48 protein-coding genes and 3 tRNA genes (1 of these 51 running past the window's edge) are annotated in these 57,671 nt (G+C 60.8%); 10 read left to right on the top strand and 41 right to left on the bottom strand.

Going from position 1 to position 57,671, the window contains the following annotated elements; translation table 11 throughout:
* Nucleotides 1-111 precede the first annotated feature (111 nt).
* The 20 genes from ACTQ48_RS06605 to cpaB form a co-directional block, all read right to left on the bottom strand.
* Nucleotides 112-198, bottom strand: a tRNA-Leu gene (locus tag ACTQ48_RS06605).
* Nucleotides 199-241: 43 nt separating this feature from the next.
* The gene (locus ACTQ48_RS06610) at nt 242-1,159 is read right to left on the bottom strand and encodes a TatD family hydrolase (RefSeq protein WP_441570421.1); all 918 of its coding nucleotides are present in this window, start codon (nt 1,157-1,159) and stop codon (nt 242-244) included.
* The gene (rsmA, locus tag ACTQ48_RS06615; protein ID WP_441031685.1) at nt 1,149-2,009 is read right to left on the bottom strand and encodes a 16S rRNA (adenine(1518)-N(6)/adenine(1519)-N(6))-dimethyltransferase RsmA; all 861 of its coding nucleotides are present in this window, start codon (nt 2,007-2,009) and stop codon (nt 1,149-1,151) included. Before rsmA ends, ACTQ48_RS06610 begins: the two co-directional genes overlap by 11 nt.
* Before the next feature lie 107 nt (nt 2,010-2,116).
* Nucleotides 2,117-3,718, bottom strand: coding sequence for a methionine--tRNA ligase (metG, locus tag ACTQ48_RS06620; protein ID WP_154517665.1), 1,602 nt, complete (start codon nt 3,716-3,718; stop codon nt 2,117-2,119).
* A gap of 69 nt (nt 3,719-3,787) precedes the next feature.
* Nucleotides 3,788-4,666: a 16S rRNA (cytidine(1402)-2'-O)-methyltransferase gene (rsmI, locus tag ACTQ48_RS06625; RefSeq protein ID WP_441570422.1), complete on the bottom strand. Its 879-nt coding sequence runs from the start codon at nt 4,664-4,666 to the stop codon at nt 3,788-3,790.
* Nucleotides 4,667-4,672: 6 nt separating this feature from the next.
* Nucleotides 4,673-5,734, bottom strand: a complete 1,062-nt coding sequence (locus ACTQ48_RS06630; RefSeq protein WP_427728410.1) for a glycoside hydrolase family 5 protein — start codon at nt 5,732-5,734, stop codon at nt 4,673-4,675.
* 399 nt (nt 5,735-6,133) lie between these two features.
* A complete protein-coding gene (locus ACTQ48_RS06635; RefSeq protein ID WP_441570423.1) occupies nt 6,134-7,342 on the bottom strand; it encodes an IS3 family transposase in 1,209 nt (402 codons plus the stop codon).
* A gap of 282 nt (nt 7,343-7,624) precedes the next feature.
* Nucleotides 7,625-7,697: transfer RNA gene (locus ACTQ48_RS06640), tRNA-Phe, on the bottom strand.
* 158 nt (nt 7,698-7,855) lie between these two features.
* A complete protein-coding gene (locus tag ACTQ48_RS06645; RefSeq protein ID WP_441048983.1) occupies nt 7,856-8,215 on the bottom strand; it encodes a DUF192 domain-containing protein in 360 nt (119 codons plus the stop codon).
* Entirely contained in the window at nt 8,212-8,688 is a 477-nt protein-coding gene (locus ACTQ48_RS06650; protein WP_441547254.1) for a hypothetical protein, read from the bottom strand. Before ACTQ48_RS06650 ends, ACTQ48_RS06645 begins: the two co-directional genes overlap by 4 nt.
* Nucleotides 8,688-10,853 carry a hypothetical protein gene (locus tag ACTQ48_RS06655; RefSeq protein ID WP_441570424.1) on the bottom strand — a complete coding sequence of 722 codons (2,166 nt, stop codon included), beginning with the start codon at nt 10,851-10,853 and terminating at the stop codon, nt 8,688-8,690. The genes ACTQ48_RS06650 and ACTQ48_RS06655 overlap by 1 nt, the downstream gene beginning before the upstream one ends.
* Nucleotides 10,825-11,361 (bottom strand): TadE/TadG family type IV pilus assembly protein, encoded by a 537-nt coding sequence (locus tag ACTQ48_RS06660; protein WP_441015643.1) that lies wholly within the window; start codon nt 11,359-11,361, stop codon nt 10,825-10,827. Before ACTQ48_RS06660 ends, ACTQ48_RS06655 begins: the two co-directional genes overlap by 29 nt.
* Nucleotides 11,297-11,515, bottom strand: a complete 219-nt coding sequence (locus tag ACTQ48_RS06665; protein WP_441570425.1) for a hypothetical protein — start codon at nt 11,513-11,515, stop codon at nt 11,297-11,299. Before ACTQ48_RS06665 ends, ACTQ48_RS06660 begins: the two co-directional genes overlap by 65 nt.
* Nucleotide 11,516: 1 nt before the next feature.
* The gene (locus ACTQ48_RS06670) at nt 11,517-11,747 is read right to left on the bottom strand and encodes a hypothetical protein (protein WP_154517646.1); all 231 of its coding nucleotides are present in this window, start codon (nt 11,745-11,747) and stop codon (nt 11,517-11,519) included.
* 293 nt (nt 11,748-12,040) lie between these two features.
* Nucleotides 12,041-12,274, bottom strand: coding sequence for a hypothetical protein (locus ACTQ48_RS06675; protein WP_441570453.1), 234 nt, complete (start codon nt 12,272-12,274; stop codon nt 12,041-12,043).
* Nucleotides 12,275-12,284: 10 nt separating this feature from the next.
* Nucleotides 12,285-12,926 carry a type II secretion system F family protein gene (locus ACTQ48_RS06680; protein WP_441064132.1) on the bottom strand — a complete coding sequence of 214 codons (642 nt, stop codon included), beginning with the start codon at nt 12,924-12,926 and terminating at the stop codon, nt 12,285-12,287.
* On the bottom strand, nt 12,923-13,849 hold the full coding sequence (locus ACTQ48_RS06685) for a type II secretion system F family protein (RefSeq protein ID WP_441064134.1): 927 nt from the start codon (nt 13,847-13,849) through the stop codon (nt 12,923-12,925). Before ACTQ48_RS06685 ends, ACTQ48_RS06680 begins: the two co-directional genes overlap by 4 nt.
* A complete protein-coding gene (locus tag ACTQ48_RS06690; RefSeq protein WP_441015631.1) occupies nt 13,822-15,150 on the bottom strand; it encodes a CpaF family protein in 1,329 nt (442 codons plus the stop codon). Before ACTQ48_RS06690 ends, ACTQ48_RS06685 begins: the two co-directional genes overlap by 28 nt.
* Nucleotides 15,147-16,784 (bottom strand): AAA family ATPase, encoded by a 1,638-nt coding sequence (locus tag ACTQ48_RS06695; RefSeq protein WP_441044812.1) that lies wholly within the window; start codon nt 16,782-16,784, stop codon nt 15,147-15,149. The genes ACTQ48_RS06690 and ACTQ48_RS06695 overlap by 4 nt, the downstream gene beginning before the upstream one ends.
* Entirely contained in the window at nt 16,784-17,443 is a 660-nt protein-coding gene (gene cpaB / locus ACTQ48_RS06700) for a Flp pilus assembly protein CpaB (RefSeq protein ID WP_370450646.1), read from the bottom strand. The genes ACTQ48_RS06695 and cpaB overlap by 1 nt, the downstream gene beginning before the upstream one ends.
* Between cpaB and ACTQ48_RS06705 the strand changes: the two genes are divergently transcribed.
* On the top strand, nt 17,430-17,633 hold the full coding sequence (locus ACTQ48_RS06705; RefSeq protein ID WP_195838599.1) for a hypothetical protein: 204 nt from the start codon (nt 17,430-17,432) through the stop codon (nt 17,631-17,633). The two genes, cpaB and ACTQ48_RS06705, sit on opposite strands and share 14 nt — an antisense overlap.
* A 67-nt stretch (nt 17,634-17,700) precedes the next feature.
* On the opposite strand, the gene rsgA is transcribed toward ACTQ48_RS06705, so the two are convergent.
* Together rsgA and ACTQ48_RS06715 are read right to left on the bottom strand one after the other, a co-directional pair.
* A complete protein-coding gene (gene rsgA / locus ACTQ48_RS06710) occupies nt 17,701-18,654 on the bottom strand; it encodes a ribosome small subunit-dependent GTPase A (protein WP_441570452.1) in 954 nt (317 codons plus the stop codon).
* 511 nt (nt 18,655-19,165) lie between these two features.
* Nucleotides 19,166-21,847 (bottom strand): cation-translocating P-type ATPase, encoded by a 2,682-nt coding sequence (locus tag ACTQ48_RS06715; protein ID WP_427728430.1) that lies wholly within the window; start codon nt 21,845-21,847, stop codon nt 19,166-19,168.
* A 442-nt stretch (nt 21,848-22,289) separates the two neighbouring features.
* Here ACTQ48_RS06715 and pyk point away from each other — a divergent pair, with 442 nt between their 5' ends.
* A complete protein-coding gene (gene pyk / locus ACTQ48_RS06720) occupies nt 22,290-23,750 on the top strand; it encodes a pyruvate kinase (protein ID WP_427793920.1) in 1,461 nt (486 codons plus the stop codon).
* Between the two features lie 421 nt (nt 23,751-24,171).
* Nucleotides 24,172-25,245 carry a hypothetical protein gene (locus ACTQ48_RS06725; protein WP_441570426.1) on the top strand — a complete coding sequence of 358 codons (1,074 nt, stop codon included), beginning with the start codon at nt 24,172-24,174 and terminating at the stop codon, nt 25,243-25,245.
* Here the strand turns inward: ACTQ48_RS06725 and ACTQ48_RS06730 are convergent.
* The 6 genes from ACTQ48_RS06730 to pheS all read right to left on the bottom strand — a co-directional run bounded on the left by ACTQ48_RS06730 (nt 25,242) and on the right by pheS (nt 32,842).
* Nucleotides 25,242-26,090 carry a hypothetical protein gene (locus ACTQ48_RS06730; RefSeq protein ID WP_441570427.1) on the bottom strand — a complete coding sequence of 283 codons (849 nt, stop codon included), beginning with the start codon at nt 26,088-26,090 and terminating at the stop codon, nt 25,242-25,244. The genes ACTQ48_RS06725 and ACTQ48_RS06730 overlap by 4 nt on opposite strands.
* A gap of 79 nt (nt 26,091-26,169) precedes the next feature.
* Nucleotides 26,170-26,940 (bottom strand): energy-coupling factor ABC transporter ATP-binding protein, encoded by a 771-nt coding sequence (locus ACTQ48_RS06735; RefSeq protein ID WP_441570428.1) that lies wholly within the window; start codon nt 26,938-26,940, stop codon nt 26,170-26,172.
* A 44-nt stretch (nt 26,941-26,984) separates the two neighbouring features.
* A complete protein-coding gene (locus ACTQ48_RS06740; protein WP_441570429.1) occupies nt 26,985-27,821 on the bottom strand; it encodes an energy-coupling factor transporter transmembrane component T in 837 nt (278 codons plus the stop codon).
* The gene (cbiM, locus tag ACTQ48_RS06745; RefSeq protein WP_441570430.1) at nt 27,799-28,884 is read right to left on the bottom strand and encodes a cobalt transporter CbiM; all 1,086 of its coding nucleotides are present in this window, start codon (nt 28,882-28,884) and stop codon (nt 27,799-27,801) included. Before cbiM ends, ACTQ48_RS06740 begins: the two co-directional genes overlap by 23 nt.
* A 246-nt stretch (nt 28,885-29,130) precedes the next feature.
* Entirely contained in the window at nt 29,131-31,584 is a 2,454-nt protein-coding gene (pheT, locus tag ACTQ48_RS06750; RefSeq protein WP_427728441.1) for a phenylalanine--tRNA ligase subunit beta, read from the bottom strand.
* A 181-nt stretch (nt 31,585-31,765) separates the two neighbouring features.
* A complete protein-coding gene (gene pheS / locus ACTQ48_RS06755) occupies nt 31,766-32,842 on the bottom strand; it encodes a phenylalanine--tRNA ligase subunit alpha (protein ID WP_154517607.1) in 1,077 nt (358 codons plus the stop codon).
* 505 nt (nt 32,843-33,347) lie between these two features.
* Between pheS and ACTQ48_RS06760 the strand changes: the two genes are divergently transcribed.
* Complete coding sequence (locus ACTQ48_RS06760) at nt 33,348-34,922, top strand: carboxypeptidase M32 (protein ID WP_441570431.1); 1,575 nt, start codon at nt 33,348-33,350, stop codon at nt 34,920-34,922.
* A 205-nt stretch (nt 34,923-35,127) separates the two neighbouring features.
* On the opposite strand, the gene glmM is transcribed toward ACTQ48_RS06760, so the two are convergent.
* The 3 genes from glmM to ACTQ48_RS06775 all read right to left on the bottom strand — a co-directional run bounded on the left by glmM (nt 35,128) and on the right by ACTQ48_RS06775 (nt 39,992).
* Nucleotides 35,128-36,459 carry a phosphoglucosamine mutase gene (glmM, locus tag ACTQ48_RS06765; protein ID WP_441570432.1) on the bottom strand — a complete coding sequence of 444 codons (1,332 nt, stop codon included), beginning with the start codon at nt 36,457-36,459 and terminating at the stop codon, nt 35,128-35,130.
* 83 nt (nt 36,460-36,542) lie between these two features.
* Complete coding sequence (locus tag ACTQ48_RS06770; RefSeq protein WP_441570433.1) at nt 36,543-38,819, bottom strand: DUF4012 domain-containing protein; 2,277 nt, start codon at nt 38,817-38,819, stop codon at nt 36,543-36,545.
* A 150-nt stretch (nt 38,820-38,969) separates the two neighbouring features.
* Nucleotides 38,970-39,992: a DMT family transporter gene (locus tag ACTQ48_RS06775; protein WP_441570434.1), complete on the bottom strand. Its 1,023-nt coding sequence runs from the start codon at nt 39,990-39,992 to the stop codon at nt 38,970-38,972.
* 289 nt (nt 39,993-40,281) lie between these two features.
* On the opposite strand from ACTQ48_RS06775, the gene ACTQ48_RS06780 reads away from it, so the two are divergent.
* Nucleotides 40,282-40,356 (top strand) — tRNA-Val (locus tag ACTQ48_RS06780).
* A 545-nt stretch (nt 40,357-40,901) separates the two neighbouring features.
* On the opposite strand, the gene ACTQ48_RS06785 is transcribed toward ACTQ48_RS06780, so the two are convergent.
* Complete coding sequence (locus tag ACTQ48_RS06785) at nt 40,902-41,915, bottom strand: hypothetical protein (RefSeq protein WP_441560562.1); 1,014 nt, start codon at nt 41,913-41,915, stop codon at nt 40,902-40,904.
* A 387-nt stretch (nt 41,916-42,302) separates the two neighbouring features.
* Here ACTQ48_RS06785 and ACTQ48_RS06790 point away from each other — a divergent pair, with 387 nt between their 5' ends.
* Nucleotides 42,303-42,989, top strand: coding sequence for a DUF5710 domain-containing protein (locus ACTQ48_RS06790; RefSeq protein ID WP_441570435.1), 687 nt, complete (start codon nt 42,303-42,305; stop codon nt 42,987-42,989).
* Nucleotides 42,990-43,434: 445 nt separating this feature from the next.
* On the opposite strand, the gene ACTQ48_RS06795 is transcribed toward ACTQ48_RS06790, so the two are convergent.
* Nucleotides 43,435-44,517, bottom strand: coding sequence for an HNH endonuclease (locus ACTQ48_RS06795; protein ID WP_441570436.1), 1,083 nt, complete (start codon nt 44,515-44,517; stop codon nt 43,435-43,437).
* 215 nt (nt 44,518-44,732) lie between these two features.
* On the opposite strand from ACTQ48_RS06795, the gene ACTQ48_RS06800 reads away from it, so the two are divergent.
* Nucleotides 44,733-45,224 carry a hypothetical protein gene (locus ACTQ48_RS06800; RefSeq protein ID WP_441570437.1) on the top strand — a complete coding sequence of 164 codons (492 nt, stop codon included), beginning with the start codon at nt 44,733-44,735 and terminating at the stop codon, nt 45,222-45,224.
* A gap of 100 nt (nt 45,225-45,324) precedes the next feature.
* Here the strand turns inward: ACTQ48_RS06800 and ACTQ48_RS06805 are convergent, their stop codons facing one another.
* The 7 genes from ACTQ48_RS06805 to ACTQ48_RS06835 form a co-directional block, all read right to left on the bottom strand.
* Complete coding sequence (locus ACTQ48_RS06805; RefSeq protein WP_152067326.1) at nt 45,325-46,791, bottom strand: ATP-binding protein; 1,467 nt, start codon at nt 46,789-46,791, stop codon at nt 45,325-45,327.
* A gap of 427 nt (nt 46,792-47,218) precedes the next feature.
* Nucleotides 47,219-48,067, bottom strand: a complete 849-nt coding sequence (locus tag ACTQ48_RS06810) for a PTS system mannose/fructose/sorbose family transporter subunit IID (protein ID WP_138339748.1) — start codon at nt 48,065-48,067, stop codon at nt 47,219-47,221.
* The gene (locus ACTQ48_RS06815) at nt 48,067-48,840 is read right to left on the bottom strand and encodes a PTS mannose/fructose/sorbose/N-acetylgalactosamine transporter subunit IIC (RefSeq protein ID WP_138339749.1); all 774 of its coding nucleotides are present in this window, start codon (nt 48,838-48,840) and stop codon (nt 48,067-48,069) included. The genes ACTQ48_RS06810 and ACTQ48_RS06815 overlap by 1 nt, the downstream gene beginning before the upstream one ends.
* An 81-nt stretch (nt 48,841-48,921) precedes the next feature.
* Entirely contained in the window at nt 48,922-49,956 is a 1,035-nt protein-coding gene (locus ACTQ48_RS06820; RefSeq protein WP_117629022.1) for an SIS domain-containing protein, read from the bottom strand.
* Nucleotides 49,957-50,150: 194 nt separating this feature from the next.
* Nucleotides 50,151-50,624 carry a PTS sugar transporter subunit IIB gene (locus tag ACTQ48_RS06825; RefSeq protein WP_195364137.1) on the bottom strand — a complete coding sequence of 158 codons (474 nt, stop codon included), beginning with the start codon at nt 50,622-50,624 and terminating at the stop codon, nt 50,151-50,153.
* Nucleotides 50,625-50,686: 62 nt separating this feature from the next.
* On the bottom strand, nt 50,687-51,106 hold the full coding sequence (locus tag ACTQ48_RS06830; protein WP_152067324.1) for a PTS sugar transporter subunit IIA: 420 nt from the start codon (nt 51,104-51,106) through the stop codon (nt 50,687-50,689).
* A gap of 149 nt (nt 51,107-51,255) precedes the next feature.
* The gene (locus ACTQ48_RS06835) at nt 51,256-51,960 is read right to left on the bottom strand and encodes a GntR family transcriptional regulator (RefSeq protein WP_441568172.1); all 705 of its coding nucleotides are present in this window, start codon (nt 51,958-51,960) and stop codon (nt 51,256-51,258) included.
* A 280-nt stretch (nt 51,961-52,240) separates the two neighbouring features.
* On the opposite strand from ACTQ48_RS06835, the gene ACTQ48_RS06840 reads away from it, so the two are divergent.
* Complete coding sequence (locus ACTQ48_RS06840; protein WP_441570438.1) at nt 52,241-55,285, top strand: insulinase family protein; 3,045 nt, start codon at nt 52,241-52,243, stop codon at nt 55,283-55,285.
* 389 nt (nt 55,286-55,674) lie between these two features.
* Nucleotides 55,675-56,271, top strand: a complete 597-nt coding sequence (locus ACTQ48_RS06845) for a 5-formyltetrahydrofolate cyclo-ligase (protein WP_441570439.1) — start codon at nt 55,675-55,677, stop codon at nt 56,269-56,271.
* 85 nt (nt 56,272-56,356) lie between these two features.
* On the opposite strand, the gene metA is transcribed toward ACTQ48_RS06845, so the two are convergent.
* Nucleotides 56,357-57,283, bottom strand: a complete 927-nt coding sequence (gene metA, locus ACTQ48_RS06850; RefSeq protein WP_427795205.1) for a homoserine O-acetyltransferase MetA — start codon at nt 57,281-57,283, stop codon at nt 56,357-56,359.
* Nucleotides 57,284-57,494: 211 nt separating this feature from the next.
* On the opposite strand from metA, the gene ACTQ48_RS06855 reads away from it, so the two are divergent.
* Nucleotides 57,495-57,671: the start of an L-lactate dehydrogenase gene (locus tag ACTQ48_RS06855; protein ID WP_152067319.1), read on the top strand. 801 nt of this gene lie beyond the right edge of the window; 177 of the gene's 978 nt are visible here — the first part of the coding sequence; the start codon lies at nt 57,495-57,497; its stop codon lies off the right edge, out of view.

Genomic DNA, 57,671 nt, shown 5'->3' on the forward strand with positions numbered 1-57,671 from the left:
GCTCGCTAAAAACGCTCCGCGTTTTCTTGACGCTCGCTCCTTCGCAGGTTCAAGTCCCTGCGATGGGCCCATAACAAAAAAGCTCCCATTGCTGGGAGCTCTTTCAATCAATGGTGCGGGCGAAAGGACTTGAACCTTCATGGGGTTGCCCCCATACGGACCTGAACCGTACGCGTCTGCCAATTCCGCCACGCCCGCGTGCAGGAATTAGAATAACGGAGCGCCACCGTGAACGCAAGAACTATTTTTGAAAAAGTTTGCAGGCATTGTCCCACGCAGCTTGCGCAATTGCCTCTGCTTTCTCTCCAGTACGATCGACACGGTCGTTGACCAGCGCGTTTGCTGTGATGGAAATCATTGCCGGCTCACACTCAAGACCGCGAATGGGCTCCGGAGCCATATACGGGCAATCCGTCTCGAACAAAATTCGATCGAGCGGGGTTGACGCAAATGCCTCGCGCACATCATTGTTGCGCTTAAAGGTGGCCGCGCCGCCATAGGCGATATAGCAGCCCAAACCCACAAAGCGCTCCATCGTGGCGCGATCCTCGCCAAAGCAGTGCAGCACGCAACCGGCCTGAGGCACACCCACCTCGCGCAGCACGTTGTACGCATCCACATGCGAGGAGCGCTCCTCGTCCGTGTCCTCATGACGCAGATGCAGCTCTACCGGCACATTGCGGCGTACGGCAACCTCGAGTTGGCGCGCCATACAGTCGATCTGCACGCTGTGGGGCGCCGGCGCGATGTCGTCATCGTAATCCATGTGGTAGTCCAGACCGATCTCGCCGATACCGACGCATAAGGGATCATCAAGCGCAGCAACGACCTGTGCATGAATGTCATCGGTATAGTCCGGCGCGCCATAGGGGTGCACACCGGCGAGATACTTTATCTGCGGAATATCCCGCATCGGCAAAATCTCGCGCACCAGCCAGTCGCTATAGTCCGTCACGCTGCGTTTGTCGGCAATGGGATCAAAGATCGTCACCAACAGGTCGACGCCTGCAGCCTTGGCGCGCACAAGCGTCTCGGGTACTTCCTTGCCCCAAAACGAGAGCAGGTGCGTGTGCGTATCGGCAAGCGGCGCCAAGGGCACGGGGCAAGCAACCGTTTTCTTTTTCTTGGTAAACGTCACGCGCTCGTCATTAGGCATCATGGATTAGCTCCTGAGCTAGACGGACAAAATCGGCAACGCCAAGCGTCTCGGCGCGCGTGGTGGGTGCGATGCCGCAAGCCTCAAAGGCGGCATCGAGCACGTCCTTGGCAAAGCCGTTGGCGCTCATGGAATTGCGGATGGTCTTGCGACGCTGAGCAAACGCAGCGTCAATCACGCGAGCCACAAACTCGCGATCAAGCCCCTCGGGCGCTACACCGTCAACACGGTCGATGCGCACGACGGCCGAATCCACATGCGGCGCCGGCATAAAGCAGCGCGGCGGCACCTCAAAGCGACCCGTCACCTGCGCATACAGGCCGAGCTTTGCCGTATAGCCGCCGTAGGTCTTGTTGCCCGGCGTTGCGGCAATGCGATCGGCAACCTCCTTTTGAACCATGACGACGGCGCGCTTGAGCGCGGGCATCGTCTGGAAGAACTGCAGAATGATCGTCGCTGCCACGTTATAGGGCAAGTTCGCGACAAATACCGTCGGCTCACCGCCCGCGGCCTGCTCAATCTGCTCCGGGCACACCTTGAGCGCGTCGCCCATGATAAAGCGGAAGTTGGCATAGTCGGCGGCATGGGCATCGAGCACCGGCTCGAGCTCGGGATCGGCCTCAATCGACGTGACGCACGCCGCCTCCTGAAGCAGCGCAAGCGTGAGCGTTCCAACGCCCGGACCAACCTCGAGCACGCGCTCATCGCCCGCAAGTTCGGAAAGCTCGCAAATACGCTCGATCACATGGTTGTCGATCAGGAAGTTCTGGCCCAGGCGATGCTTGGTCGCAAGGCCAAACTCCTCCAGCAGCTCCCTTGTTGCCGTGGGGTTTGCCAAAGGCGAAGTTGTCATAGTTGCCTCCTTAGCATGGTGGCGGCGTCTTGAAACAAAAGGGCATGGACCGTTGCGGCCATGCCCTTACACCTAAACAGCAGATTGCCGATATGGCGCGCGGCGTCTTAACCCAGACGCGGGAACAGCGGCTCACCCTTCTCGACGGGCTGACCACCGGCAAGCAGACCCCAAGCGCAAATGCCCTTGAGGTCGTCGCTCGCGGCCTCGTCCTCGCACGACAGGCGGCGCAGGGCCTCGGTAGAAGTCTGGGGCATGAGCGGCATCAGCAGGTGAGCGGCAATGCGGATGGCCTCGAGGAGGTTGTAGATCACAAACGCCAGCTCGTCGGCCTTGGCCTCGTCCTTGGCAAGTGCCCAGGGCTCGGAGTCCTCGATGTAGTGGTTGGCGGCGTGGATGAGCTCCATAACCTCGTCTTTGGCTCCACCGTAATCGAGCACGTCCATCTTGGCCATGTAGCGCTCGGCCAGGCCATCGGCGATCTTTGCCAGCGGGTTATCGAACGCATCGAACGATGCGGGCTTGGCGGGCGCGCAACCGTCAAAGTACTTGCCGCTCATGTTGAGCGAACGCGAGATGAGGTTGCCCCAGCTGTTAGCGAGATCGGCGTTGTAGACCTGCTCCATGCGATCGAAGCTGATAGCGCCGTCGGTGCCGGGGACCACGTCGGTCATAAAGTAGTAGCGATAACCCTCGACGCCCAGCATGTCGATAACATCCTGCGGGGCAATGGCGTTGCCACGGCTCTTGGACATCTTCTCGGCCTTGCCAGTCTCGGCATTGCGCACGGTCAGGAAGCCGTGGGCAAAGACGTGCTCGGGCAGAGCCTCGCCAATGGCCATGAGCATAGCGGGCCAAATGACGCAGTGGAAGCGAATGATGTCCTTGCCCACAATGTGGAACTGCGCAGGCCAGCGATAGGCCAGCTCGGCACGGGCCTCGTCGGTGTCGACACCGTAGCCGACAGCCGTCATGTAGTTGAGCAGCGCGTCGAACCACACATAGGTCACATGGCCCTCATCGAACGGAACCTGGATGCCCCAGTCAAAGCTCGTACGGCTCACGGAAAGGTCGTTGAGGCCGCCCTCGACAAAGCTACGCACCTCGTTCATGCGGAATGCAGGCTCGACGAAATCGGGATGCTCGTCATAGAGCTTGAGCAGCTTGTCCTGGAAAGCGGAAAGCTTGAAGAAGTAGGACTCCTCCTGCACGCGCTCGAGCGGACGGTGACAGTCGGGGCACAGGTGCTGGCCGACGCTGCCGTATTCCTCGTCACCCTTCTGGACCTGCGTGTCGGTAAAGTAAGTCTCGTCGGGCACACAGTACCAACCGTCGTAGCTGCCCTTATACAGGTAGCCAGACTCCTTCATGCGCTCCCACAGATACTGCACCGCATGATGCTGGCGCGGCTCGGTGGTGCGGATGAAGTCGTCGTTGGAGATCTCGAGTTTGCTCCAAAGCTCCTTGAAGTGCGGAGCCTGGCTGTCGGTCCACTCCTGCGGCGTCATGCCATGCTTGGCTGCGGCCTCGGCGACCTTCTCGCCGTGCTCGTCCATGCCGGTCAGGAACTTGACGTTATAGCCGGCGGAGCGGCGATAGCGAGCCTGAACGTCGGCGATGATGGTGGAATAAGCCGTGCCCAGATGCGGATCGGCATTGACGTAGTAGATGGGCGTCGTGATAAAGAACGAAGGCTTGCTTTGATCCATGGGGTTTGTCCTCCAGAAAAACGTTGCATACAGGGGATGATTCTAACGCAAGGGCTGGATATCCTCCATCTATTGCATATTGAGCACCATGGCATAGACATCGCGCTTGCGGCGTGAATACTTCTGAGACAGGCGCTTGGCCACCGCAGAGGCGGGCTCCCCCTCCTCGAGCGCGGCGCGGATATCCTCGCGCAGGGCCTCGTCGGGATCCGCTGCTGCTGCGCCAACCGGCACGATGCCGGCCTCCTCGTCTTCACTCGGTGGCGCAATGACCAGCGCAATCTCGCCCTTTACTTCGCCGCGAGCACGCAGCCCCTCGGCAAGCTGGGCGGCGGGCCCGCGCAAGACCTCCTCGTGCAGCTTGGTGAGTTCGCGGCAGACGGCAACCTCACGCTGGGGAAAGACCTCCGCCACGGCCTCGAGCGTCGCCACGATGCGATGTGGAGACTCGTAGAAGATGAGCGCGCCGGGCACCACGGCAAGGCGCTGCAAACGGCGCACGCGGTCGCCGTGCTTTCGGCCCAAAAAGCCCTCGAAGAAAAAATGCTCGCAGGGAATGCCGGACGAAACGAGCGCCGTGACGCAAGCAGAGGGCCCGGGAATAACTTCGACGGGCACATCGGCCTCACGCGCCGCCTCGACCAGCGCCTGGCCGGGATCGGACACGCTCGGCATGCCGGCATCCGAGGCAAAAGCGAGGGTCTCCCCCGCCAGCAGGCGGTCGACCAGACCGGTGGCGCGGCTGGCGATCACATTCTCGTCGCAACGGACAAGCGGCTTGGAAATGCCCAGGTGCATCAGTAGCTTTGAGGTCACGCGCGTGTCCTCGCAGCAGATCGCATCGGCGGCGGCAAACGCCTCGCCAACGCGCGGAGACAGGTCGCCCAGGTTGCCGATGGGTGTTCCGACCACATAGAGTTTGCCCGTACGGGCGCTGTTTTGCGTCATATCAACCTATTCAATCATGCCGCGCTCGAGCGTACCGAGCGCCGCGCGGGCGTCCCATGCTGCGATGCGTTTCTCGGTCTTCCACGTTTGGAAGAACCAACCGGCAGCCGGCGCAAACGAAGCCAGCTGATTGGCGATAAACACGCGCTCGTAGGCATTGCGGCCCTCGGGCGTAACCGACGAGTTGGCAAAGATCGCCGCGCCCGACCATTCGCCCACCAGCACGGGGAACCCAGTTGAAATCGCTTCTTTAAGCTCGCGCTTGTTACGCGAAATCGCCGTCGTCAGCCCGCGGGGGCTCGTGATGTCTAGCGCATGCTCGTCGCGGTAATGGTACAGGTGAAGGTCCATGTAGACGTTCTTGTACTTGGCGCCGCGCATAAAATGCTTCCACTCGCCGGGATGTCCCGACGACGAGAAGACGACGATCTTATCCTCGGGCATATACGAACGGACGAGCTCGTAGGCATCGCGATAGAAGTTGCGCAGGTAGTGCGCCGGAATGCCATCCGTCATGGTAAAGAGACTCTTGCGGACACTCATCTGCGGCGTATCCAGCAGCTCAATGCCCAGAAGGCTTTCGGCTTCGCCGTAGCGATCGGCCAAACGCTCCAGCACGTCGAGCGCAACGTGACGACCGTTGGTGGACGAATGCCACTCGGCAACAGCCTCCGGCGTGGTGGGCGAATCGTTGGAATCGCCCTGGCCACCGGGCACAGTCGCTAGATCGAGCAGCACGCGAATGTCGTACTTGGCAGCCCACTCAATTGCACGGTCAATGTAGTCGATAACCGAAATGTAGGACGCATCGGACTCCTGCGAGCCAAAGGCATACCAGGGCACCGGCAAACGCACGGCATTGAGACCAATCTGCGCCATACGGCGAAAATCATCTTCGCTTACGAATGTCTCATAATGGCGACGCATGCGCTCGTTATAGGCAGCAGTGCCCATGGCTTCTTGCAGTTCCGCCGCATTGGACGCACCTGTCGCCGCGTACAGCGACGGGGTCACCCAAGGCTCGGGAATAAACCAGCCAGAGAGATTAACGCCGAGTATCCTCTCCATCACGGCCCCCTTCGAATCGTGCAGGGCGAACCCGCATCGTATTGCATAGGAAAAGTATCGTTTTGAGTATACCCGCGCACACGGACAGCCGATCGAACGGTCTGCAAAGTGGCGCAAAAGTAGGAGTAATGTCTGGGCGGGCACACCCGAGATGGTACGCCAAGATGTGCACGCACGCCGAAGGCAGGCGCCGGAAGGCGCATCCCGTTTTTTTGCTCAATAATGGAATGCATTTTCCGCCAGCAGGCCCAACCGGAAAGCATGTCCCGTAATTTCACGTCATTCCGGGTCGCATTTTCCCAAGCGCCCCTAAAGCGGAAAGCGCATCCCACTCAGGATTGAAATTCTGGGATGCGTTTTCCGCGGGTCCACAGGGACTGCGGACGATTTCCTGGACCGCTAAATCGCGGCCATCCCCAGCGACGACCGGTAGTCGTCCGGTGTCGCGCCACCGAGCGCGTCGCTTGCCCGCTCGGAGTTGAAGCGCCCTATCCACGCGCCGAGGGCCTCGATGAACTCCCCGGGCGACCAGCCGGACCAGTCCCTCCCGTGGAAGAACTCCTTCTTGAGCAGGCCGAAGAAGCCCTCCATCGCGGCGTTGTCGGGGCTGCAGCCCTTGGCCGACATGCTCCTGACCAGGCCGTGCCCCTCGCAGATCGAGATCCAGCCGGGCCAGCGGTAGTGGCCGCCGCGGTCGGAGTGGATCACGGGGCGCTCGCCGGGCGCCAGCCGGGAGCACGCGTCCGACAGCGTCGAGTTCGCGAGGTCGGCGTCCGGTCTCTCGCCCGCCCGCCAGGCGACGATCGAGGAGTCGAAGCAGTCCCTGATGGCGGACAGGTACACCTTGCGGCCCGTCGGCAGCCTGAACTCGGTTATGTCGGTGAGCCACAGGAAGTTCGGCAGGGCCGAGCGGAAGTCGCGGCGCACGAGGTTCGGAGGGGCGGGGGTCACCTCGCCGCCGTAGGAGCTGTAGGCGCCGGCCCTCCTCCTCATCCACCTCGGGACGAGCCCCTCCTCGCGCATGATGCGCCGGACGACCTTCTCGGAGACGCGCACGGGGTCGTCGAGCTCGCGGAGCCTGCGCACCACGAACCGGTAGCCGCGCGCGCCGTCGCCGTCCTCCAGGAACACCCGCCGCACGACGTCCCTCAGCGGCGCCAGGCGGTCCGGCCTGGCGATCGCGCGGCGCTGGTAGTCATAGGAGCTCCTCGATATCCTCAAGAAGCCGGTGAGTTCTCTCAAGGACCACTTCCCCGCAGGCCTCAGGCGGTCTATCACCAGGGTCTTCTCCCTGTTCGACATCCCGTCGAGGCTCTCGGCTTTTAAAACGTCCTGCACCGCCCTCAGCACCGCGTTCTCGAGCCTGAGCCGCTCGATCAGGGCGTCCTTGTCCTCCGGGTCGATGTCGGGGTAGTCGGGGCCGTCCCCGACGAGTCGCGGCAGGTCCATTCCTCCACCGGCCCTTCCCGCGGGCTTGCTCACGTTCCTGATCCAGCGCCAGACGGACGTCTTGCCGGGCCCGCCGAGTATCTCGGTTATCTCCATGACGGTGAGCCCGGCGCCGCGAAGCGCCCTGGCCCTCTCCACCATTCTCCTACTGTATGCCATGCGGACTCCGTTCCGGACCTCAACGGTCCAACTTTTTGTCCGCAGTCCCACATAAAAGAAAAGGACCTCTTTGCAGAGGTCCTAGTCAATTCAAGGTGGCGGGGAAGGGAATCGCGTCCGCGCGCTGCGCGGACGGACCGCTGCGGCGCTTGCGCGCCTTGCGAGCTACGCTGGCAAACGCTATCGCGTTTCCTCAGCTCCGCGCCCTCGCGGGGTTCGATTCCGTGCGGGGACTACATAAAAGAAAAGGACCCCTTTGCAGAGGTCCTAGTCAATTCAAGGTGGCGGGGAAGGGAATCGAACCCCTGACACGAGGATTTTCAGTCCTCTGCTCTACCAACTGAGCTACCCAGCCATTTGAGGTGTGCCTTGTTTCAAGGCTTGATTAGTATAACCAAGGACGCGCTCCGGTCAACCGAGAATTTGAAAAAAGTTTTTGGACACCGCCTCGGTTCTGTAAAGCAGCACGTCAGAGACATCAACCGGCCGCAAGAAGTTTTTCGCCCAGGGCCTTCAAGCCTGCACTCGTTGCAAGACAGTGGGCGATACAAGGATTGAAAGGCGTTCCAGCACCGCCCAAGCACCGGGACAGGAGCACATGCGCCAGGGGCGGACATTTTCGTAGCGTGCAAGGATATTGCCGCTGCAATCAATAAAGGCAATGTCGATGGGATAAGCCATAAAACAGGTGTGGACCGAAGAGCAGGACGGAAACGCCATGACGAGCGGCAGTCCGTCAGCCGTAATCGGCACGCGGCCCAGCATGCCGCGCAAGCGTGCGCCAAACGATTCTGCCACCATAAACTCTGCCGGCGACCAACCGAGCCTATTGAGCGCACGCGCGTAGGCGATATAAGACAAGACGGCGCTCACATGACCACCCCCGGTCGCCACGGATCGACCGTAACCGCGCGCTCGTGCGACAGCTTCGCCGGCGTCCCCAGAGAAACGCCGGCAATGCTAAGCAATCTAGGCCACGGCTCATAGTACATGACGCAGGCATAGGTCCTAAACGTCCCGGACAGAGAGAGCAAGCCGCCGTCAGACGACGCCGAGCTCTGCTCGCTCGAGACCTCGACCTGCAGATTATAGCCCTGCATAGCCGCCTGAATCTCGGACTGGACACGCACCGAGGCATCGACAGAGCTCTTGTCGCCCTCCCCTTCCGGCGCCACAGCGTGCGCCAGCACGATATCGGGCACCACGCGATCGAAGCGCGCAACGGCGCCGGCAAAGACCATGACGTTGTACACAATGAGCGCAAGCGCCAGCAAAGCGGGAGCGACCACTGCCATCTCGACCGTCGCCTGGGCGCGCTCCTCGCGCAGACGCATGCGGATACTCATTACGACCCACCGCCCAGAGCGCCAACCAGCGTGGCGACATCGACGGTAAGCGGGATGGAACCACCGCCGGGCAACGGAATCTCCGCAAGTGTGAACACTGTACCGCTAATGGTGCGTTCGACTTGATATTCCAACGCCTCGCAAAGCGCCTTGGGATCGGTCACGCCCAACGGAATACTTCGCAGTTTGTCTTGCGCTTGAGAGAGACCGGCAATGTCAGACCCCGGACTCTTAATGACGTTAGCGGAATCGGTCAGCACCGGCTTTCGCAGGCGCAAGTCGCACGGTTCCAAACCCAGCGCCGCCACGGACGCCGAAACGGTATCGCCGAGCCACGATGCAATGAAGCCCAACGCGCCGCTGCCCCCTCCTAGGTCTTTAATCATCTCGTCCATAAGTTCGTCGGCTGAACCTTGGATGTCTCCGTATCCCACAAGCAGGCGTCCCCAAACATCCATGACGCCATCGAGTACGCCGGCAACGCCGCCCGAGCGCTCTTCCAGTGTCGAGAAAAACCGCGAGAGCACGTTGTTTTGCGCCGTCGCGTTGTCGGGAGCCAAGACCGCGGCAGAGATTGCACCGCGACTGCCGAGCGTAACCGGCTTATTGAATGAAGAGTTGAGCTTACCGGGACTGGTCATATCGCCCGAGACCGCAAAGGCGACCACGCCGTTTCGGCCGGGCGGGGCGATACGCGGCCGCTCGCCCGAAAGCGCCTTGATGGCCTGGTCAAACGCATTACCCGCGCGATCGGCCTCGTCCTCGGTCTGACGCATAAGCTCGAGCTCTTTGTTGCGACATTCGACGTATTCTTCCAGAGCCCTTTTAAACTCGTCAAAGTGATACTCGAAGCCGTTTTCGATAAATGATGGAGGCATGAGGGCGCGACCCAGGTCAACGACGTCAAATTGGCACTCCTCGCACACATCGTGGCCATCGTAATCGACGACGGATGCCAACCCGCCCGGCGACCCATTCTTATAGTTGGGGCATCCGGTCCCATAGTGCAGGTATGTCTTGCCACCAATATCACTCGTAGGCCACATGGCATCGGTGTAGAGCTGGGTTCCCTTCACCTCATCTGGAGTGCGTGGCAGGAATGGAATCTGGGATAAGTTTTTTTCACCATCATCTTTAATATACGAGTGATCGAGTTCTTCGATTGCATAAGCGTAAAACGCTTTGCGCGCGACAGACTCCGCCTCCATCTCTACACCCCCACCAAGCGGCCTTTCATTCGCCAGGCGCCGGCGGTAATAGGTCTTCGCACGATTTAGGGCGATCTGCGGCTCCCAATCGATACTCGAAGTATAGTGGCGGTTTTGTTCACCCGATAGCTTTGCCAAGCTCCCCGCACGCTCCCACATACATGAGTACTTGCCAATCGCATTCTCATCCGATCCGCCACAGTCCGCAAGCCAGGCGCGCTCTTTGGCCTTTGACGTTTTCTCGGACGCTTTCTTCAGTTCCTTGGCAGCATAGTCAAGGTCTCTTGAGGTGCTCTCGATGGCATCGGTCGAGATTTCTGACCCCTCGAGCGCAACAAAGTCCGACTCCGATGTCCTGGGCACGGCGAGCGCTGTGCCGGTATAGATCACGTTATCGGTATCCTGCGCCGAAACAGCCTGCGTAGCTCGCGCGGCAACCAGATATGGCAGAGCCGTTTCGACTTTTTGCAAACCCTCCGACGCACTTTTGGCAAACCTATTGCGCGTTTTAATAATCTCAATCCCGGTATCGACCATATCGCTTGCGGCTATTTTCCCACCCGGCACCAGCATGGCAACCAAGCCGGTGCCGATTGTGGCAAACCCCGCCAAGCCAAAGCTCAAAATGCTCGCATCCACCACCGTGGCCGCTGTATGGTAGGACGATATCACGTTGGCACCCGCCAGAGCACCGCTATCGGCCGCCACCTGGGTATCCCCGGCACGCGACATACTCCATATCGCCGCCGTCGACGAAAACAGCAGCGTAAGCACCACAAGTATGACGACCGCCGAAGAAAGCGTAGTGTAGGCACCGTCCTCGATAAACAAGTCGATACCGGAGCGGCCCATGAAGCCGCCCCGCTTGCGGCGGGCATTCGACCGGCAACGGCACACGAGCCCTCGCATCATTCGCAGCAGGCGACGCCTAATCCCACGCGGCAATCCACGAATCATAGTCTCCCTCCAGCCATCCGGGACGCGATCGATACGAAACGTCGACTTTCAACTCAACATTTCCTCCTCCCCCCACATTGCCCATGGCCTGCGCGAACGCGCCGATCACGGGCAGCGGCTTTACATCACCCGCGATAGATACAGACGAAACGCCCCCTGCGCCCGCCCGGCCAAGCTCGATATCCCACGACAGCGGTCCGCCGGCGTGAAAGATCGAGACATCGGGCACCGCGGCGAGACGGCGGCGGGCAAACTCCTTGAGGTCGTCGTCCTCCGCCGTCGTCGTGGTCATGAGCCGCGCCGTCTCGGCGGCGGCAGACTCCATGACCGCACGCGTATAGAGCAGGCACACCGGCTGCAGCGCAAGCAGGATGAGCGTCAAAAACGTCGGCAGCAAAAAAGCGGCCTCGACCGTGGACTGCGCCCAATCCTCGCGCGCGATATCAATAGAGCGCGATGTCTTTGGCGCCTGCGGCGGCGTCGATAACCGATGTCGAGGCGACGCCATGGGACGCCGCCCGTGCAGCCAACGCCGCCAAGCGTCCGTCGGTGCCGGCGCGCCAAAGCCCCGCAATCGCCAGCACAATGGAAAGCAGCGCCATGGTGACGATGGCGTACTCAACGGTCGATTGGGCAGACTCCTCGCCCAAAACGTCAAGCATTTCACGATCCCTCCTTTGACCCCGATGCTTGCGGAACCAAGCGCACCGCGCGTAAGCGGCACGAGGCGTCGCCGGCATCCGCGGCAACCGTCACCATGTCGACCCAGCCGCGCCCATCGCGCACGATGGCGCCCCATACGTTGCCCTTGATGTCGAGGTAACCGCTTAGGGCGAGCTGGGCTGTGGGCACCTCGCGATAGACACGCAACAGGTCCGCGGCAGCCTCGGTCATCGGTCGCTCCTCGGCCCATGTCAGCCGGGCTGCGACTGCGTTGTCCGCAGATGGCCCCGCCGCAGCATCCGCCCGTTCGTCGAGGGCGCGCAGAAAAGTTTGTGCCGTGACGGCGGCATCCCTGTCGGCCGTGTCCCGCGCTTTGTCATCGGGAGGCGCCACCGCGCCCGAGCTCCCATCCGCGACGGCCCCAGAACGCTGCTGTCGCACGGCATTCAGCCCCCAGAGCGTCGCCGCTATCGCCACAATCAGGCAAGCGAGCACCAGCAGCACGCCAACAGAATGCCCGCCTTCTACAGGCTGTTGATGCCGTCTTTGATCGCGTTCCATAGCTTTTCGACGTTGCCCTTAAATGCAACGATGGCAATGATCGCGATTACCACGAGCACGCCGACCAGGATGGCGTACTCGGTGGTACCCTGCGCGCTTTCCTCCTGCACCAGCGCCTTGGCACGTTGACAGGAACGCATTGCACGGTAAAGCGTCTGACTCCAAACCCTACCAATAACGTCAGCCATTTTGTTCATGTATTCCTCCCTACATCATCCCGCCTGCTCCCAGCAGCGGGCCCAATATGGATAACAGCAGTGCCGGCAAGATGAGCGTGCCGGTGGGAATCAGCAGCTTGACGGGCGCTCGTTCAATCTCGCGCTCGACCGCGGCACGATGGGCGGCGCGGATCTCGCGACTTTGGGCAGCAAGGGTCTCGGCAAGCGGGGCACCCAGGGCGAGCGCTTGACCCACCGTAATGGCAAAGGTCTCGAGCGCCCGCACGTCCAGGTCCTGCGCGGCCGCCAACAACTCGTCCTCGCGCGCTCCCACGCCCACCTGCCACGCCATGCATGCCCGTTCAAGCCGAACAGTCAGCGCCGATCGACGATTGGCGCAAAAGATCTCGAGCGCCGCATCGAACGAAAGGCCGGCGGAAAGCCCCAGGCGCACCACATCAATCATCTCGGACACCTCACCGAGCGAAACCTGCGCTGAGTTGTCCACGCCAAATGCGCCCCTCACCCACGCAATAGCGGCATCGATCACCGAATGGGCCGCAGCAACGACTAGCACCGCCTCGCCCCTGAAAATCTCCATGGTCTTGCGCACATCCGAGCGCTCCAGGCCCGTCGCGACAAATACGCCGAAGGCGCACAGGCAAGCCGTGGCGGCAACCAGGGCGCTCACAGCTCCACCCGCATAATGCGCCGGATAACCACCAGGGCGACGCCGTTAAGGGCAAGCCCCAGAACCACGGCACCGGCGCCTACCGGCGTTGCGAGACCGTAGCGAAAATCTGCCGAAAGCAGGGCCAGCACCGCGCACATACCCGCCGGCATCGCCGCGACCATATGCGCCGACATGCGCGCCTGCGACGTTTTGACATCCAGGCGGCGCTTGAGCTCGATACGCTCCCCCACCATGCTCGACGCCTCGGACAGCAGATCGGCAAGCGGGGCACCGGTCCGCTGCGACACCTTGAGCGCCAACGTGACAAGCGAAAGCCCGGGGGCGTCGATGCGGACAAGCAGGTCGTCGAGCGCATCGGCAGCCGAAATGCCACAGTCGATCGCCGCCGCCACCCGCAGAAACTCGGTATGCACCGGCTCTTGCGCGTGAGCGCCCACAAACCGCATGCCCTGGGCCAGCGAATGTCCCGAGGCAAGCGACATGGAAAGTGCCGTAAAGGCCTCGGGCATGGCTTCCTCCACATCGCGCTGCTCGCGTCGGTGGTCAAAGACGTCGCGTGCGGCGCCGGCGGCAAAGGGCGCAACCGCCCCCAAAACAAAGCCGATGGGCGATAGCGACACCACGGCAAGCGCAAGGCAGCAGACGCCACTCGATAGCAACAGGAACGCCAAGCGTGAAGCATCATCCTCAACGACAAGACCGATGCGGCGCACGGGAGCCAACGATGCCCACGAACGGGCGATCTTTTTTAGCAGATCGTTTTCCACCAGCTCACGCGGCAGCTTCTCTGCCGCCGTCTCGAGCGTCTGGCGCACCAGCTCCGCCGGCGGCACCCTCGGCACATGAGGCTCCACTCCGCATACCGTCGCGACCGAAAACCCGGCAAGGCCCCCTACGACGAGGGGCACAACGACCTCCATTCGTCCACCTCCTCCTGTGTAAGCGTTCCCGAGCGCAAGCCCTCTGCGATAAACGGCGGCTCGCGGTTGAGGGTCCAGGTGCGCTCGGCGGCATCGAAGGTCACGTAGCGCTCGAGTTCCACGCCACCCGACGCGCCGCGTCGCACCCCCGAATAGGAGGACACAAAACGCCGGCCGTCCGCATGGCGCTCGGACATCACGATGCCGTCGAGCGCCATAGCGATTTGTTCCTCGATAAGCTCGCTCGGCAGATCGATGCCATAGCGCGCAAGCAGCGTCAAACGCACCACGGTCTCTTGCTCGGTGCCCGCATGAAGCGTGGTGAGCGACCCATCGTGCCCGGTGTTCATGGCCTGCAGCATGTCGCAACATTCCGCACCGCGTACCTCACCCACCACAATACGGTCGGGACGCATACGCAGGGCGTTGGTCACCAGGTCGCGGATTGTCACCGCACCCTCACCCTCAATTGAAGCCTCGCGCGCCTCCAGGCGAACCACATGCGGGTGATGCGCGAACTTGAGCTCGGCGGAATCCTCGATCGTCACGATGCGCTCGCCGGTAGATATCTCGCACGATAGCGCGTTGAGCAGCGTAGTCTTGCCCGACCCCGTACCGCCCGCAACCGCCAAATCTTGGCGCAGCGACACCGCACACGAAAGCAGTTGCGCATACCAAAGCGGCAGCGACCCCAGGCCCACAAGCTCGTCCAACGAACAGATGCGATCCGAGAACTTGCGGATAGTGAGGATCGGCCCATCGATCGCCACGGGCGGAATCACCGCGTTGACGCGATACCCTGTCTTGAGGCGGGCGTTGACGATGGGACTGCGCTCGTCGATACGCCTGCCCAGCGGTGAGATGATGCGGTCGATGAGCACGCGGATCTGCTCGTCATCCTCAAACGCATGCTCGATGGGGTATAAGACCCCGCCGCGCTCAAAGAAAGCCGAGCGGCAACCGTTGACCATAATCTCGGTGACGGTGTCGTCCTCGATGAGCGGCTGCAACGGGCCCAAGCCCACCACGTCATCCAAGATCTCGTTGATGATGGTCTCACGCTCGGGCGTCGCCAGGTCGGTCGGTTCTTCCACGTTGAGTGCCGCCTCCACCGCAGGACGCAATTCCGAGCGGGCAAGAACCGGATCGATGTAGGCACTGATGCGTGCCACCTCGTCGTAGCCCACGCGGTCCATCACGGCCCGCTTGGTGCGGCGCTTGACCGCACGGCGCCGTCCCACATCGACAGGTGCCGTCGCCGCTGCCGCACCGGCTGCTTTAATTCTCGTTTGCAGGCTCATCGGCAATCACCCTCACGCGACCAGGGAAGGCGGATGCGCGGGCGTTCGGTGCGCGTTGCACGGTCGGCGACCATATCGCTCCAAGGGCCGACGGCGCACCCCAGTTCCACGAGCATCTCACGCGTGGCCTCGCGCACGCTGGTCGCGAAAGCGCTGGTCTGCCCCACTGCCTCGTCAGCGCGCCCAAACGCCATGAGCGCGGCGAGATCCTGCCCGCCATCGGCGATACGAATCTTGGAGCTCAACGCACAGGCAATCTCAAAGCGCATGGCGACATCCTCGTCCGCCCCACGCGCGCCAAATCGGTTGAATACGGCGCTCATGCGCGTGCGCGGCACGCCCACACGGCTCGCCAGCTCAATGACGCGCGCTGCAGACGTCGCGGAAGAAACTGCCGCATCACCCACGACAAGGCAACGGTCGCACGCTGCCACCGCAGCCGCCACGGCATCGCCCCAAAAGACCGAGGTATCGATAAGGACCACGTCGGACTCACGACGCAAGATGTCGAGCAGCAGCTCTACCGGACGCGCCATGAGCTCGGCGCGCTCGGGCGCTGCGACAGGCCCCCAAAGCGTAACGCCTGGGGCAACGCGCATCGATGCAGCGACCACGTCTTGCTCCGCAAGTGCGCCCGCGACCGACGGCTCGATAAGTGTCGCCATGTCATGCGGGGCATCGGCGCCCAGCAAGTCGTAGAGATTTCCAAACATTAGGTCCAAATCGAGTACGGCAGCTCGCAGACCCAGCAACGAAGCGGCATGCGCCATCGTGGCGACAATCGTCGATTTGCCACAGCCGCCCGAACCCGAAATGGCGCAGATGACCGGAGCTCGATGCGACGTCGACGCAGTGTCTGCCAGCGGTGCAGGGGCTGACGACGTGGGCGGCAACGTCCCCGTCTCGCCAGCCGCACCCAAGTGCTGCGTCCACGCCGGCACGGCAGGCTGCTCAAACGGTAGGGGCGGAACTGGGGATTCCGCTGTCACGTCGACGTGCGGACCATCACCCGCGACAAGGCCCTCGACCTCATCGAGTCCATCGGCCAGGCTCACGCCGTGCACGTATCCCATATCTACGGCCAGGAGGTCTTCGCCATACGGCACCGACGCTCCGGCGTCATCACATGCAAGGGGGCCCGGGGGGCGCCGAACATGCTCGGCTTCCGCTTTCCCATAGTCATCAACACGCGGGCCTCTTGTAGCGCGAGGCGCCCCGGGTTCCCTATCAACAAAAACATCGGGCTCAGGCGACACGCCCCAATCGGAATCAACCGCTCCCTCGCCCACATGTCCGCTGCCGCATATGCTGTGCGCAGCGATGACCTCGGTCGCCCCCGCGCGAAACAGCCCCTCGATATCCGACGGATCGAGCGCCTCTATCAACACGACGACGCGGCTCACGCGTCCTTCGGCAGTCAGGCGCGCGACGGCCTCTCGCACATCTTTAGTATCAAACAGGGATGCCGCGATAATGGCAGCGCCACGGCGCGAAGGAAACGCCCGAGCCATAGACACCAACCCGTCTAGGTCGCCCACGCGAAGCACCTGCGCGCCCGCATCGCGGCCCTCGACTTCCTGCTGCAGCAGTCCGTAATCTCCACACGCGCAGCACGCAAGCCAGATCGCCTTCATCACTCGTCGCCTCCGCTCTTTTTGCCGCGTGCCGTGGCGGGAATCGTCAAGCTGACCGTTCCCTTGCCCGAGGCTCCCAGCAATTCCTTGACGTCTTTGGGGTCGGCCGCCAGCGTCACCCACTCGACCTTGCCTTCGCGCGTGGCACCGGCCTCGTCGCTGGTATCGATCACATACGCGCCGCACAGCCGATCGGTCACGCCGTCTTTTTGCACGTACACATCCACGTAGCTGCCCACGCCTGCGGCTCCGCCCACCGAATGCTCGGCATCGACCGCCACCGAAACGGCAACCTTGCCCTTGGGCACCTCGAGCGTATGGCTCTCGGCTTTGGTGTAGACATCGCAGACCACGGCATTTTTGGGAATACGCGAGGTCGTCACGTCGCCACGCACCTGGCGCAGTTCGGTCGCCGCATCGCGCGGCAGCAGGCTCGCGAGCCACTCTTGGGTTACGACATTGGTCTCGTCGAGGGTCTCACCCACATCGATATCACGTGCGGCAACGCAAACTTCGACGCGATCGCCGCCGTATTTGGCCAAGGTTTTGGCCTGGGCCTGCTCGGCCCGCGAACGAACCGATGACCCGTAAACCATGCAGAGTGCCGCGGCGAGCACGCCCGCTGCCAGACTGATGGCGATGCGCTTGCTCTTGTTCACGGCAGCTCCTCTCAAGACAGCACTGGGCGGATGGGATGCCCGTACCACTATTGTCCGAGCGGCCAAGCAACAAAACAGCGCGATCACCATCTTGGTTTTAAGTGTCAAACCAATTACCAGCCAAGAGCTGACCAACCCGTCAAGCCCGCGGCAAGGTTTTGGTCAGCGCGTCGGCAAAACGCTCATTTAAGGGCGCATCGCCAGTAAAAAAGCCGCCTCCCGCACAGTTGGGAGACGGCTGTCATAGATAAATTCAATTACAGATGGACATCGGGATCGAGCATTTGGGCACTCACACGCATGGATGACGCCAAGTTTTGGAACGTTTCCAGGCGCAGGCCATCGATCTGCCCGGCATCGGCGGCCTCGCGAACGGCGCAGCCCGGTTCGTGGGTATGCGTGCAGTCGCCAAACCGACACGCACGCGACGCCTCGACGATCTCGGGGAAGGCACGCGCCAGGCCCCGCTCGTGACCAACGAGTGGCAAACTGCGCAGGCCCGGAGCGTCGGCAATGACGCCGGCGTCGCCCGGCAGCGCCACCATCACGCGCGCGACCGTGGTATGGCGGCCTTGGTCGTCGCGCTCGCGCACACCACCGGTAGCCAGCGCATCGTGGCCCAGCAGCGCATTGAGCAGCGTCGACTTTCCGGCCCCCGACTCACCCAGGATCATGGCGCACGTTCCCGCCGGAACACAGGCGCGCACCTCATCCAAACCACGGCTTTCGGCAGAGGACGTCACGATCACGCGCACGTCCGGGCCCACCAGACGGCGCACGCGATCCAGATCGCGCTCGAGTTCCGCGGCCTCGCAGCGGTCGGCCTTGGTAAGCACCACCACCGGCTCGGCATCGCAGTCGAGCGCCAAAACCAGCGAGCGCGCCACGCGGTCGAGCAGCACTTCGCCGGCGCCAAGTGCCTGCACGATCAGCACGCTATCCACGTTGGAACAAAGCACCTGACGCTCGCCGCGGGCGCGGCCACGCCAACGCTCAAAACTCGTGCGTCGCGGCAGGACGCATTCGATTACGCCCATGTCGTGCCCGGGTGCACGACGCACCGCCACACGGTCGCCCACAGCCGGCAGCAGTACCTCGTCCTCGCCGCGCGACTTGGCAAACCCCACGGCATGCTCGGCACGAAAGGTATCGTCGGCCGTCACCACCAGCGGAAACCCGCGATCTAAGCGTACCACGGCGCCCAGTTGCATCTGCTCGGGCTCCTCGGCTTGGGCGCAAAAATCGTCAAATGCCGCCTGCTGAGCCGCGGCGACCGGCAGATCGCCAAACGCCGGAACATCCTGCAGCGCATCGAGTCCCGGCACGCTCGCCAGCAGCTCCTCGGCAGACGCGGGGGCTTCGGTCGCAAGCTTCCGACGACGATCACGCTTGGCCCGCGCCCCCGTCGTCTTTTTCTTCGCCTTAGCCCTAGCCTTGCCCACAAGCGCCTCCCAGCACCACAAATCACAACTGAGCAGGTATTTTAAATCAAAAAGAGCTGGCCGGGCAAAGCCCTAACTCAAAAAGAGCCGGTCGAGCAAACGCTCGACCGGCTCACAAACTTTCCCTCAGCCCTTTATCATCCGCGCGGGAGAAAAGCCAGCAAGGATACCGCAGGGCCCGCCCGCCGGGAGGGGTTTCCTAAGGGCACATCCCGCAGCCGCAAAGCGGCGAGGACGTGCCCGTGGAAACCCCGCAGGCGGTCGGGCCCGGACAGGAACGTTACTCTTTTTCGACCGCGCGCATGATCGCCTTGTAGATCTCCATCAGCGGAATGATCAGGAAGGCAAGGCCCAGCGCGGCGATAACGCCCTTGAGCTCAAGCGTCACGGGGCCAAAGAACATCTCGGCAAGCGTCGGCTGCACGGTTACGATCACCGTCAGCACCAGCGCCAGCGCGGCAGAGGCCCACAGCCACTTGTTCTGCTTCTTCATCTTAAACAGCGACGTGCGGCGGCTGCGCATGTTAAAGCAGTGGAAGATCTCGACCATGTTGAGCGTGATGAAGGCCATCATCACGCCTTCCTCGTCGGCGACGCCGGCGATCATATCGGAGATGTGGATGTAGCCCATGTCAAAGTACACGCCCACAAAGAAGCTCGCCAGCACCAGCGCGGCAATGATCAAGCCCTGGACCACGCAGTCCAGACCCATATTGCCGGCAAAGACACCGTCCTTGGCGTTGCGCGGCTTGCGCTTCATGATGTCGCCCTCGGCATCCTCCATGCCCAGCGCGAGCGCGGGGAAGCAGTCGGTAACCAGGTTCACCCACAGCAGCTGCACCGGCTGGAAGATGGTAAAGCCGATGAGCGTGGCGATAAACACCGAGAACACCTCGGCAAGGTTGGCCGAAAGCAGGAACTGGATGACCTTGCGGATGTTGTCGTAGATGCGGCGACCCTCTTCGCAGGCACCGATGATGGTGGCGAAGTTGTCGTCGGCAAGCACCATGTCGGCGACGTTCTTGGTAACGTCGGTACCGGTGATGCCCATGCCAACGCCGATGTCGGCGCGCTTGATGGACGGGGCGTCGTTGACGCCGTCGCCCGTCATGGCCACGATCTGGTCGCGCGACTTCCAAGCCTCGACGATACGGGTCTTGTGCTCGGGCTGGACGCGGGCGTACACGCCGTAGTCCTCGATGTGCGCGTCGAGTTCCTCGTCGCTCATGCGATCGAGGTCGGCACCGGTGATGGCATGGCTGCGATCGGTGACGATACCCAGCTGCTTGGCGATGGCCACGGCGGTGTCGATGTGGTCGCCCGTGATCATGACGGTGCGGATACCGGCATCGTGGGCCTCGCGGATGGCGTCGGCGACCTCGGGGCGGACCGGGTCAATCATGCCGGACAGGCCGCAGAAGACCAGGTCGTGCTCGAGCGCGGCGGGGCTGCAGTCGCTCGGGACCTCGGTGTAGGTGCGGCTTGCCAGCGCCAGCACGCGCAGGGCCTCGTCGGCCATGGCCTTGTTGGCGGCCACGAGCTCGGCACGACGCTCCTCGGTCAGGGGGACGACCTTATCGCCCTCGTAGATGTGGGTGCACAGGCCGATCACCACGTCGGGCGCGCCCTTGGTGTATTGCTCGTACTCGCCGTCCAGGGTCTCAACGACCACGGACATCATCTTGCGGCCCGAGTCAAACGGGGCCTCGCCCACGCGCGGGTGCTCGGCAGTCAGACCAGTGAGGCCCGCCTTTCCGGCATCGTTGACGAGCGCGCACTCGGTCGGCTCGCCCACGGCCTCGCCCAGTTCCTCGTCCCACTGGGCATCGGAGCACAGCGCCATGCCTGCCAGGAACTTCTCCTTAGGCGCAGCGAGCTCGTGCTTGACGACGGTCATCTTGTTTTGGGTAAGGGTACCGGTCTTGTCGGAGCAGATGGTCTGCGTGCAGCCGAGAGTCTCGACGGCAGAGAGCTTGCGGATAATTGCCTGGCGCTTGGCCATCTTGGTCACGCCAAGCGACAGCACGATGGTCACGACGGCGACCAGGCCCTCGGGGATGGCAGCGACGGCGAGCGAGACGGCGACCATAAAGGTGTCGAGCAGGGCAGTCGGGTCGGTAAGGACGTTGCCCACGCCGTGGCGGACGATGTCGACGCCAAAGATCACGACGCAGATGACGATCACCATAATGGTGAGGATACGGCTGAGCTCGGCGAGCTTCACCTGCAGCGGCGTGAGCTCTTCCTTGGCCTCGGCCAGGGCACCGGCGATCTTGCCCATCTCGGTATCCATGCCGGTGCCGACCACGACGGCGCGGCCACGACCGTACACGACGGTGGAGCCCATGTAGCACATGTTCTTGCGGTCGCCGAGCGGCACGTCATCGGTGCCCGCGGCAAGCTCGATCACGTTGGCGTGCTTCTCGACCGGCACCGACTCGCCGGTGAGCGCGGCCTCTTCGATTTTCATCGTGGCGCTCTCGAGCACGCGGCAGTCGGCCGGGACGGAGTCGCCCGCCTCGAGCATGATCACGTCGCCGGGTACGAGCTCGGCGCTCGGCAGGTGCACGAGTTTGCCGTCGCGTAGAACCTTGGACTGCGCGGCGCTCATCTCCTGAAGGGCCTCGAGAGCCTCCTCGCTCTTGGCTTCCTGGACCACGCCCAGCACCGAGTTGACGATAACGACGAACATGATGATGGCGACATCGGCAAAGTCCGCCTCGCCCTTAACCATGCCCGTGAGCGCGCTGATAACGGCGGCAACGATCAACATGATGACCATGGGGTCGGCCATCTGCTCAAAGAAACGCTTCCACAGCGGCGTCTTCTCGGCTTCCTCAAGCTTGTTAGGGCCTGTCTTGGCGAGGCGCGACGACGCCTCGTCGTTGCTCAGGCCGAGGTTCTCATCGACACCTTGGTCGCTGAGCACCTCCGCCGCGGCGGACAGGTATTCCTTTTGCATATAGAGTCCCCTCCTGGGATTCGGGCCACTCAGCAGATTGATGCCCGATCATAATTCCCAGGAGAAGGGCAAGGGCTCATCAAGGCTGCCGTGCTGAGCGGCAGTTGATAGTGGAGCTATGGTACCCCAAAGCGACGCGTCTAGCCAAAACAATCCATTTGGAAATATGGTCCGTATGCAACGATGCGGACCGTGTGATGCTCAATACTGATAAAACGTTTTTTCTTAGGCGCGTCGCCAAACTAAAATATCGCCCAGATAGCAGCGGTTAGAGCGGTTGGTAAAGTTTTTTCATATACCGTTTTTCCCGTAAAAAAAGAACTTCTAATTCGGCATACGGTCGATTTTTTGGGGTATTCGGTCGGTATTTCGTTATAATCAACTCAGTTTTATTTCTTATGGTTTATCTATCAGCGCAAGACGATGTCAGATGGAGGTCTGAATGTACAAGCGCACTAAGATTGTATGCACCATGGGTCCCGCCTGCGATAGCGACGAGACCATCCGCGAGATGATCAAGGCGGGCATGAACGTCGCCCGTTTTAACTTCTCGCACGGCTCCTACGACGAGCACCACGGTCGCATCGAGCGCGTCCGTCGTATTTCCAAGGAGCTCGGTATGCCCGTCGGCATCCTGCTCGACACCAAGGGCCCCGAGGTCCGCACCGGTCTTCTGGTCGACGGCAAGAAGGTTGCCGTCAAGACCGGCGACAAGATCGTCGTCACCGCTCAGCCCACGTCCGAGGATTTCCACGGCACCGCTGAGCACATCTCCCTCGACTACCTGGCTCTGCCCTCCGAGGTCGAGAAGGGCTCCCTCATCCTGATCGATGACGGCCTGGTTGCTCTCGAGGTCGAGTCCGTCGACGGCCAGGACATGACCTGCGTCGTCAAGAACGACGGCCTGATCGGCGAGCGCAAGGGCGTCAACATGCCCAACGTCAACATCTCGCTGCCCGCCATCACCGAGCGCGATCGTCAGGACATCCTCTTTGGCCTGACCGAGAACATCGACTACATCGCCGCTTCCTTCATCCGTGACGGCGAGTCTGTCCGCGGCATCCGCGAGCTTTGCCGCGAGAACGGTGGCGAGCACGTGACGATCTTCCCGAAGATCGAGTGCGCTCTGGGCGTCGAGAACTTTGACGAGATCCTCGAGGCTTCCGACGGCATCATGGTCGCCCGTGGCGACCTGGGCATCGAGATCAAGCCCGAGCTCGTTCCGCACATCCAGAAGGAGATCATCGCCAAGTGCAACGCGGCCTACAAGCCCGTTATCACCGCTACGCAGATGCTCGACTCCATGCAGCAGAACCCGCGCCCGACGCGCGCCGAGGTTGCCGACGTTGCTAACGCCATTTACGACGGTACCGACGCCGTCATGCTGTCCGGCGAGTCCGCTGCCGGTAAGTACCCGGTCGAGGCCGTCAAGATGCAGGCCAGCATCGCTCTCGAGACCGAGAAGTACCTCCCGGCTCACGCTCCGCTCGAGGTTCCGACCGATGCTCACGGCACCCGCGTCGTCAACAACGTTGTGGGTATGTCCGCTGTGAACATGGCCACCACCGTTGGCGCCAAGTGCATCACCGTGCCGACGACCACCGGTCGTACCGCTCGCCTGATCTCGCACTTCCGTCCCAACATGCCGATCTGCGCGTTCTCCCGCCACGAGTGGGCCGTCCAGCAGATGATTATGTACTGGGGCGTTATCCCGCACAAGGCCGAGATTACTCAGGGCACCGTCAACGGCACGATCGTCAAGGCGATCGAGACCGCTAAGGAGCTCGGCTACGTCGAGACCGGCGATTTGACCGTCGCTACCGCCGGCGATCCCCGTATGAGCGTCCAGCTTGAGGACAAGGTCTCCTCGACCAACGTCGCCTACGTCGCTCAGGTGCGCTAAATCGCACTTGCAAGCACATTTGCATTAAAAAGGGCCCGGAAGGCTTCGCCTTCCGGGCCCTTTTTCTGTGCGCCGATGCCTACCGCACGGCATGACACGCACCCATTTCTTTACCAAAAGCGCGAGATCCGCCCTCCGAGGCCCAAAAAATAAAGCCCCAAGCGCTAAAAGTGTTCGCCCGGTGGCAAACCCACACCTCACACAGGGCTGATAAATCGTTTTAGCAAGGTCTAAATCGACCACGTTTTCGGAAGTGCGGGGAAAAATTTCCTACCCCCGAGCACAAGCCCTTTTATTTCAACAAAACCCCTGATAAAGTTGGCTTAAATACCGCTTGTGGTTGACCTGTTTGTCTTTTTCCCCGCACTTCCGAAACCGATAGCTTTTCTAGCCCAAACTACGCTCAAACGATCGGATCGCTATGTCATTTCTTGCCTGCGGACCCACGGCTTTTCAGTACTATCGCATACCGCCCCAGATACTGGGACTCTATCCGGCAATCCTGCCGCCCGACCATGACCATCGCTTGGTGCATTACTCAAAACAACCAGTATTTAAAGACTTGCTCGGCACACCAGTCTGGAGATTCGTGGGCGAAAGAAAACAGCGCGCGAACGGAAAGCTATTTCATAGCCGTCTGCTAACCCAAGAGCCGCCTCCTGGGTCGTTTAGGCAGACTGAGCATGGATTTGATGTCACGTCGCCCGAGTTTACGCTGCTCAACCTTGCTACGCAGGTCTCACGCAACCAGTTACTCATGGCTTGCTACGAGATGTGCGGCTCCTTTGCAGTGTTCACGCCTTGTAAACGGGCGCAGCAGCAGCTCGATGAAGCAATTTCGCTTAAGCTCATTCCGCCCGACTGTGGTTGGAAACGTGTTGTCGACACCAAGGGCAATGACACCAACTTGTGGAAGCGCACGCCGCTTCTTTCCGCAGCGGATATCGCCGCGTTCGCCAAGCAGGCCGCAGGCCTGCGCGGCGTTAAACAACTGCGCTGGGCGGCCGAGCACATGACGGGACAGACCGCCTCGCCCTTCGAAGTACAGACCTCCATGCTTGTCTCGCTCCCCCGCAACGAGGGCGGCATGGGCATCAATATCGCTAACAACGTGCGCATCCCACTCAGCGACGCCGCGCGCTCACTGTATGACAAAACCTGCTGCTACGCCGATATCCTCATAGAGAGCAGCACCGACAGCATGGGCGTCATTCTGGAATTCCAAGGCCGCTCCGCCCATGACAGCGAAGCCGCGAGCCTCTCCGATGCCGAGCGCACCACCGCCCTCACAAGCATGGGCTATGACGCTATCCAGATAACCTATGATCAAATCAAGGACACGAAGAGCTTTAACAGCATCGCCGAGCTAATTCATAAAAAGGCGGGGCTCCCTTACGTTCCAAAATCTAAGCTGGAACTCACTGCCGCAGAAACCCTTCGGCGGGAGCTATTGGTCGATTGGGATGAACTGTTCACCGTTAAGCCGGTCAGCTAGCAGCTAGCGATCAGAGGGACTGCGGGGACGTCAGAAGCGGCAACGCGGGCGGCAAAACCCGCCTCGGTTAGCTCGACGACCTCGGTAAACGTTGCGTCAAAGAACTCTTCGGTCAGCAGACGGTACGGCGGATGATCCGGATCGCCGGGGTTTTCGCGCACAATCTCGTGCATAACGCCAATGGTCTTGAGCACATACTCTTGTGGAATCGAATACTGACCAAACTGGGCCGCCGCGGTATAGAGGCGATCGGTCGCACGCGGGATAGAAACGATGCCGAGCGTCTTGCCAAACCAGTCAAAGTCTCCCTGCTTCTTAATGCGGAACTCCTCGCACGGCTTGCCGCCGCGCGCCTCGAGATATTGGTTCACGCGCGTGTTCCACACGGTATCGGCCACCAGATGCGACCAAACGCCCAGCGTCAAATCGAGCAGCGACTGCGCCACGTCATCGGGCGCAAGTGAAAACTCGGCGGCGCCGGGGCCGTCAACCGGCTCGGCGTCTTTGTAGCGCTGCGGATAGTGCACCCGATTGAGCCTTTCACGCTCTTCGACAATCGAGGTCGCTGGAGCCGGCGCACCCGCCGGCGCACCTTTAAGCAACGGCGCCACATAGGTGTCCCAAAACTCATGCTCGCGTGGCTTAGGAATGGGCTCGGGCTTGGCAAAGTGCGTGATGCGATACGGGATGGGGTCGGCAATACCGGGAACCATGTACCCCACAAAAATGTCCGGAACCACGCTGCCAAACAAAAAGGCATTGCGGTCGCGCACGTTATCGGCAAGCGCGCCGGCACGCGCCAGAAGTCGTTCCGTCTGAGCGATATGAATATTCCAACTTGGCATAGCCACCCCCGTAAAAATCCGGATAACTATACCATTCGCAGCAAGTCACGTGCGCGGCCGCAACCCCACTATGCGGCAACTATTCTGCTGCACTGTTTTCGGTTCCATATGATGGCACGGGAGCCCCGACCACGTGGTGATATCGATCGATATAAATCGCACGGGCCCCAAGACGTCGTACTAAATCCTGATGATGCGTGCTCATCAAGACCGTCTTACCGGCAGCAACATAAGCCAGTAGAAAGTTGACCACGATGTCGCAAGAGTCCTCGTCAAGTCCGTTGGTAGGCTCGTCCAGCACCAGAATATCGGGGTTCATCGACACGACGGCAGCCAGCGCCACACGCTTCTTTTGCCCGCCCGAAAGCTGATAGGGCGAGGCATCGACCAGATCGGCAACCTGAAACAGCTCCATGGCATCACGGACGCGGCGCCCGAGCTCGTCCGCCGAAAGCCCCATTTGAGCCGGGCCAAACGCGACCTCCTCGCCGACCGTGGCGCAAAAGAGCTGTGCATCGGCGTTTTGGAACACGAAGCCCACGCGCTGATGGAACCGCTGGGCCATCGCGGAATCCTTGAGATATGCCGCATCGACCACATGTCCATCAAACAGGTACGTACCCGCATCCGCAAGCTCAAGCCCGTTGATAAGCCGCATGATCGTCGTCTTGCCGCAGCCGTTGGGTCCAAGCAGCGCAACCAGCTCACCGCGATTAACCTGCAGCGACACGCCATCGACCACCGTATGGCCCGCATAGGAAAACACCACGTCGCGAAACTCGATGAGCGGCGTGGCCTTGGCGCCGGCAGCACCGCTCGCACCCATCGCACCATTTGTATCGTTTGCCAAAACGTCGCCCTTCCCTATTCACATCGACGGCTTGACCGCCCGCGCTACAGCACCGCGCATAACACGGCGAGCAGCACCACAACAGCCGCATAGACCGCGTCGCGCCAACCAAAGCCGTTCCGTGCAGGCGCCGGATATGCGCCGGCAAAACCGCGGCAAAGCATAGCCTCGTCCATCGCGCGGCTGCATTCCATCGCCTTGATAAAGGTCATGCCCATGATACCCGCGATCGAATCGGTACGCGAAAATCCTGCAGGCGCACGGCCAACGCTGCGCAGCATGACTGATTCGCACAGGTCGTGCGCCGTGCGACCCAGCACCTCGATGTGTTTGAGTGCCATATCAAACGTAAAGATAACCTCGTCGGGCAGGTGCAGCATCTTAAGCGCCGCCGACATGCGACTCCAGGTAAGCGTCCACGAAACGCCCAGCACCAATGACACATTAACAAAGGTCTTGAGCGCAATCTTGAGCATGGCGTCCGTGGCAGAAGCACCCAGCAGCAGGGCAGGCAGCGCCAAAACCACGGCAAACCCCGCGGCGGCCAACGCCGGCACAAAGGTCGCGTGCAGCCCGCGTGCGGGGCGCACCGCAACGAGCACCAACGCGATCGCTGTCATCAGCATCAAGTACAGCGGGCTCTGCGTCAGGCATACGCACAGGACGCAGACGAGCATCCCCACCAAACGCACTGGCGCCGAAACGGAAGAAAGGGCGCAGTCGATAATCGACCCGCCCTTATGTGCGCCGCCGCCTAGACGAACCCGCTCAAGCAGGCTCGCCAGATGCAGGACATTCTTTTGCATCACACGATGCCGAGCCCCCGCGGGCTCGTATCGCTGCTCGGCCGCAAGCCAGCTAGGCAGCTCGACCGTCGCCATGAGCACCGCTTTCCTTGACCGTCAGCGAGACCAGACGGAAGGCGATGGTGAGCACCGCCACGCCAATCACGCCCGAAAGAATATACATCGCGGCCTGGCCGGCAAAGCCAAGGCCCTGCTCCTCGGAATAGGCCTGCAGATAATCGCCCGTGGGCAGTGCATCGGCAAAGGTCGGGGTATCGAGACCGACCGAAGTCTGCAGACTGTCGTCACCAGCCTCCTGAACGGCGGTCGCGGCGCCCTCAGCGTCCCACTCGCCCCATGCGTCACCGGTGGCCAGCAAGCCGAGCGGCGTGGCCACGACAAGCACGGCGACCAGGATGAGCGTGGGGACCAGCGAGGTCTTCTTGGCGGCAGCGCCCTCGGCAGCAAGCTGGCCATCGACGGCCTCGGGCCCGACGATAACGCTCGGCGCCGTCTTCTTAATGAAACCGTAGATGGCGGCCGTCGCCACGCCCTCGACCACGCCGGCTACCAACATGTGCGGGATCATCATGGCCGGAATGGCAATAGAGAGCGGGAAGGGGCAGTACAGCGGAGCGCCCGAAGCGTTGGTAAAGAACATCGGCTGAATACCAAACTCGATCGCCGTGCACAGGGCCGCCAGGCACAGGCCGACCCAACCGCTTACGACGGCCGAAACCGAGGTGCCCCAGCTCTTGTTGTGCAAACGGCTGTTGAGCGCACGGAACACGATAGCGGCGGCAAACGGCAGCACGAAGGCCATGTTAAAGCAGTTGGCGCCAAAGGACAGGATGCCGCCGTCGCCAAACAGCAGTGCCTGCAGCGCCAGCGCGACCGAAACCGCGATGGCCGCGGCCTCCGGGCCCAGCAGCAGCGCGATGAGCGCACCGCCGACGGCGTGACCCGTGGTACCGCCGGGCAGCGGCACATTGAACATCATGAGCAAGAAGGAGAACGCGGCGCAGATACCCAGGAACGCCATGTGCTCGCGATCGAGCGTGGCGCGCACCTTTTTGATGCAGTGAACCCACACAGGGACCATCGCCACTGCCATGACGGCATCGGTCTGCGGGGACAGATAATTATCTGGAATGTGCATGTACGCCTCCAGGTTATCGGCGCACAGAATTACAACGCCGCTTAAATCACCTTGCCAGTGTTACGTATTGTCAGATTCGTAACACGCCACGGGCTATCATAGCAAAACGGCGCACTGCCGACAAAGCAGCACGCCGTTATGCAATGCGCGTGTCATATATGCAGGCTCAGCAGTGCCTTATACCGAGGATAGCAGTCACGTAAGGCTCGGCAGCAGCCACCGCTGACCCATACCCCAGTGCAGGACCTAGCCGCGGACCTCGCCGTTTACGCCCTTGCACACCTTGGTGACGATCTTCTGGTGCGCTTTTTCGACCTCTTCGCTGGTAAGCGTGTGGTCGTCGGAGCGATACGTAAGCGCAAAGGCCATGGACTTCTTGCCCACGCCCACGCGGACCGGATCGCGGTAGACGTCGAACAGACGCACACCCTCGAGCAGCTTGCCGCCGGCGCTGGTAATGCGGCGCTCAAGGTCCTCGCAAGTCACGGAGTTGTCGACCACGATAGCAAGATCGTGCTCAACAGCCGGGTACTGCGAGAACTCGCGGTAGTTCTCCTGGTTGCGGGCGCCCTTGATCAGCTTGTCCAGGTCGAGCTCAAAGGCAACGACGACCTCGTCGATACCCATGGCCTCGCGCGCCTCGGGGTGGATCTCGCCGACCCAGCCCAGCACGGTGCCGCCAGACAGAACCTCGGCGGCACGGCCCGGCTGCAAGAAGGCATAGCCCTCGCCCTCGACGGGACGGAAGCGAACCTTCTCGATGCGCAGCTGGGCGAGCAGCTCCTCGACGATGCCCTTGCCAAAGAAGAAGCGCAGCTTGCGGTACTTCATGTTCCAGGACTGCTCGCTCCACTGGCCCGAGAGCACGCCCGCCACGGACTTGGTCTCCTTGGGCAGGCTGGCGTTCTCGCGGCCGTGGAACAGGCTGCCGACCTCGTACAGGTGCACGTTGGGCGTGCCATGGGCCTCGTTATAGGCCACAGACTGCAGCAGGCCCGGCAGCAGCGAGCGGCGCATCTCGGTCTGCTCGGCCACCAGCGGGTTCATAAGTACCACGGGGCAGCCGCGGCCCTCGGTGGACATGCCGATCTTCTCCAGGTCGCCCGGGGCGGCAAAGCCAAAGGTCGTGGTCTCGTTGAGGCCGCAGGCGCGCAGGATCTCGCCGACCTTGCGGGTGAGCTTCTGCTCGCGGGTCAGGCCACCGATGTGGTTCTTGGCAGCCGGGATGGTCGCCGTCACGCGGCCCATGCCCCACAGGCGCAGGACCTCCTCGATCAGGTCGATCTCGCGCGGCAGGTCGGGGCGGAAGCTCGGCGGGGTAACCATAAAGTCCTCGCCGTCGCGCTCGACGGTGCAGCCCAGGCGGGTGAGCGAGCGCTCGATAAAATCGGGCTCGATGTCGGCGCCGCAGATGGCGTGCACGCGGGCCAGGCGCAGCTTAATGCTGTCGATGGTCTTGGGCGCGGGGAACACATCTACGTAGCCGGGAGCGACCTCGCCGCCGGCGATCTCCTCGATGAGCGCGCAGGCAACATTGGCCACATCCACGCAGCCGGTCTCATCGACCTGGCGCTCAAAGCGGATGGAGGCGTCGGAGATCAGCGACAGGTCGCGGCTGGTGTGCGAGGTGCGGCCGGCGTCGAAGCAGGCGCTCTCGACCATCACGTCGACGGTGTCGTCCTCGATCTCGGAATCCATGCCGCCCATAACGCCGGCCAGCGCCACGGGACGCTCGCCGTCGGTGATAAGGCCCATGCCGGCGTCGAGCGTGCGCTCCTCGCCGTCGAGGGTCGTGAACTTCTCGTCCTGCTGGGCGGCGCGAACCACCACGCGGCGCCTGCCCTCGCGCTCGGCAAAGGTGTCCAGGTCAAAAGCGTGCAGCGGCTGACCGGTGAGCATCATCACATAGTTGGTGATGTCGACGATGTTGTTGTGCGGACGCACGCCCAGGGCGTTAAGGCGCTTGACCATCCAGTCGGGCGAGGGGCCGACCTTCACGTTGCGCACAATGCGGGCGACATAGCGGTCGCACAGGCCCTCGTCGGCGATCTCGACCGAAAGCTCGTCGTCGGTCGCGCGGCCGGTCTCCGCCTTGATGGCGGGCAGCTCAACGTGGAAATCGCGATCGAAAATGGCACCGGTTTCGCGGGCCATGCCAATCATGGACAGGCAGTCGGGGCGGTTGGGCGTGATCTCGCAGTCGAGCACGGTATCACTCGAGCCCACATACTCGGCAAACGGCATGCCGCAGGGCGTATCCTCGGGCAGGATCATGATGCCGGAGTGGTCGCCACCCAGGCCGAGCTCGCGCGCGGAGCAGTTCATGCCCATGGACACGACGCCGCGAAGCTTGCTCTTCTTGATCTTGACGTCACCGGGAAGCACGGCGCCGATCATGGCCGTGACGATGTGGTCGCCGGCCTCAAAGTTCTGCGCGCCGCAGACGATCTGCAGCGGAGCGGGGTTGCCGTCGGCGTCGAGGTTCTTGTCACCCACATCGACCGAGCACACATACATGTGGTCGCTATCGGGGTGCGGGGTCTTGGTGAGCACCTTGGCAGTCACCACGTGGTCGAAGGACTCGCCCACGGTGTCGATCGCCTCGACCTCGGTGCCGGTACGGATATATTCGTCCGAAAGGGTCTTGGGATCCTCCGGAATATCGATCATGGTCTTGAGCCAGTCGTAAGAAACACGCATCTAACTGGTCTCCTTTCATCTGTAACGTCTGCAATAAACAGACGGAAAACTCCAGCTACGGAGACGGGTTTCCGAGGTGCCGCAGATTGCCCCGAAAGAGGAGCGCCGCGTACTTGGGTACGCAAGCGACGGTTTGAGGGGCAAGGTACGGTGGCTCGGAAAGCCGCCGGGACAGGTCAACTTAAAACTGATTCAGGAAACGCATATCGCCTGTCATGAGCGTTCTGAGGTCGGGCAGGTCGTAGCGCAGGGCAGCGACGCGCTCGGCGCCAATGCCAAAGGCGAAGCCGGTGTACTTCTCGGGGTCGATGCCGCAGTTGATCAGGACGTTGGGGTCGACCATGCCGCAGCCCAAGATCTCGATCCAGCCGCTGTGCTTGCAGAAGTTGCAGCCCTTGCCGCCGCAGACGTGGCAGCTCACGTCCACCTCGCAGGAAGGCTCGGTGAAGGGGAAGAAATGCGGGCGGTAACGCGTCTTGCGGTCCTCGCCAAACATGCACTTAACAAAGTAGTCGAGCGTGCCCTTAAGATCGCCAAAGGTGATGCCCTCGTCGACGACCAGGCCCTCGATCTGGTTGAACTGCGGCAGGTGACAGGCGTCGGCCGTGTCGGGACGGTAGACGGTGCCCGGGCAGATCATGTAGATGGGCGGCTTCTGCGACTCCATGGTGTGAATCTGCACGCCCGAGGTCTGGGTGCGCAGCAGCACGTCGGACTCGCCGTGGGCATGCGCCTCGGGGTGCGCGACGCTGCCGGGGTTGTTGTCGACCACATAGAAGGTGTCGCGGGCCGAGCGGCTCGGGTGATCCATGGGGGCGTTGAGCGCGGTGAAGTTGTAGTAGGAGGTGTCGACCATGGGACCGGACTCGACGGTGTAGCCGATACCGCTAAAGATGTCCTCGGCCTCCTCGATAATCTGCTTGATCAGGTGCTGGTGGCCGATCTGCGGACGGATGCCCGGCAGCGTGATGTCGACGGCCTCGTGCTCCAGTGCGTGCTTGAGGGCGGCGGCCTTCATCTCGGTGGTGCGCTCGTCGAGCATACCCTCAATCAGCTGGCGCATCTCGTTGGCGCGCTTGCCCATCACGGGGCGATCCTCGGGGGCGAGCTTGCCCATCATGCGCATCAGGCCGGTAATACGACCCTTGCGGCCGAGCAGCTCAACGCGCGCAGCCTCGAGCTTGGCGGCGTCGTCGGCGCCTGCGACGAGCTCCTTGGCCTCTTCCTCGAGTTTGACCAGATCATCAATCAGACTCATGTCTTCCCTTTCGTCTCTCGCGTTCCCCGCTCGCCAGGACGACTGCCGCCGTCTGGCGTTGCAAAAACGCGGCCCGATTCGGTAACAAAAAACCGTCCTCGGGCATGTGCATTGCCCAAGGACGGTTGAATTCCGCGGTACCACCTTGTTTGACCCGGCGGATGTCTGGCCCGCCGCGCCCACTCTGTGCCCCTTATCGCGAGGCTCACGGCTTCCCTACTGGGGCTTCGCCGCCACTGGCCGCGCGCCCGTTGAGGTTGCTGCTCGGGAGTGAACGCTTGGCCCTTGCCACCGTAGGAAGGCTTGCAGCCCATGACCTTCCCTCTCTTGCCGGCGACGCGGCGGGCAAAACCCTCTCCGTCAACGCATTGGGCTATAGGATAACACATTCTGCGAGCATATCGCCGCGTTCCGTTTTGTTCGCACTGGGTACAAGGCAGATAGCTGTGCAAACTGGCCGCACGCCCACCCGTGGCGTCCGGTCTGCGAGATCAAGGATATGGGTATGGGAAAGAAACTCGATAAGAAGGCCAAGGCCGCCGTGGCCAAGGCCTCTAAGAACGCCAAGGCGGGCAAGGGCATCAAGAAGCTCCGCAAGCTCGAAGGCAAACTATGGACCCGCGAGTACCTGCTCAAGATTGCCGAGTTCGATGGCGCGACGATTGCCCCCGCCAACGGCGCTGCGGCCCGCGCCGATGCTATGGGCACCCTTGCCGGCGAACATCACAAGCTCCTGACCAGCAAAAAGTCCGTCGAGCTTGTAGGCTCGCTGGCACACGAGACCGTCGCCGGCGGCAAGATCGACGACCCGCAGCTGCTCGACGAGATCCGTGTGCTCGGCCGCGACCAGCGCGAGGCCAGCGTTATCCCTACTGAGGAGGCCGAGGCCTGGACCAGGCTCACCTGCGAGGCCGACGCCGTGTGGCACAAGGCCAAGACGGCCAACGACTGGGCGAGCTTTGAGCCCTACGTGGATAGAATCGTCGCCCAGCTCAAGCATCAGGCCGAGCTCATGGACCCCAAGCGCGACCCATACGATGTTTGGCTCGACCAGTACGAACGCGGCCTTTCCGCCAAGAGCTTCGATGCGTTTTGTGACGAGGTCAAGGCTACCGTCGTGCCGCTCGTGCACGCCATCGGCGAGCGCGGGCAGCAGCCTACTGCCGACTTTTTGCACGCGCATGTGCCCGAGGCCGCCCAGCGCGCCATGAGCTTCGACCTGATGAAGCTCGTCGGCCTTAACCTGGACGACACCACGCTCGCCTTTACCGAGCACCCGTTTAGCGAGGGCTTTGCCGTGGGTGACGCGCGCATCGCCACGCACATCTACGAGGACGACTGCATCTCCAACGTCTATAGCATCATCCACGAGGCGGGGCACGCCATGTACGAGCTGGGCGTGAACCCCGCTTACGCGCGCACGTGTCTGGAGGGCGGCACCTCCATGGGCATTCACGAGAGCCAGAGCCGCTTTTTCGAGAACACCGTAGGCCGCAGTCGCGCTTTTATGGGCCCGCTGCTCGAAGTGCTGCGCCGTCACGCGCCCGAGGTCTACGGCAACGTGGACGAGGACACGCTCTACCACGCCGTGAACATCGCTCGGCCGTCGCTGATCCGTACCGAGGCCGACGAGCTCACCTACCCGCTGCATATTATGGTGCGCTACGAGATTGAGCGCATGCTGTTTGCCGGCGAGGCCACGGCCAAGGACATCCCCGCGCTTTGGAATCGCTTTATGGGCGAGTACCTGGGCATTCCTGTTCCCGACGACACGCGCGGCTGCCTGCAGGATACGCACTGGAGCGGCGGCTCGTTTGGCTACTTCCCCACGTATGCGCTGGGCAGCGCCTACGATGCCATGTTTGTGACGGCCATGTGCCGCGACGGTGTCGACCTTAACGGCGCCTGTGCGAGCGGCGACCTGGCACCCGTCCGCGCTTGGCTGGGCGAGCACATTTGGCAGTGGGGCCGCGCCAAGGACGCGCCGGAGCTCATCAAGGGCGCGTGCGGTATGGCATTCGATGCCCGCTACTACTGCAGCTACCTGCAGGACAAGTTCACCACGCTGTACCAGCTGTAAGGATTGACCAGCACGCCATCGCCAACGCCAACCATGTTGACGTCGATGTCTTGGCAACGTCAGCGAAAACGGCCCCAAGCGAGCAAGGTGACGTGAAATGAAAGGGCGCTGACCTTCTGGTCGCGCCCTTGAAATTGAACGCCAGATTGCCGCTTGGGGCCGTTTGTAGCGTCGAGCGGTTACGCGGTTTGGTAAAACCGCGTAACTACAGAGCCTCCAGCGCGGCGGCGATGCGCTTCATGGCGGCGTCGGCGGCGTCTTGGTCGGGGGCCTCGGCCAAAACGCGAATCACCGACTCGGTTCCGCTCTTGCGCACCAGCACGCGGCCCTCGCCCGCCAGCGCCGCCTCGGCCTCGGCAATGGCGGCCTGCACGCCCATGTTGCCCAGCGCAGCATCCTTGTCCGCCACGCGTACGGCAACCTGCGCCTGCGGCAGCAGCTTGCACGGCACCGCGAGCTGCGAAAGCGTCTCGCGTTCGGCACGAATCACTTCCATCACACGCAGCGAGGTCATTATGCCGTCGCCCGTACGCTCGATATCGCCAAAGATCGTATGGCCTGTCTGCTCGCCACCCAGGCTGTAGCCGCCCTCGCGCATCTTGGCATACACGTGGCGGTCGCCCACGCCGCTGGTCACGGCACTCAGGCCGGCAAGCTCCAGCGACTTAATCAGGCCAAAGTTGCTGGCGATCGTCGGCACCACGGTACCGCCCGAGAGGCGCCCGTGCTTGTTAAGATACACGCCGCACACGTACAGAATCTGGTCGCCGTCGACCACGCGGCCGCGCTCGTCCACGGCCAGGCAGCGGTCGGCATCGCCGTCGTAGGCAAAGCCCACGTCCAAGCCTTGCTCCACCACATGGCGCTGCAGGCGCTCCATATGCGTAGAGCCGCAGTCGACGTTAATGTTAAAGCCGTCGGGTGCGGCGTTAATCACGCGCACATCGGCGCCGAGCGCATCGAACACCGGCTTGGCGACAGAGGACGCCGAGCCGTTGGCGCAGTCAATGCCAATCTTGACGCCCTGCAGCGAAAAGTTCGCGCTTGCAATGAGCGAGGCAATGTAGCGGTTGCGGCCCTGCATGTAGTCAACCGTGGCGCCAATGTGGTTGCCCGTGGCCAGCGGCACCTCGCTCTTGCCATCGATGTAGTCCTCGATGAGCTCCAGCACGTCCTCGTCCATCTTAAAGCCGTCGCTGTTAACCAACTTAATGCCGTTATCGCAAAACGGGTTGTGGCTCGCACTGATCATGATGCCGCAATCGAAGCAGCCCTCCACGGTCTGGTGCGCCACGCCCGGCGTAGGAATCACATGCAGCATATAGGCGTCTGCGCCGCTCGCAACCAGACCGCTCACCAGCGCCGCCTCGAACATATAGCTCGAGCGACGCGTGTCCTTACCCACGATCACGTGCGCCTTGGCCCCGCGCCTGGCGCCGTAATACCAGCCCACAAAGCGGCCGATCTTGTACGCGTGCTCCACGGTCAGCCCAACGTTGGCCTCGCCGCGAAATCCGTCGGTGCCAAAGTACTTCATGCGATCTCCTTACAAAATAGGGGCGAACAGATTGCCTGTCCGCCCCAAAATGGTACTCGATTATCTGCGCTACCAGAAAAACCCTACGCCGACGCGCTATCGCGAGCCGCCTGGCATGTAGGAGTCTGACGCAGCGCAAGCGGCTTGTCCCCCGCCTCGGCCGACGTGGTCAGCGTATACGTGATCGTCGTCGTCTCGCCAGCATGCAGGTCAACGGTGCCCGAATAGAAGGGGATTCCATGCCACGTAGCGGCGCCAAGACCAAACTGGGTGCCCTCAACCGTAAGGCCACTGATGTTGCCGCCCGTCGGGGCAAACAGTGAGACATTCAGACGCTCGTCGTCGCGCGCGGCGTCGGGCGCGCTCGCCGCGACGTAGTCGGGCAGCTTGCCTGCCTCCTCCTGCGTCATGATGTTCGTCAGGGTAACGGTGATGCGATACGAGCACGTGCCGTCGCCGTTCTTGATGCCCTGGCCAATCTGCGTATCGGCGTTCAGATACCAATCGAGCTTGGAGAAGCTCAGGTTGTTAAAGTAAACGCCGGCAACGGGATCGGCACTCGGATCATCCGGATCGGGCAGCGAAGCGTCAATGCCCGTCTCCTTGATGGCATTCTGCTCATCATTGTTTCTCATCCAAGCAATCAGACGGCCCTCTTCGGCACCGCGCTCGAATGCACCGACAAGCTTCGTAACGTCGACGTCACCGATGCCACCGAGGATCTTGTCGAAGGCAGCGCTGGCGACGGATGCAAAGATGCCGTCCGACTCCTCGACCGGATAGTTCCAGTACACATCGTGCATGAGAACCTTCGCTGCGTTGGTACCGTCGACGACCGTACCATCAGGCAGCGAGACATTACCGACAAGGCCCAGCAGGTACTGCAAGAACACCGGATCGATGCCGACGACGCCATCAACGTCCTGCCCATACTGGGACTTCCACAGCGCGGCGACACGCTGCGAGTTGCGGGGCCAATCGGGCGAATACGCATTACCAGAGTTGTACAGGTTACTGTGGTCACCAAACAGTGCCTCGTCCTCTTCGTCGACGCTCTCAACCGCCTCGTCTTTGCTACGCGCAATACATGGAACAAAGTCACCGATCGACATCTGGCCGTCGGTGACCGAAATCAGGCCCTGCGAACCACCAAAACCGCCGCAAGCACGAATCTCGACGTTGTTCATGGCATACACAAGATAGTTGCGCGTCTGACCGTTGGCGCCGAGCATCTGGGGCAGAACGGGGGCGACCTTCTCCGCCGCGTCAACCGCGCCGTTGAGGGTGGCAAAGCCGTCCTTTGCCTTATCGACCAGCTCGGTCACCTGGGCGATATGCGTATCGCCAATACCCTGAATCTTTTCATTGGCGCTCTTGAACGCCCTCGAGCTATCGGAGAGCGAATCGGCGACCGCCTGCAGCGCGGACACGTTGATTGTTCCGTCCTGGAACAGCTTGCCGGGCGTTGCCTGAGCGAGATTATCGGCCATGGGGACCAGCGCGCCGCTCGAAACATCGGACAGAGCGTCGACCATGGTGCGGACGGCATTAATGTCGCTGCCGTACACCGGGACAAACGAGGCCATCGTCCACAGCGGGCTCGAGGTCTCCGCCTTCATGCTGCTGCAAAGGTCGTTGATCTTCTTCGCATCGTCGGGCAGGGTCGAAAAATCGCCCGACGTGACCTTACCCTTAAGGTCTGCGACGATACCCACGGCCTCCTTTGCCTGGGCCTTCACGGTCTTTGCCGAGTTAAAGAACATGAAGCCGCTCACGCCAAGTGCAACGAGGACAACCGCGACGACAGCAACGACCGCTGTGGCGGCATAACGGTTCTTGTTCTCGCCCTTGCGATGACGATGACGGACCAGCCCGTCCGACGTCGTGCTCGACGAAGTGCCGTCGCCGTAGTTCAGGCCAAAATCGTAATAGTCTTCTTTAGAACCCGAGCCCACAAACTCGGCACCGCTATCGTCCAGACGGGCAAACGTGCCGGTCTCGGAAGCTCCCGTGTAAATCGTGCCCAAGTTGCCCGTGAGTCCTACATCCTTGGACGACGAGGCGTTGCCGGCAGCATTGGCGCTGCCCGCATTGCCCGCGGGATTTGCGGAGACCTCGCGCGGCGGCACTGCGGGGGTAGCCCCGGTCGCAGCGGCCTGACCGTTTGCACGGGCGGCCTTTTTTGCCTTCTGAGATTGCTCATACAGAGCGGTAAACATCGCCGTCTCGCCCGGAGACGTGCGATTGCCGGCGCCGTTCTGGCCAATGCCACCCGGAACGCTGGGCCTTCCCGCCCCGTTAGAACGCGGCGGGACCGCAGGACGGCCGTCTCCGCTACCCTTAAAATGATTTCCAGCCATAGAGAAATCCTCGCAATACAAAAGTCGATAAACGTTATCAGTTTATGTCATATTGAACGCGCGCAGCTAAACTCCAGACATGTGTCCTGATTACACGCAACATGCGCGAATCCCTATTCAGTTTTTAACTTGTATCAGCCGCTGCGTCGACTACACCGTTAAAAACATCATTACGATAATCATGGCAAAACCCGCCAGGTCGGTGGGCAAAAATACCGTGCCCAGCATAACGGCGCTGGTAATGGTTGCCGAGACCGGCTCCACGGTCCCGATGAGGCTCGCGCGCACCGAGCCGATGTCCTTGACGCCCTGCATATAGAGCATGTACGCCAAAAACGAGCCCACGACCACAAACACCGCGAGCGCCTCGACGCCGGCGGCATCGAGCGCCGGCATATGGGCCCAAGGCTGCACGATAGTGCAGGTGACGATACCAGCCGTGAGCATGGCTGAGCCCGTAACGATGGGGCTGCCGTATTCTGGCAGAATTTTGGCGGGAATCACCGCCATGCAGGTGGCGCTCACCGCGCACATAAGACCCGCCACCAGACCGAGCGGCGAGATGCTCAGGCTCGTGGGGTCGCCGCCGGTGGCGATCAAAAACGTGCCGCCAAGGGCCAGGCCAATACCGATAACCTCGCGCATGCGCGGTTTGCGGCGATCGGTGATGCAGGTATATCCCATGATGATGACCAGCTGCAGGCACTGAAGGACCGTCGCGGTTCCGGCGTTGGTCAGGCGCACGGCCGAAAGATAGCAAAACTGGTTGAACAGCAGGCCAAAAGCGGTAAAAAGCAGCAGTTGCTTACGGTCGGCAGGCGTGGTCCAGAGCTTGACCAGACGCTCGCGATCGCGCGTGACCACCACGACCATAAAGAGCAGGCCGGCGAGAATCTGGCGCACACTCATAAGCCACAGGGTATCAACGTGATAAGTGTCGAACAGAAAGCTCGCGCTGGTGCCCGAAAAACCCCAAAACGAACCGCCCACCAGCGTGGCCAGAACGCCCGTAATCATCTTGCGCGTCGAGGCACTGTTCAGGCGGTCGCGCCATGCACGGCGGGTGCTGCGGCTGAGCTCATCGGTGCCCTCGGGCACATCAATGTTCGATATATCGGTCATCGGCACCGAAGCCCCTGCGCCTTCGACCTGCTCGACACGCTCTTTGCTCATCCCGCTCCCCCGAAACAGCCTGGAAACAATTCGGCTTACCTTACCACGGCGAAGGCACCAGCTGGGGCTTGTCCGCTTATCGGTAGGACAATTCCGCAGACGTCTCTTCCATGGTTCGGCATCGCAACGGCTTTGCATTATGCGACAGCCAAATCACGGCAGCGAGCTCTTTTAAAATGGGCGCGACAAAGCCCTTTGATTCCACAACGTTAGCGATTTTAAAAAATATTCTTGCCACCGAGTTCAAGCTCCGTTATATTATCCCTTGCGCACTTGCGCACCCTTGATCGGGCGTTTAGCTCAGGGGGAGAGCGCTTCCCTGACACGGAAGAGGTCACAAGTTCAAATCTTGTAACGCCCACCAAATGTTCGCAGCCCAGAGGCTATGCCTCTGGGCTGTTTTGTTTTATGTGCTAAGCCAAAAGGGCGCCGTGGCACCCAAAACCGCTTCGGCAGCTCCAATAACCATCCCAATCGAGGCTGATACCGCCTCTACATAACCGGCAATCATCCCGGCAGACCCCAAGTTGCTTCGGTATCGCCGGCAATTACCCCTGCCACACCCAAAGTCGCCCAGACAACCCCGGCGACCGCCCCAACCAGCCCCAAAATCACCCAAACAGCCTTGGCGACCGCCCCGATCTGGCCTTCGCAAGCCTCGCGGCCACATCCGGACAACCTTCCCATAACCAGGTCTAATACTTTTCCCGAGAAGTGAACGACCTTATTTGGACCCCCGAAGCATCCACACTTTTTGCAGCCAAAACCGCAGGATTCCAATGATAAAACCGCAGGAAATAAGCCACCAAAAGTGTCGATGTTTCGGGGGTCCGTTTTGACTCGTTCACTTCTCGGGAAAAGTATTAGACCTGACAATGAGGCCCTTGGTCCCATGCCCAGCAACCGCCCCTACCAATGTTGACGCGCCTCGATTACGGCCTGCCAAAGCTTAAACCGCTTCGCTTCGACGCGCTTGAGGGCAAAGTATCGCTGCTCCTCGCTCATGGGCTTGTTAAAAATGGGTCGCTTGTTCCGGTGCAGCTTCCGTCGGATACGTTCGCACAGCCGGATGAGCTTGTCGTAGTCATTTGCTTGCTCAGTCGTCACGGTGAAGTGTGCCACGCCGCTCAACAGCTCCAACTCGTTGCGGCGCTCGGCATCCTTGTAAATCTTCTCGCGTCCGTCATGAATGGCATCGCTATCGTAATCGACCATCGCGGTCAGCACCTCTGGCAGCAGTCCGGCCTTTACTTTATCCATGCCCACCTCGACTTTAGCCGTAAGCGTTATGTCGGGTGTGCGCTCCAACACGCGAAGCTTGTGATCGCGTCCGTCATTGTATCCATCGCGAATGAAGACCTTCTTGTTAAGTTCGGCCTTGCCCAATGCATACCCGCCGTAGCGCGCAGGCAGCGACATAAACATGCAGAGCCCCGACTCCCTCGGAGAGCGCGACCCCTCGATCACATATGCAAGCAGCGCCTTTGCCTTCGCGATACCCCTCACCTTGGGTGACTTCTCGATATACGCCTCGATGAGCTCCTTAGTCGTGAGCCTGCTATCGCGCATGCCCGCATCCCTGCCTGTTACCCCACCGGGAGCAAGGTTATCCAGCCGGTAATCCGATGTCATCGCATAGCCGGCATAGACGGCCGCTGCCACATCGCCATCGTGCACAGCCTGCAAAAACGCCAGCTCGGGAGAGCACACATACGCATCAAGGTCGCCCATCCAGTGGCCCAGCGAGATAAACGAACCCGCCGGGAGCTCGTTGGTGCACAGATGCGTCTTAACATGCTTGCTCTGCCGACGGCCGGCGCGCGACGGCACCAGCAAATCCAGCGTTTCGATCCCCAGGTCATAGCGATCGATAACCTCCTGCGCTTCTTGATCCAAGAGCGCACAGGCGCCTGCAATCGACACGACCTCTGGCTCCGAATCCCCAAAGCGAGGGTTCGGCATGTGCGCCAACAGCGCCAATGCGGCGTTATGTGAAACGATAAAGTACCTCATGGCGCGAAGATAGCACGCACGCCGGCGGCGGCTGGCGGTTCTGTTAAGTTTCCGACAAACGACCGGTGGTTTTTTCTCCGAGGTGCGCCAAAGTGTTCATTCGCCGATGCCCAAACCGCAATCCGTCAAGTTTTTGGCAAGGTTGCCGCCCAACTGGCCAAAAGCCGACCATCTACTTGCCAGTTTATCCAAGGCGTAACCAACCAGTCCGCACCGCGGCTTCTCGGCAAAACGCCACAACGTCCACACCCTGCGGTATCCTTGAGCCACTTACACCTGCAGCACCAAGGAGCCACCATGCGCACCGAGCTCGATGTTCCCTTTTCGCGCAAAGAAGAAGCCAAGGCGCTGGGCGCCAAATGGGACCGGACCAAGAAGATCTGGTATGTACCCAGCGGCGTCAACCCCGAGCCCTTTGCCGAGTGGCTGCCCGGTGTTGACCGATCCGACCCCTCTGCGCTGTATATATATCTAGTACTGGGCAAGCGCGAATGCTGGAAATGCCACAAAGAGACCTCGGTCGCGGCCTTCGGCATTCCCTATCGAGCCGATGACGGCGAGGGCATCGCCATCGCGCACGCACCCAACAAGGCCGGGCACATTGCCATCGACACGACCAATGCCAACGCACTCGCCATTGTTCCCGCTCTTGGCTGCGTCCCGGGCGAGATCCGCGACTATCTTTCTAAGCGCTGTGGCTACAAGCCCGTAGGCGCGCGAGCCTCCAAAGCCCCATCGCTCGGCAACACGTGCACCAGTTGCGACGCGCTGCAAGGCAGCCGCTATCTGTTCGAGGAGCCCTCGTCCCCGTTTGCCCTCACTGCCATCAACAAGCTGCCGGCACTGGAGTTTGTGCGCGTCGAAGTTGCCGGCGTCTTTGGCGTCCCGGCCACGCATACCAATTTTGACCAGGCACTCTTTACCTGGGCACGCGACCATCACGCCGAGTTCCACAAGAAGCTCGGTGAGGGGGTTTATTTGTAGAAACGGAGAAGTCTTCACAGCCAGCTCCTCCGCATCGCCTATCCCTCGTCGCAAACGTCATACACGATATCGAGGCCGCAAACAGGGCATTTCTCCGGATACACCGGCATATGAACGCCCGTCCGTTTTCTCACTTCGTCGCTGAGTCTGTCGCGCGCATCGATGAACCGAATATCGAGACACGATATTTGCGAGCCGCAACAAGGACAGGCGACAGCAAACGACCCGCAATCAACCTCTACGCCCGGAAACATATTGTTGTCGATAAGGGCACACGGCAGTTTTCCGTACTTCCCCATCGCAATATCGCCTCGCCAGCTCACACGCGCTCCTCTCTCGCTATCCAAATCAGGAAGAGCATGCACCGGCGGACGGGCGCGAGATTGCCTCGCCACGCGATCCGATCAAACAACACAATCGTCAAAGACCGCCAAAGCCAAATACGCTAATACGGCAGAAGCCCCGCCTTTTCACGCTTCTTTTCCGCGCGATCGAACTCGATGCGATGGGCCTCGAGAAACACCGCATTGGGTCGCCACTGACGCTCATTCGGCTGCCTTAGCGTCGCACCTGCAAAGGAAGCGTAGTCGGTCTTATCCAGCAGGTACGATCCGCACAGCCGATATTCGCCGCAAACAGGCTCAAACGAAATCAGATGAGCATCGAATAGAGCATGAAAATCGCGCCGAAGCAGAATGCCATTGCTGGCAACCTGTGATTTGGGTCCCGAGTAATTCTCGATATGTGCAGCCTCCAGTGCCTCGTTAACCCCACAACCCGACACCGCGCAGCGACCATCATAGGCGGCAATGAGCTGCTTGCGGAACCATTGCTGCCCCAATCGCTCGCGTCTCAACGCATAGCGAGCTTTTTCGTCATCGGTCGCACTCTGTCCGGCAAACTCAATGTCGGCTGACATGTGCTTCAGACAGCTCATGTCGGACGCAAAACGAGGATCAGGCCCGCCTTTATGAACGGGACCATGCAGAACAAACCAGCCGTTTTCGGGCTCAAACCGTTCAACAAACGCAAGGCCGAGCACCTTATAGCCCACCTCGGTTGCAAATATGACTCCAACTGGAACGCCATATTCCATGCAGTTGAGCATTTTACGGTTGTAATTCTGGTCTCGAGAACCAACGACGCCTGGCGCTTGAACCGAATACTTAATGACCCACGTACCGTCATCCAAATAGAGCGGAGGAACATCGGTGTAGAAGCTCTTTTTAGAGTTATGGATCGAAAGCGCAAAGATCTTATTGGGATCTTGCTTCACCCGATCCTGGCCCGGCCAGAAGATCCCTGAATCCCGCGTTACGGGAAAGAAGTCCGCGCCAATTCTCAAACGATACTGATACTGAGGGCTATCTTCCTTGGTGCGGTGCGGAAGGCTGGTCCAAACGCCGCCGCGCTGCTCCTCACCCAGAAACCACTCCCATGCCTCAACGTATTCGGAAGGCACGAGACTGCAGGCACGGTCATAGCTTGGTCCATCCATCAACGGAACAGCAAGGTCAATGTCGTTCATCGCCAGCACCTACAACCATACGAACGCGAGTCATGCCCCTCAATAATATGGCCGAGAGTCAATTATTACGAGATCTCATTCCGCGATCGGCACATCGTTGATGCTCTCGGTTTGCCGCTGGCGCGCTCATACCCCGCTATCCCACTCCCCTGTATACTGATGTAGCACGTGTTTCATCCGGGCTTGTTGGGCCGGGTCGTTCATGGGAGGGTTTTGTGGCTGCTTCGAATCCGCCTAAGGGAAGCGTTTCTTCTTCGTCCATCAAGCCGGTGACGCGCAAGGCCGTGCGTTGCCAGCGCGAGGTCGCCTGGCTTGTCACGCAAGCGGCGGGCAGGCTTGTGGCGACCACGGAGGACGTCAATGCGCCTACGCCGAGCTTTGTGTTAGCGGCGGCGCTGGATTCTGTGCGCCAATTGGAGCTTGCCGCACAGGATGCCAGCGGCCACCTCGACTACCAGAATGTTATGGCGCCCGACCTGCAAACGTTCTGCCACATGGCCAAGTTGCCCGCCGCGCCCAATGCACTTTCGGACGCAGGCTACATGTTTACGCTTTCGGGCGCGGACCTTATCCGCGACATCTATGCATACTGCAGCGAGCTCGCCGAGCGCCACGTCTTTGGCACGGCAGAAATCAAACCGGGAAATGTCATCAAGCTGGTTCTTAGGCTGTTCTTGATGGATGGGTTCGGGACTATGCCAGCGTAAGCCGGATTTTTAACTTCGCCGTCGACTGGGCAACAACCGCCTTACCTTAGCGGGCGCCAATCGAGAGTCGATTATTGGGTCACCTCGTCCGCTGGCGCATTTATTCCGCACGCTCCGACAGTCGATACTTGCGGTTGCGACTCGTCGCCGGCGCTGTGGGCTCAAGCTCGCCTTGAGCAATGAGTGTGTTGACGCGCGACCTAACCTGGGAAATTGTGAGCCCTGTGTGCTCCGCCAGCTCGCGCGTACCCAGCTCACCGCAACGCTTAAGTGCCGCCACAATTAAGTCACCGCCGTGGTCGACCGGCTCGACCTTTGAGCGATAGAGAACCACTTTGAACCGATCGAATCCCGGGCAGAACAGGGGCTCGGCCAAACCATGAGCACACATGGCGTCGATCATCATCGGAATGCCCGAGCCATTGCCCTCAGCCGGCGAACCTGCGCCATCCGGCAGCGGAACAATCGACATGAGTTTCATGAGCGTCGCGTTGCGGCACCGGGAGCTGCCGTCAAACAAGTTCTCGCGAGTCTTTCCTCCGTATAGGCCGCCGGGGTTCGTCACTTCGATACGGTCATCAAAGACGTCAACAGCGACCGACTGCCCACAGAACCGATCTCCGTATTCTCGGTGGATTACGGCGTTGGCGATTGCCTCGCGCAGGACCTCCTCGGGAATCTCCAGCGAGTCGACACGCGAGACGCCTTGGATCGTCGAGGTTCGCCGCAAATTCTTGGCGACTGCCGCGACGGCATCCGAGATCATTTCGCCCAACGTTCCCTCGCAGATCGTACGGTCCATGAACCTCAACGACCCCGCCGCGCCCTTCTGCGTTCCGGCATAGACCGCCACATCGATAAAGAGCTTAGGATAGAACTGCTGAGGATAGGCACCAGCAGCCAGGAGCCCGGCCTTAGTAACTTTGCCCTGGGAGTCGAGGAAATTCAGGCGCTCCAGCTTCGTTTTCTTGTCCGGCGCGCCGCGCATTGCCCGAGGTGTCAGCGAGAAAGCACGCTCTATCGTGCGATCGACCAGTGCCTCGTCAAGATCGCCTGCAACCGCGCCGGGCACTGCATCGCGATCGCTAGGACTCGTCCGCTCGTATGACGACAGTGCCAAAACCTCGGTCGATGAAAGTGGCACGTCTTTGTCATCAATGCGCTTGTAGCTGCCGCCCTGGGCGCCGCGTTCTATTACATAGCAGGGCTTGCTCGACGGGTCGAGCTCCTCAATCGTGATAACGAGAACCACGGTGCCCCGAAGCTCCACGCGCTCAATAGTGTATTTGGGCGGATTGGCCAGTTTTCCGCGACCGCCGGCATCACCCATGCCTGCGACAAATTGGTTGAGCACCTTCTCGGTCTCAAAGTCCTCAACCGGGACAAAGCCCGCGCGCTCGCTCACGCCGAGCACGATAATTCCGCCGGCGGTATTCGCGAATGCGCTAACCGTTTCCCATACGTCGCGAGAAAGCGTCGTGGCGCTCTCCTTGACCTCGACGCTAAGATCGTCCGAGCCCATGCGCCTTAAAGACTCGAGCAGACCGATCAGCTCGTTCTCGTTCATCTGCACGTCCTTTCGCTCGGTCCGGCGGAGAATGCCGCGAATAGATTTCCTTCGTCTCTCAGTTATCTCTCGTAATTATCTCTTGTCTCTCTGTTATCTCTCGTATTAGAGATGAGTGAAAGATGAGAGATAAGATATCTACCATCTGTTTCATTTAAACATGTTTTTGCTGGTAGAACAATCAGTATTGAGACAATACCGTGATTTCTTGTCTCTTTGCTGCTCAGTTATCTCTCATATTCATCTCTCGTCTTTCTGTTATCTCTCGTATTAGTGACGAATGAGAGATGAGAGATGCGTAAGTTATGGACGAGCGTGGATTTTTGGACAGTCGGAAAATCCCTCAAAAAAACGGGGCCGGCCTTACGCCGAGCCCCGTTTTCAAACGGTCAGTTAGCTATCCAACGCGCGAGCATAGGAGTTAACATTACGCCGCCGCGAACACTCCCAAACCCGTTCCGATGATGCAGATTGCAAAGATGCCCAAGATGATCCAAATGGTCTTGACGCCCTTTTTGTACAGGGCGACGCAGGCAAAGGTTGCCAGCAAGGGCAGCAGACCGGGGAAGATCGAATCGAACAGATCCTGCAGGACAATCTCCGAACCGCCCACGTCAAAGGTCAAGGCAGTGGACAGTGAGACCTGTGCCGCAATCATGGCGCCGATAACGGTCATTCCGAGGACACCGGCAGCATGCGTCATGCGAGACATAAGGTTGTTCTCTTCGGACTGCTGCAAAAACTTGGTTCCCAGGTCGTATCCCAGATGGGCTGCGACGATACGCGTTGCAAAGTTAATCACGGAGTAAATGAGCGCGTACACGATGGGGCCGAGCGGGTTGCCCGTCGAAGCGATACCAATACCAATGCCGGCAGCGACCACGCGGAACGTACCCCAGTAGAACGAATCGCCAATGCCGGAAAGCGGTCCCATGAGACCGACCTTCATGGCATTAATCGAGGACGTGTCGAAGTTCTTATCGGCAGCCGCCTGCTCTTCCATCGAAACCGTTAGGCCGGCTACAAACGGAAGCACATGAGGCGTGATGTTAAAGAACTCAGTATGGCGATCGAGCGCCGCATAGTAATCGTCGTCGTTGGGATAGATCTTTCGCAGGGGCTTCTGAATGGTGTACATGAAGCCCATTGCCATCATCTTGTCGTACGACTGCGAGCACTGGCTCGTAAACTGGCGAAGGAACATGCTCCGATACATATCGGGAGTCATAATCGCATCCTTCTTGGCCTCTTTGAGGTCGGTGTTCTGGGTAGCCATTAGAAGTCCTCCTCTTCATCTGCAGCAACCGCCTGCGGACCGGACGAGCCCTCGCGGAAGGCCAGGAGCAGCGCGACGCAAATGGCAGCTGCGGCGACGCCGACCACGTCCATCTTGAGGTAAATGACCATAATGAAGCCGATGAACAGCCAAGGAAGAAGCTTGTTGTCGCCCATGGTCCTAATAAGAAGAGCGAAGCCGATGCAGACCATTACGCCGGACGCAACGTTGAGGCCGTCCATCACAAACTGCGGAATCGCGCTGAGCGCATTGTTGATGAGGTCGGCACCAAAGAACAGCGACCCAAACACCAGCAGTGCAGACGGAATGCCAATCGACAGCGGCACGATGGTCAGATGGTACAGATTCGCCTTGGCAAGATCGCGATTTGCCAGAGCGGTCTCAATCTTCTTACAGGCAAAGGCACCCGGAACGGCGTAGCAGAAGTTGCGCCACACCTGAAGGAAGACGGAGACGGGAAGGGCGAGCGCGACGGCAGTTGCCGTGCCCGTACCCGTAATGACGGCAAACGCGCAGCCAAGCACGCCGGAGGCATAGACCTCGGGAGGAACCGCCGCGCCGACCATGATGGCGCCCATGAACATGGACTCCAAAGCAGCGCCGACGATAACGCCCTGCTGGACATCGCCAAGAATCAGGCCGACAAACAGGCTCGTAAACAGCGGACGACCAAGCATCGTAATGCCAAATAATTGCTCGTCCATGGACGCAATAAATGCGACCAGTGCAATTAGAAGATACTGGACAACCATTTAGATCAACCCCAGAAACAGGTCTGCAGGCGAGGCATTCTGCGCAGCTCGCCTGCAGACAACCACAGCAATTTGAGAGGATTAGTAGTTCATCTGGTGATAGTAACGACGCGTGGTGAGCGGGTGGTTACGGACGTGCTCGAGATGGCAGCTCAGACGCTCGGTGATGGTGTAGGTGACCATCGGGGAGACGATCTTGCGGAACTCGGGGTCGCTGAACGGCAGCTCGACCTCGGCGGTGTCAAACTTGTTCACGCGGACGTTGACGCCCTTCTCGTCGGCGAGCATGTGGGTGAAGTTGTCCACGCGGTCCATGAGCTTGCGGGTGTCGTCCTCGCCGTAGAGCATGATGAGGCTCGTGCCCTCCTCGCACAGTTCGATGGTGCCGTGGAAGAACTCGGCGGCGTGGATAGACTTGGTCTTGATCCACTGCATCTCCTCGAGAATGCACATAGCGTAGTCGTAGGCCTCACCCCAGAGCATGCCGGAGCCAATCACCATGTGGTAATCGGTGTCCTTGAAGTCCTCGGCCATGGCGGCGCAGCGCTCGTCCTGAGCGTCCTTGGCCTTGATGAGGTACGGAGCGATGTTGCCGAACTCCTCCATGAAGGTGTCGTACTTGGGGAAGGCGCCGGCGTTCTTGAGGAAGCGGGCGACCAGCGTGATCTGGTAGGTGTAGATGGCCTCGCACAGAACGTCGTCCTCGGCGAAGCTGAAGAACTTGTAATCGGCGTACTCAGTGGCCGGGGTGTTGTCGTTGGAGACATACATCAGCGTGCGGGCACCCTGCTCCTGGCAGAACTTGGCGGCCTCGATGATCTCGGGGGTGGTGCCGGTACGGGTGGAGAAGACGCAGACCGAGTCCTTGTTGAAGGTCTTGGGCGGGCATGCGAGGAACTCAGCGGCAATCTCGCAGTGGACGTCGACGTCGGCCGTGGTGGTCTCGACCCAATACTTCATCGGGAGCGTGTGGGCCCAGGTGCCGCCGCAGCCGATGAAGAAGATGTTGGAATAACCCTGCTCGCAGACCTTGTCCACGGCAGCCTCAATCTGAGGACGGAGAGCGAGGGCATCGCTCACAACCTTCTCGTAACGAGGCTCATCGAAATTGAACATCCCTTACTCCTAACTCACTTGGATGAACCCTTCATTCATCCCATGACGTTATAATACTTTATATAACTAACTATGCAAGAACTATTTCAGATTTTTTTGATTTTTCTTTAATAAAAAGCCCGCCGGTCAAATGATCGGCGGGCCAAAGAAAGGAGGACCTAGTTAATAAATGCTAGACAATGGCATGTTTCCAGCTAGAAAACGTCCTTGGCAAGTACCTTTGAGTCATTGGGAACCTGACGGATTTCGATAACCACGCCATCGTTCACAAGCTCTTGGATATGCTCGGCATCGGTTTCGGTCGCAAAGATCGCGGGGGTCGGATGAAGCGTGGTCTCGGGAGACTTTCGAGTTCCGCCCAAATTGATCTCCTTGATGTCTTTGCAACCCTTAGCAAGGCGATAGGCATCCTCGATCGTCTCGACAATGATAAACAGCGAATACTTGTCGGTGACGCCGCTGTTGAGCGCCTCGATGGCCGCGTTTACATCTTTTATGACGAGCTTCACGCCGTTGGGACGAGCCAGCCTCAAAGCGGCTTTTCTCATGTCGTCTTTTGCCACGGCATCGCTGGCACACAGGATGCAATCGACATCCAGCGCATGCGTCCAAGACATGGCGACCTGGCCGTGAATCAATCGGTAATCAACTCTCGTAAGCTTAATCATCGTAATCATCTCCGCGCGTAATAAAGGTAATGACAGGGTTGAATTATTCGTTGAAGCTTGAGCTAGAACTCTTCTTCTTCGACATCGGCAAGCATGTCCGCCGCCTCGCAAAGCTGAATAAACGAACGCGACCCCTCGACCGCGGCTTTGGCCTTGTCCGCATCCAGGGAGTCCAGCTGTGTAACCATTTCCACCAGCAGCGGCAAGTTCATTCCGGCGATCAACGTAAACGATCCGGTGGTCTGTCTCTGAATGAATTCGTTGTTTACAGAGCCGCCAAAGATGTCAGTTACGACAAACCACGTGTCGGCCGGATCCTTCGACTCCATCCAAGCATCGATAAGCGCTGCGACATCCCTCGTGTCGTCATCGACATAGGCGCACAGACACTCGATTCGGTCGTTGGCGCCCATCAGAATCTCCAGAGAGCTTTTCATACCTTGGGCGAGATAACCATGACTCGCTAGCAATATCTTATTCATAGTTCTCCAATATCAATAAGACGTACTATATTGTCATAACAAAGTATATAAGCAATTTCCTTTTTGCGGTGCGTTAATTCTCTAATTCCGCGAACGGTAACAATTGGTCGGTAAAACGGCCGCTCCTTTTACAGAACGGCCGCCCTTGCTTACAGATAGAACTTCAGTCGCTCGGTGCAGTACACCTGACGGGAGATGAAAAGCGGCTCGCCGCTTGGAGCATAACGTTTATCGACAAACAGAAGCAGCGGAGAGTCCAGCTCCACGTTAAGGTATGCCGCCTCGAGCTCGCTCGCATAGCAGACCTCGAGCGTACGCGTGTTGGGGCCCATCTTGATCCCCTGGCGATCGAGTACCGCCATCAGCGAATCCTCGAGGGATTCATGCTCCAAAAAAGAAAGCGCAGCGGAATAGCTATTGGTTTCCAGCATCGTGGGCTTGCCATCCACAAGGCGCAGACGACGACTACGCAATACCTTTTGGGTATCGTCTACACCCAGGAACTTCGCGTCTCGCAGGCTTGGGAAGTCCCAGCCCATTGCGAGAACCCTGGTAGACGCCTGTTTTCCCGCAAGCTGGCACGAATGGGTAAAGCTCTCACGGTCGTCCGCGGCATACATCTGTGTGTCCGACGAAACGAACGTGCCCTTGCCGCGGGCCCTCTCAACAAGCCCAGCATCTTCCATTTCTTTAATTGCGGAGCGAACCGTTATTCGGCTCACGCCAAATTGCTCGATGAGCTCCGCCTCGGTCGGAAGCTTATCTCCCGGGCGGTACGTGCCGTTGGCGATCGAATCAGAAAGCGCACGAACAATCTGTTTGTACAGGGGGATAACGCTATTTGCTTCAACCATATCAACCATACCTTTGCAAGGAATCAGCAGCTTATAGATAGATGACTTATATTGTATTAGAACTTTTTAGGAGTCCATATATTTCCTAAATGATTCGGTAAACGGGGTGTTATTTCACTTTAGCGGGATGCAGCGGCTACCCGCGGCATTCGTTATCAACCTAGCTAGGCTAGTCCACCCACATCGTCTCCAGTTCGCTGCAGAGCCGCGGCCCCATATGGGTATACTCACGAGGATTCGACTCGATTCGCCCCCGCTGGGGCGTCAAAGGAGACTGCATATGTCCACCACCTCAACCGACCCGCGCGCCGCTGCCGCCGCGCTGCTGGTGCCCGGCACCACCTGTCACGGCTTTGCCGTCGAGCGCTGCGAGACCGTGCCCGAGCTCGACTCGGACGCCTACGTGCTGCGCCACACCGCCTCGGGCGCTCGCCTGCTGTACCTGGCGTGCGACGACGAAAACAAGGCTTTTGCCATTGGCTTTAAGACGCCGCCGGCTGATTCCACCGGCGTGTTCCATATCCTCGAGCACTCGGTGCTGTGCGGATCGGCCAAATTTCCCGTCAAGGAGCCGTTCGTCGACCTGATCAAGAGCTCCATGCAGACGTTCCTCAACGCCATGACCTACCCCGACAAAACCATCTACCCCGTCGCCACCACCAACGAGCAGGATCTGTACAACCTGATGGACGTGTACCTGGACGCGGTGTTCAACCCGGCCATCTACACCAAGCCCACCATTTTTGAGCAGGAGGGCTGGCACTACGAGCTGGACCTGCCGAAGGGCGCCGAGGGCGAGGGCAACGGCAGTTCCGCAAGCCTGCGCGAGGGCACGCTACGCTATAACGGCGTGGTTTTCAATGAGATGAAGGGCGCGTTGTCCGACCCCATGAGCGTGCTGGACGACGCCGTCAACGCCGCGCTCTATCCCGAGACCGCCTATGCGCACGAGAGCGGCGGCGACCCGCGCGCGATCCCTGCGCTCACCTACGAGCAGTTCCTGGACACGCACGCGCGCCACTACAATCCTTCCAACTCCTACATCACGCTCTACGGCGACCTGGACGTGGACCGTGCACTGGCCTTTTTGGACGAGCGCTATCTGTCGCAGCCGAGTGCCGCGAGCCGCCGCATGGACGCTGCCGTTGCAGCCGGCGAGGACCCGTCCACGCTGGCGCCCAATCCGCTGGTCGTGCAGGCGCCCGTGACCTGCGAGTACAAGCGCGTCGAGATGGCCACCACACCCGAGAACGCCCTGGTGGGTCTGGGTCTTGTGCTGGGCAGCGCGCTCGACCGCAAGCGCACGATCGCGGCGGACATCCTGTTCGAGGCACTGCTGGGTTCCAACGAGGCGCCGGTTAAGAAGGCCATTCTGGCCGCCGGCCTGGGCGGCAACGTGGTGAGCTACACCGCGGCCGAGAGCCTGCAGCCCTACGAGCTCATCATGCTGCAAAACGCTCAGCCCGGCGTGGCGCGCGAGCTGCGCCGCGTGTTCCAGGACGCCTGCCGCGACCTGTGCGAGCACGGCGTTCCGCGCGAGCGCCTGGAGGCCATCATCAGCAGCAACGAATACGACCTGCGCCAGCGCGACTACGGTATCGCCGACGGCGTGGCCATTGCGTGCGACGCGCTGAGCACCTGGCTCTACGATGACGACGCCGCGACGCTGGCGCTCAAGTACGGCCCGGTGTACGAGGAGCTGCGCGGCGAGCTGGACGGCAGCTATTTTGAGGACCTGCTGCGCGAGCTCGTGCTGGAAAACGACCACATGGCGCTGGTCGAGCTGGTGCCGGTGGATGCCGCCGAGGGTGCGGAGAGTGCCGAGGCCGCCGAGCTGGCAGCCAAGCGCGATACCATGACCGATGCCGAGCTGGCCGATGTGGTCGAGCGCACGGCTGCGCTGCGCGCCGCGCAGGAGGCGGATGACGCGCCCGAGGCCAAGGCCACGCTGCCACGCCTGCGCGTGTCCGACATTGGCGAGGCGCGCCCCGAGCCGCCGTTGGTCGTGGACACGACCGCGCCCATCCCCTGCCTGCGCCACGGCATCCCCACCAACCGCCTGGCCTACGCCATGCAGTATTTCGACCTGAGCTGCGTCGCGTTTGAAGACCTGCCCTATGTGACCCTGCTCTGCCGCCTGCTCAAACAGCTACCCACGAGCGAACACTCGGCCGAGGAGCTCGACAACCTTATCGCCGGCAAGCTGGGCTTTTTGAGCTTTACGACCGAGGTCATGACGCAGCCCGACGTGGACGGCGTGCGCCCCTACCTGCTGGTGAGCGCCGGCGCCCTGTCCGAAAAGATCGATGCACTGGCGAGCCTGCCGCGCGAGGTGTGGTCGAGCACGCTGTTGCTCGATGCCGAAGCCGACCGCGTGCGCGACGTGCTCACGCAGATTCGCATTGGGCTTGAGCAGGGCTTTATTAACAACGGACACTCGGCGGCGCTTGGTCGCGCGATGAGCTACAGCTCGCCTTCGGCCGTGGTGCGCGAGCAGCTTTCGGGCGTGGACTTCTACCTGTTCCTGCGCGATCTGCTCGACCACTTTGACGAGCGCCTGGACGACCTGCGCGCCAAGCTTGCCGAGCTGGCAGGCCGCATCTTTGTGTCCGATGGCTGCCTGGCGAGCTTTACCGGCAGCGATGAGGACTTTGACGCGTACTGGGCCGCCGCGGGCGACCTGGGGTTGGGCGCGGGCGACGGTGCTGTTGCCGGCCGCGACACGCTCGTGGTGCCGACGCCGTGCGACCGTCACGAGGCTTTCGTCATCCCCAGCGACATCTGCTTTGCGGCAAGCGCATGCGACCCGCGTCGCCTGGGCATTGACGTGACGGGCGCCTGGGCGGTTGCCGCCAACGCGCTCTCCTACGACTACCTGTGGAACGAGATCCGCGTGAAAGGTGGGGCGTACGGCTGCGGATTCCGCGCGGCAGGCGAGCGTCAGGCGGCGTTCTACACCTACCGCGACCCGGCGGTCGATCCTTCGATTGAGCGCGTGGCGCGCGCAGGCGAATGGCTCGGCAGTTTTGAGCCCGACGTGGCCGCCTTTGAGGGCTTTATCGTGAGCTGCGTGAGCGGCATGGACGCGCCGGTGAAGCCGTACGCGCTCACCAAACGCCGCAACACGACCTACCTGGCCGGACTCGATCCACATGCACGCGAGGAGCGCCGCGCCCAGATGCTCGCCGCCACACCCGGTGAGCTGCGCTCGCTCGGCGCCGACGTGACGCGTATCGCAGCCGTCTCGCCCACCTGCGTCTTTGGCGGCCGAGACGTCATCGCCAAGAGCAACGCCGGCTTCAACGTCATCGACCTGCTGGGCTAACGCACAGCAAAGGTAGATTTTTGGGACATGCCTGAAAATCTACCTTTTCTTTTGCCGCTGCCTGGGCGGGGCAGCTCAGCCCGTCACACCAGTTTGTCTAAATCTGTAACATCTAGGCAGCAATATTGGCTCCAGATGTTACAAATCGAGACGTTTTCGGATGACGACGGCCCTTTGTCTCAATCTGTAACATCTAGGCCCGATTTTGCCGAGTTACTGTTACAGATCGAGACACACCGCCGCGAACACCCACTCTTCGTCAAAACCCACGAAGGTGTCCATGAGCTGCTCCCCTTGCGATGGTTTGCGTGGTGGTTGCGACATTTGACCAGATAAAACCTACCAAAATAAACCTGTCCCTTTTTGGTAGGTTTGAGAGAGGGGCCGGGATGGATAAGGCCGAGTTGCGGCGGGCGATAATTGCCCGGCGCGACGCTCTAGATTTGGATATGCGGGCGGCAAAGTCTGCTGCTGTATGCGCGCGGCTCGTTGAGTTGCTGGGCGGCTCGGGTCCCGTGGCCCCGCGCACCGTTGCCGTCTATGCCGCCATGGGCTCCGAGGCAGATCCTGCCGCGTTTGCCGCAGCGGCCGCAAAACACGGCTGGCGCGTGGCCTATCCGTGCATGTTCTCGGCAGCTGACACCGTGGCTTGTGGCCAGCGCATGTGCATGCGGGCAGTTGCTGCCGGCGATGCGTCCGAGGCCCCGTTTATCGCCCACCCTACGCGGGCCTTCGCAGCCACGGACGTCGACAGCAGCCGTTTTCCTATCGTGCCTGCCGAGGCGCTCGATATGATCGTCGTGCCGCTCGTAGCCTTCGACCACACCGGCGCGCGCCTGGGCTACGGCGGCGGCTGCTACGACCGCTACCTGCCCACGATCTCGCCCGCATGCCAAATCATCGGCATCGCCTTTGACGAGCAGCGTGTCGACCACGTTCCCACCGACACCCACGACCTGCCGCTACCCCACATCATCAGCGCCTAACCGCCGTTGTATCGCACCCGCAAGATGGGCATCCGAAAATCCACGCTCGTCACGCCGCAGCCGCAGCCACAACCGCGGCCGTAGCCTAGTGCTCCTCGCCGGCGCGGGCCAGGTCGTAGGGCGTGGTCTGGTAGACGTAGTAGTTGAGCCAGTTGGTGTAGAACAGCTGAGCCTGGCTGCGCCAGACGTTGCGCGGCTCGGCGGTGGGGTCGTCACCTGGGAAGTAATGCGCCGGCACCTGGGGGTTGAGCCCGCGCTTCACGTCGCGCTCGTACTCCAGGCGCAGCGTGTCGGTATCGTACTCGGGATGGCCAAAGACAAAGAAGCGGCGACTGTCGGTCGACTTGACGATGTACAGGCCCACCTCGTCTGATACGGCCACGACCTCAAGCTGCGGCTCGGCCTCCACGTCCTCGCGGCGCACATCGGTATTGCGTGAATGCACGGCATAGAAGCGGTCGTCAAAGCCGCGGACCAGCGGGCTTTGCGGCTTCACCAGATAATGCTCAAACACGCCGCTCGCCTTGGCCGGCAGGTCGCACTTCTGGATACCGTAATGATGGTAGAGTCCTGCCTGTGCACCCCAGCAAATATGCAGCGTAGAGTGCACGTGCGTGGTGGACCAATCCATGATCTGGCAGAGCTCGGGCCAGTAGTCGACCTCCTCGAACGGCATCTGCTCCACCGGCGCGCCCGTGATGATCAGGCCGTCGTAGTGAATATCGCGGATGTCGTCGAACGTACGGTAGAACGTCTCCAGGTGGCCGGCACTCACGTGCGTGGCCTCGTGCGTCTTGGTGCGTAGCAGGTCCACCTCTACCTGCAGCGGCGTGTTGGAGAGCTTGCGCATGATCTGCGTCTCGGTGGCGATCTTGGTTGGCATGAGGTTGAGGATGAGCACGCGCAGCGGACGGATGTCCTGGTGCAGCGCGCGGTACTCGGTCATGACAAAGATGTTCTCGCTCTCGAGCTGCGCGGCGGCAGGGAGGGCGTCGGGGATGCGAATGGGCATGGATGCTCCTTACGAGTCAGTTGCAGCTATGGTACAACGAGCGGCCCCATCCGCGCGAGTGCATCGCCCCGAGACACCGTCAGCGGCCCAAATCACTCCAAAAGTAGAGATTAAGGCATGTCCCAAAAATCTACGGCGCTTTAGCCTAGCAAAGTGGCAGCAGGACGCTACAATGGTTCGATGCGAAAAACTCGGCCGAAAGGATACGTATATGTACCAGACGCGTAAGATCGGTGTGGTCGGCCAGGGCCACGTAGGAGCACATGTCGCCAACAGCCTGCTCATGCAGGGCATTGCCGATGAGCTGTACCTCTGCGATATCAACGAGGCAAAGGTGACGTCCGAGGTCCAGGACCTGCGCGACTCCCTTTCGTTTGTCCCGTACAAC

Source organism: Collinsella sp. Sow4_E3 (assembly GCF_052116285.1).
GTDB lineage: Bacteria > Actinomycetota > Coriobacteriia > Coriobacteriales > Coriobacteriaceae > Collinsella.

Bases quoted from the DNA above. Each gene is read 5' to 3' on its own strand.
- ACTQ48_RS06610 (WP_441570421.1), bottom strand. From the start codon at position 1,159: ATGATGCCTAATGACGAGCGCGTGACGTTTACCAAGAAAAAGAAAACG.
- rsmA (WP_441031685.1), bottom strand. From the start codon at position 2,009: ATGACAACTTCGCCTTTGGCAAACCCCACGGCAACAAGGGAGCTGCTG.
- metG (WP_154517665.1), bottom strand. From the start codon at position 3,718: ATGGATCAAAGCAAGCCTTCGTTCTTTATCACGACGCCCATCTACTAC.
- rsmI (WP_441570422.1), bottom strand. From the start codon at position 4,666: ATGACGCAAAACAGCGCCCGTACGGGCAAACTCTATGTGGTCGGAACA.
- ACTQ48_RS06630 (WP_427728410.1), bottom strand. From the start codon at position 5,734: ATGGAGAGGATACTCGGCGTTAATCTCTCTGGCTGGTTTATTCCCGAG.
- ACTQ48_RS06635 (WP_441570423.1), bottom strand. From the start codon at position 7,342: ATGGCATACAGTAGGAGAATGGTGGAGAGGGCCAGGGCGCTTCGCGGC.
- ACTQ48_RS06650 (WP_441547254.1), bottom strand. From the start codon at position 8,688: ATGAGTATCCGCATGCGTCTGCGCGAGGAGCGCGCCCAGGCGACGGTC.
- ACTQ48_RS06655 (WP_441570424.1), bottom strand. From the start codon at position 10,853: ATGATTCGTGGATTGCCGCGTGGGATTAGGCGTCGCCTGCTGCGAATG.
- ACTQ48_RS06660 (WP_441015643.1), bottom strand. From the start codon at position 11,361: ATGGCGTCGCCTCGACATCGGTTATCGACGCCGCCGCAGGCGCCAAAG.
- ACTQ48_RS06665 (WP_441570425.1), bottom strand. From the start codon at position 11,515: ATGCTTGACGTTTTGGGCGAGGAGTCTGCCCAATCGACCGTTGAGTAC.
- ACTQ48_RS06670 (WP_154517646.1), bottom strand. From the start codon at position 11,747: ATGACCGAGGCTGCCGCGGACCTGTTGCGTGTCTATCGCGAGGTGCCC.
- ACTQ48_RS06675 (WP_441570453.1), bottom strand. From the start codon at position 12,274: ATGAACAAAATGGCTGACGTTATTGGTAGGGTTTGGAGTCAGACGCTT.
- ACTQ48_RS06685 (WP_441064134.1), bottom strand. From the start codon at position 13,849: ATGGAGGTCGTTGTGCCCCTCGTCGTAGGGGGCCTTGCCGGGTTTTCG.
- ACTQ48_RS06690 (WP_441015631.1), bottom strand. From the start codon at position 15,150: ATGAGCCTGCAAACGAGAATTAAAGCAGCCGGTGCGGCAGCGGCGACG.
- ACTQ48_RS06695 (WP_441044812.1), bottom strand. From the start codon at position 16,784: ATGAAGGCGATCTGGCTTGCGTGCTGCGCGTGTGGAGATTACGGACTG.
- rsgA (WP_441570452.1), bottom strand. From the start codon at position 18,654: ATGCAACTGGGCGCCGTGGTACGCTTAGATCGCGGGTTTCCGCTGGTG.
- ACTQ48_RS06715 (WP_427728430.1), bottom strand. From the start codon at position 21,847: ATGCAAAAGGAATACCTGTCCGCCGCGGCGGAGGTGCTCAGCGACCAA.
- pyk (WP_427793920.1), top strand. From the start codon at position 22,290: ATGTACAAGCGCACTAAGATTGTATGCACCATGGGTCCCGCCTGCGAT.
- ACTQ48_RS06725 (WP_441570426.1), top strand. From the start codon at position 24,172: ATGTCATTTCTTGCCTGCGGACCCACGGCTTTTCAGTACTATCGCATA.
- ACTQ48_RS06730 (WP_441570427.1), bottom strand. From the start codon at position 26,090: ATGCCAAGTTGGAATATTCATATCGCTCAGACGGAACGACTTCTGGCG.
- ACTQ48_RS06740 (WP_441570429.1), bottom strand. From the start codon at position 27,821: ATGGCGACGGTCGAGCTGCCTAGCTGGCTTGCGGCCGAGCAGCGATAC.
- cbiM (WP_441570430.1), bottom strand. From the start codon at position 28,884: ATGCACATTCCAGATAATTATCTGTCCCCGCAGACCGATGCCGTCATG.
- pheT (WP_427728441.1), bottom strand. From the start codon at position 31,584: ATGCGTGTTTCTTACGACTGGCTCAAGACCATGATCGATATTCCGGAG.
- pheS (WP_154517607.1), bottom strand. From the start codon at position 32,842: ATGAGTCTGATTGATGATCTGGTCAAACTCGAGGAAGAGGCCAAGGAG.
- ACTQ48_RS06760 (WP_441570431.1), top strand. From the start codon at position 33,348: ATGGGAAAGAAACTCGATAAGAAGGCCAAGGCCGCCGTGGCCAAGGCC.
- glmM (WP_441570432.1), bottom strand. From the start codon at position 36,459: ATGAAGTACTTTGGCACCGACGGATTTCGCGGCGAGGCCAACGTTGGG.
- ACTQ48_RS06770 (WP_441570433.1), bottom strand. From the start codon at position 38,819: ATGGCTGGAAATCATTTTAAGGGTAGCGGAGACGGCCGTCCTGCGGTC.
- ACTQ48_RS06775 (WP_441570434.1), bottom strand. From the start codon at position 39,992: ATGAGCAAAGAGCGTGTCGAGCAGGTCGAAGGCGCAGGGGCTTCGGTG.
- ACTQ48_RS06790 (WP_441570435.1), top strand. From the start codon at position 42,303: ATGCGCACCGAGCTCGATGTTCCCTTTTCGCGCAAAGAAGAAGCCAAG.
- ACTQ48_RS06795 (WP_441570436.1), bottom strand. From the start codon at position 44,517: ATGAACGACATTGACCTTGCTGTTCCGTTGATGGATGGACCAAGCTAT.
- ACTQ48_RS06805 (WP_152067326.1), bottom strand. From the start codon at position 46,791: ATGAACGAGAACGAGCTGATCGGTCTGCTCGAGTCTTTAAGGCGCATG.
- ACTQ48_RS06810 (WP_138339748.1), bottom strand. From the start codon at position 48,067: ATGGCTACCCAGAACACCGACCTCAAAGAGGCCAAGAAGGATGCGATT.
- ACTQ48_RS06815 (WP_138339749.1), bottom strand. From the start codon at position 48,840: ATGGTTGTCCAGTATCTTCTAATTGCACTGGTCGCATTTATTGCGTCC.
- ACTQ48_RS06820 (WP_117629022.1), bottom strand. From the start codon at position 49,956: ATGTTCAATTTCGATGAGCCTCGTTACGAGAAGGTTGTGAGCGATGCC.
- ACTQ48_RS06825 (WP_195364137.1), bottom strand. From the start codon at position 50,624: ATGATTAAGCTTACGAGAGTTGATTACCGATTGATTCACGGCCAGGTC.
- ACTQ48_RS06830 (WP_152067324.1), bottom strand. From the start codon at position 51,106: ATGAATAAGATATTGCTAGCGAGTCATGGTTATCTCGCCCAAGGTATG.
- ACTQ48_RS06835 (WP_441568172.1), bottom strand. From the start codon at position 51,960: ATGGTTGAAGCAAATAGCGTTATCCCCCTGTACAAACAGATTGTTCGT.
- ACTQ48_RS06840 (WP_441570438.1), top strand. From the start codon at position 52,241: ATGTCCACCACCTCAACCGACCCGCGCGCCGCTGCCGCCGCGCTGCTG.
- ACTQ48_RS06845 (WP_441570439.1), top strand. From the start codon at position 55,675: ATGGATAAGGCCGAGTTGCGGCGGGCGATAATTGCCCGGCGCGACGCT.
- metA (WP_427795205.1), bottom strand. From the start codon at position 57,283: ATGCCCATTCGCATCCCCGACGCCCTCCCTGCCGCCGCGCAGCTCGAG.